This window comes from Stenotrophomonas rhizophila (assembly GCF_001704155.1).
GTDB classification, from domain to species: Bacteria; Pseudomonadota; Gammaproteobacteria; order Xanthomonadales; family Xanthomonadaceae; genus Stenotrophomonas; species Stenotrophomonas rhizophila_A.
The window spans coordinates 3,167,416-3,225,086 of the sequence record NZ_CP016294.1 but is presented as its reverse complement, the minus strand read 5'-3'; the positions used below and the strand labels follow the sequence as shown (position 1 = coordinate 3,225,086).

The window sequence follows — 57,671 nt, the reverse complement described above, 5'->3', positions numbered from 1 at the left end:
GCCCAGGCGGTCGCCCGGGGCTTCGGCACGGCGGCCGAACGGGAAGATCAGCAGCCACATCAGCCAGCCGATCGGACGGATCGGGAAGTTGCGCAGCGCCGCCGAGAGCGATTCCTCGATCTTGTGCACGCTGTCATGGAACGCCCAGGCCAGCAGCGGCTGGTCAGCCACCGGCGCGCCTTCGTCGTGGTAACGCTTGAGCATGGCGCTGGTCATGTACACGTGGCTCAGCACGTCGCCCAGGCGGCCCGACAGCGATTCCTTGAACTTCAGCTTGCCGCCGAGGGTCATCATCGAGATGTCGGCCATCAGCGCCAGGTTGGCCGAGTAGCGGTCCAGCTTGCGGAAGTAGCGGCGGGTGTAGGCATCGCCCGGGGCGGCGCCGAAACGCGCGCCGGTCAGGCCCAGCCAGAACGAACGCACCGCGTTGGAAATGCCGAAGCGGATATGACCGAACAGGCTGCGGTCGAAGGACTGCAGGCCGGCCTTGGTGTCCGGATCCTGCGCAGCCTTCATTTCCTGCAGCACCCACGGGTGGCAGAGGATCGCACCCTGGCCGAAGATCAGCAGGCTGCGGGTCATGATGTTGGCGCCTTCCACCGTGATCGCGATCGGCGCGGCCTGCCAGCTGCGGCCGGCGAAGTTGCGCGGCCCCAGGATGATGCCCTTGCCGCCGATCACGTCCATCACGTCGGAGATCACTTCACGGCTCATGGTGGTGCAGTGGTATTTGGCGATGGCCGACGGCACCGACGGCACGTCGCCGCGGTCCACCGCAGCCGCAGTGGCCTGGCACAGCGCGCTGATCGCATAGGCCTTGCCGCCGATGCGGGCCAGCGCCTCTTCCACGCCTTCGAAGCGGCCGACCGACAGGCCGAACTGCTTGCGGATGCGCGCATAGGCACCGGTGACCACCGCACCGGCCTTGGCACCGCCACTGGCGGTGGAGGGCAGGGTGATCGAGCGGCCCACGGCCAGGCACTCGTTGAGCATGTTCCAGCCCTTGCCGGCTTTCTCGGCACCGCCGATCAGCTGGGTGAGCGGAATGAAGACATCCTTGCCGCGGATCGGACCGTTCTGGAAGGTCGAGTTCAACGGGAAGTGGCGACGGCCGATCTCGACGCCGGCGGTGTCGCGCGGCAGCAGGCCCAGGGTAATGCCGATGTCACGGGTCGGGCCGATCAGGCCGTCCGGGTCGTACATGCGGAACGCCATGCCGATCAGCGTCGCGACCGGGGCCAGGGTGATGTAGCGCTTGTCGAAGGTGAGCTTGACGCCGAGCACCTGCTCGCCGTTCCACTCGCCCTTGCAGACGATGCCGTAATCGGGAATCGAGGTCGCGTCCGAGCCAGCGAACGGACCGGTCAGGCCGAAGCACGGCACTTCACGGCCGTCGGCCAGGCGCGGCAGGTACTGGTCCTTCTGTTCCTGGGTGCCGTAATGCACGAGCAGTTCGCCCGGGCCCAGCGAGTTGGGCACGCCGACGGTGGAGCTGACCACGCTCGACACCGACGCCAGCTTCTGGATCACCTTGTGGTGGGCCAGCGCGCTGAAGCCCAGGCCGCCGTATTCCTTCGGGATGATCATGCCGAAGAACTTGTTCTTCTTGATGAAAGCCCACAGCTCCGGCGGCAGGTCGGCGTAGACGTGGGTGATTTCCCAGTCGTTGACCATCGCGCACAGTTCTTCCACCGGGCCATCCAGGAAGGCCTGTTCTTCAGCGGTGAGCTGCGGCTTGGGATAGTTGAGCAGCTTGTTCCAGTCCGGGTCGCCGGTGAACAGCTCACCTTCGAAACCGACCGAACCGGTTTCCAGCGCGATGCGCTCGGTCTGCGACAGCGGTGGCAGCACCTTGCGGAACACCTTCATCATCGGGGCGGTCAGCAGCGGCTTGCGGATGAACGGCAGCAGCAGCGGCACGGCAATGACGGCGACGATCGCCGTAGCCACGATGGTGGCGGTCTGGTTGACATAGGGGACGAACCAGCAGGCCGCCAGCAGCACCAGGCTGACGAGCGTCCAGGTGATCAGCCGCATCCGGTGGTAGGCGACGATGGCGCCTGCCAGCAGGATGGCGAGGAAGGGAACGACAATGCTCATGAGCGTGCTCCGGTGACGTGCTCGGTTGTGGCGGACTGTGCCACGGCGGAGGCCGAGGGCAACACGTCCAGATAGTCCAACACAGTAGCGGTAAAGGCGTTGTTGTCGTCGCCGGCGACCATATGCGTGGCCTCCGGCAGCTGCACGTGGCGCGCGTGCGGCACCAACGCCAGGAATTCGGCCACCGTTTGCGGGGTGACCAACGTGCTGCGCCCGCCGCTGACCAGCAGCACCGGGCATTTCACCTGGCGCGCTGCGTCTGCAAGCGCGTCCTGGTGCTGTTCGCTGTCGCGCGCCAGTTCGGCGACCAGCCGCGGGTCCCAATGCCAGCGCCAGCGCCCGTGGCCATCCTCGCGCAGCAGGGCGCGCAGCGACTCCTCCGACTTGCGCGGGCGGTGCGGCAGATAGGTCGAGATCACATCGGCCGCGTGTTCCAGTGAAGCGAATCCTTCCGGATGCGCGGTCATGAACATCAGGATCTTTTCGACCCCGGCGGTGTCCCAGCGCGGAGTGATATCCACCAGCACCATCGCCGAGAACAAGCCCGGCCAGCGCGCTTCGGCGAGCAGGCCGAACAGGCCGCCCATCGAGGCGGCCACCAGGATCGGCGGCTGCGGTTGTTCGCCGGCCAACACGATCAGGTCATCGGCAAACTGTTCGCCGTGATAGGCGAGGGTGGCCGGGTTCCAGTCCGAGTCGCCATGGCCGCGTGCATCGTAGGCGAGCGTCTGGTAGCCGGCGGCGGCCAGCGACTGCGCGGTGGCAGTCCAGGCGTGCCGGGTCTGGCCGAAACCATGGGCGAACAGCACGGTGCCCCGGCGCCCGGGGGCCGAGCGGGTTGCCGCCAGCACGGCGTCGTGCGCGGCGGTGAGGCGCTCGTCGGTGGGGGCGGATGGGCGGGAGGCGGGAGTTACCATACTTGTTAGTATGGACTTGGCTTCTGGCATGTCAATACTCTCTAGTATGGTTGGTATTCCCAAGCAGCCACGCAGGGCGTGGCACTACCCGGTGCGGGCCGGCAGCGCACGGTTTTCCGGCCCCGGTTTCGGGCAATTCCACACAAACCGACCCCGGCGTATGGTTAAATCAGCGCATGAATGAACCTGAAGCTTCCGCCGGCGAGCCCCGAGCCGGCCGCAACAGCCGCCTGAGCGCGGAAGACTGGGCGCAGGCCGCCTTGGATCTCATCGCTGAACAGGGTGTCGGCGCGGTCGCGGTGGAGCCGCTGGCCAGGCGCCTGGGAGTGACCAAGGGCAGCTTCTATTGGCATTTCCCGTCGCGCGATGCGCTCCTGCAGGCCGCATTGGAGCGCTGGGAGCTGTTCGAACAGGAGCAGGTGTTCGGCAGCCTGGAAGACGTGCCGGATCCGCGTGCGCGCCTGCGCCAGCTTTTCCAGGTAGTGGCGCACGAAGTGCAGCCGCACATCATCTACAGCGAACTGCTCAAGGCGCTTGACCACCCGATGGTGCGCCCGGTGATCGACCGCGTCTCGCATCGTCGCCTGGAGTATCTGGTGGCGTCGTTCCGCCAGGCCGGGTTGAGCCGCACCGACGCGCAGCACCGCGCACGCCTGGCGTATGCCGCGTACGTGGGCTTCCTGCAGCTGTCGCTGCAGCTGCAGCAGCCCAAGCCGGCGCGCGAGGATTTCGAAGCGTATGTGGAGCATGTGATCGAGACGCTGATCCCGATCGGTTGAGCGCACTGCACAGGAAAGGAAAAGGCCGCGGAATGCGGCCTTTTTCATGGATGGCACAAAAAAACAACGGCCCCTTTCGGGGCCGTTGCTGCATCAGGTACCGATCAGTGGATCGATCAGAACTTCTGCTTGTACTGCATGTAGTAGTAGCGGCCCGGCAGGTCGTACTGCGGGTCGAACATGTTGTACGACACCTGGTACGACACCGGCGGATCCTTGTCCCACACGTTGTTCAGACCCAGCATGACGGTGCCGTTCCACGGGGTGTTGTAGCGGAACTGGATGTCATGATAGGTGGTCGCACCGATGTGGTTGGTGCCGTTGTCGCCATCCGAGCAGTAACCGAAGACATCGGTATCGGACGGATCGAACGGGCAATCTTCGGTCATGCCCGACTTGTAGCGCACACCGTAGTTGACGCCGAAGTCGCCGTACGACCAATCCAGGTACGCGTTGCCGCGGATGCGCCAGTACGGATCCTGGTCCAGGTAGTTACCCTGGCGGCCGTCGACGTCTGCGTCTGCGGTAGCCTTGGTTTCCCACTTGCTCAGGTAGGTGGCATCGACCGTGAAGGTGAACTGGCCGAAGCTGGTTTCCGGCAGACGGTACTGCACGCCCAGGTCCCAGCCTTCCACATTGTAGGAAGACAGGTTCTGCAGCGGCATGCGCACGTCGACGATGGCGCCGTTCTGCGCGGCGGTGCCGTAGTTCGGGTCACGCGTGATCAGACCGCAGTACGTTGCCTGCTGCTGCGGGGTGCCGCCGTAGCAGTACGACATGATGTCGTTGATCGCCGGGCGGGTGATCGCGTTTTCGACTTCGATCTGCCACCAGTCCAAGGTGACATTCAGGCCGGTCACGAAGCTCGGGCTGAACACCAGGCCCAGCGTCTTGCTGGTCGAGGTTTCCGGCTTCAGATCCGGGTTCGAGGTCCAGGTGAACGCTTCCGGGGTCTGCTTGTTGGCGCCGCTGCCGGCGCCCGGCTGCACGAAGCCGGCCGGAACGCCCTGGTCGGCACACTGCTGTGCCACGCCGCCGACACGCAGGCCGTTGGTGCTGGAGCACGGATCGGCGTAGGTTTCGAACGAATCGGCATCACCGGCGAACAGGTCGTTGATGCTCGGCGCGCGGAAGCCTTCCGAGTAGTTACCACGGATCATCAGTTCGTCGATCGGCTTCCAGCGGAAACCGAACTTGTTGTTGGTGGTGTTGCCGAAGTTGCTGAACTTCGAGTAGCGGGTGGCCGCACTGAAGTCGAGCAGCTTGGCGCCCGGCAGGTCAGCCAGCACCGGGATCGACAGTTCCAGGTAGAACTCGTCCAGATCGTACGAACCCTTGGTCGGCTTGGCGCCATTGCCGGTGCTCAGGCCAGCGGCGATGAAGGCGTCCGGGTCGAACTGGCCGCTTTCCTTGCGGTATTCGTAACCGGCTGCGAAGGCCAGGTCACCGGCCGGCAGCGGAACGATGGTGCCGGAGATGTTGGCGTAGTAGCCCTTCGACTCGAGGGTCGAGGAGTCATGCGCGGTGAAGGCGGTGTAGTCGATCGCAGCCTGCGAGATCGAACCTTCCGGACCCAGCGGGTTGACCGGGACGCAGCCCGGAATGATCGTGCCGGTGGCGCCGGTGTTGGTCACGCAGACCGGGTTGCCGGTGAGCGGGTCGATACGCGACGGACCATAGGCCAGGGCCAGGTTGGTCTTGTTGAACAGGCCGTAGGTCAGCACATTCTCGTCGGTCTTGTCGTAGCGGTAACCGGCATCCCAATCGAAGGTGCGGTCAGCGAACTCGAAGAAGCCTTCGAAGCCACCATAGAAGTGCCAGTTCTTGACGTTCTGGTTGAACGAACGGCCGCCGGTTTCATTGAAACGACGGTTCACGCCGGTCAGGTTGACGCCATACGGGTTGTACATGCTCTGCGCGCTGAGCGTCTGGCTGGTCACCGGCATGGCGGCCAGCAGCTGCTCGGACTTACGCTCGTTGTACAGCGCTTCGGCCTTGAACGTCACGTTGTCGGTGATGTTGTAGGAGCCGGTGGTGAACAGCGAGGTACGTTCCTGCGGGGTCAGCAGGTAGTTGTCCGGCGAGGTGTTGTACCCGTGGATGTTCGGGTCGAACACGGTTTCCACGCCATTGAGAATGACGTAGCGGGTGCCGCCGCGGATGTACGAGCCCGGGATGCCGGTGCTGCTCTGGCCGCTGAAGAACGGCGGGCCACCGGCGGAGATCGCGCGGTCGCCGGCCATGACCGAGCCTTCCTTGACGTAGGAAGCGCCCATCATCACCGACGCGCGGTCGGTGGTGGTGCCCAGGGTGAAGTCATAGGCTTCGCGCTCGCCGTCGCCGGCGCTGTACTGGCCCTTGTAGACGTTCGCTTCAGCCCCGTCGAAATCCTTCTTCAGGATGATGTTCACCACGCCGGCGATGGCGTCCGAACCGTAGATCGTCGAAGCGCCATCCTTCAGGATGTCGATGCGCTCGACCATCGCGGTCGGGATGGTGTTCAGGTCGACGCTGCCGGTGATGCCGGTGGTCCAACGGCGGCCGTTGACCAGCACCAGGGTACGCTGGCTGCCCAGGTTGCGCAGGCTGATGCCGGAGGTGCCGTCACCGCCGTTGTTGAAGGTACGGTTCAGTGCGGCGCCGCTGGCGGAGACGCGCTGCAGGATGTCGGCGACCGAGGTCACGCCCTGCTTGTCGATGTCCGCGCGGGTCAGGCTCAGCACCGGCTGCGAGGTCTCGATGTCGGTGCTCTTGATGCGCGAACCGGTGACCGAGATGCGGTCCAGGTTGGTCGTATTGGCAGCTTCCTGCGCCTGCGCGGTGGCGGTGCCGGCCGCGACGACCAGTGCAACGACCACTGCATCACGCAGCTTGTTGGACTTAAAGTTCATTGCTCTCTCTCTCCAAGGGAATCTTGGGTATTCACTGGGGTGTTTGCCTCAGGCGGTGCCAATAGAGAGCACCAAAGACCACAAGGCTGACTCGATAGTAACTGCCGCTTCGAAAGAATTAAAGTAGCGTTAATGAAGTCTGTGATCTGTGTGAAATTCGGCAAAGTCCTTGTGGATCAAGGCCCTTAAGAGGGTTGTAAGCGTCAAATGACTCATTTGTTAACAAATTGTTAGCAAAATAGTTGCAGTTGTTTTGTCACGCTCTGTATCAGGTTGGCGTGTTCAGTGACCTCAACGGGGGCGCTGGAACGACAAAGGCGCGCCAATGGCGCGCCTTTTCTGGTCTTCCCGGGTCATCGAAACGTGGACTCAGAGGTCCTGCTCGTACCGCACGTAGGGCACGGTGCCCTCATCGGTGCTCTCGTTGCGCGGGGCGAAGGGGTTCTTGCCGCGGGTGATCACGTTTTCGGCACCCACGGTGAGCTGGCCGCTCCACGGGGTGCGCCAGGTCAGGCCAACGCCCAGGCCTTCCCATTTGCCGGGTTGGCCGGGCACGTCGACCACGCGGCCGATGATGTTGCCGCTGAAGTTGCCGTAGCCGGCACCCAGGGTGAGGCTCTTGCTGTCCCAGCGGTCCACCAGGGCCGGGGACACGTCTGACAGCGGTACCAGGCGCGCCTTGGCGTAGGTGCCGCCAATGGAGACGAAGCCTTCGCGGCCAATGTTCTTCTGGCCGAACACGGTCAGGTCGTTCTGCTCGGCGCGCAGCGCCGGCGATTTGTTCGGGCCGGCCAGCCAGGCGGGCAGGGTGTCCTTGCCGGTGCCGGCGGTGATGCCGATGCGACCGCCGGGGCGGTTGAACGCGGCGGTGCCGGTGACGCGGCGGCTCAGCGCGTTGTCGTCCTCGTCACCCAGGCTGGCCAGCATGCAGTGGCTGGCCAGCCCGCTGATGCTGGTGCCGCGGCTGCTGTTGCACAGCAGGCCAAGCGAATCGCCCGAGGACAGCCCGAAGGCGGCATCCAGCGAACTGCGCCCGAAATGCCAGCGGGCGCCGGCAGCCTGTTCCCCGGTGGGTTCCAGGTACAGCAGGGCCTCGACCTTGCCGCTGCCCTTGTTCCAGACCGGAATCACCGTGCTGTCCTGGCGGGCCTTGGACTGCGCATAGGCGCCCGGGATCGCGGCGAGGGCGATCATCAGGGCCAGCGGTAGACGCAAAAGGGCGCGCATGGGAATTCTCAGACAGCGGTGATGAGCACAAGTTCCCGCCGAAGCGGGACACTGATCCTAGGGCGTTTATGAATTCTTAACAAGTCTTGGTTCTCCCCAGAACAAAACTCGCGCGGCGATTACTGAAGCCGTTCAGGTGCCGGTGAGGAAACAACGGCGTCGCTAAACAGTATGTCGAATTCCGTCAACGGAAAGTGATACTCCCGTCCGCAGAATTCGCAACGGATGTCCACGGATCCCGTGGGTTCGGCGGCCGCCCGGGCCTCAACTTCGCCCAGCGACTGCAGCATGCCCTCCACCCGTTCGCGCGAGCAGGAGCAGGCAAAGCGCAGCGGGCGCTCACCCAGCAGCTCGGGTGCCTGTTCATGGAACAACCGGTGCAGCAGCTCATTGCCGGCCACGTCCAGCAGTTCCTGCTTGCCCAGCGTCTCGAACAACGCACTGGCCCGGGACCAGCCGTCGGTATCGCCCTCGTCGCCGGGTAGCTTCTGCAGCAGCAGGCCGGCGGCCCGGTCGCCATCGGCGGCCAGCAGCAGGCGCGTGGGAAGCTGTTCGGACTGGCGGAAGTAGTCTTCGAAGGCCTCGTCCAGTCCGGATGCGCCCAGGCCGACCAGGCTCTGGTAGCGCTGTGGCTCGCGCGGGTCCAGCCCGGGGTTTTCAATGGTGATGGCCAGCAGCGCGTCCTCGCCCAGCGCGGTCAGGTCGCGCGGGGCATCGCCTTCGCCGGACAGCTGGACGATGCCGCGCAGGGTGCCGGCGGCGGTGCATTCGGCAAACAGCGTGCGCATGGCGGTGTTGCTGCGCAGCTGGATCGACAGCCGGCCGTCCACCTTGGTGTGGCCGGTGAACAGCGCCGAGGCCACGGTGGCTTCACCCAGCAGCTCGGCCGCGGCCGGCGGGTAGGTGCCGTGGGAGAGGATCTGCTGCCAGCTGGCGTCAAGGCGCACGTGCACGCCGCGCACGCCGGCATCGGGAAGCAGGAAACGGATGAGGGAATCGGTCTGGGCGGTCATCGGGTCGGTGGCTGCGCTTAAGTAATGAGGGCGTGTTGCCGGATAATGCGCCGACAACCGTGCAAGCAGAGGATGCACCACTAATGGGGGCAGAGCGCAGCAACCACAAGGCCGAACCGGGCCTGGAACCGACCCGCCGGCGCCGCTGGCGCTGGAAACACCTGCTGTGGCTTCCGGTGCTGTTCGTGGCCGGCAGCGTGCTGCAGGTGGCCGTGCTGCGCTTCATCGACCCGCCGCTGTCGACGGTGATGCTGTGGCGCTATGGCGAGGCGCTGGGCCAGGGCGACTGGAGCTACCGGCTGCATTACCAGTGGCGCGACCTCGACCAGATGGCCCCGAGCCTGCCCATCTCGCTGGTAGCGGCCGAAGACCAGCGCTTTCCCGAACACAATGGCTTCGACCTGCAGGCCATTGAAAAGGCGCGCGACCACAATGCCCGCGGCGGGCGCCTGCGCGGCGCCAGCACCATCAGCCAGCAGGTCGCCAAGAACCTGTTCCTCTGGCAGGGCCGCAGCTGGATCCGCAAGGGGCTGGAGGTCTGGTACACGCTGCTGATCGAAACGCTGTGGCCGAAGTGGCGGATCCTGGAGATGTACGCCAACATCGCCGAGTTCGGTGATGGCATCTACGGTGCGCAGGCGGCATCCAGGCAGTTCTGGAACAAGGATGCGGCGCGGCTGTCGCCGGCCGAAAGCGCAAAACTGGCGGCCGTGTTGCCGGCTCCGCGCCGGTACAACGCCGCGCGCCCCGGCCCCTACGTGCAGCGACGGGCCGCCTGGATCCAGCGACAGGCGCGGCAGCTCGGCGGCGGCGCCTACCTGAAGGATGAGTGAGCCATGACGATTGAACGCCTCACCCTGGTCATCGCGGCCCACAACGAAGCGCTGGCGCTGCCCCTGCTGCAGCCACGGCTGCGCGCGGTCCTGGATGGACTGGAGGGCGTCGAGGGCCGGATCGTGTACGTCGACGATGGCAGCACCGATGCCACCTGGCAGGTCATGCAGGAACTGGCGTCAGCCGACAGCTGCGTGGGCGTGCTGCGCCTGTCGCGCAACTTCGGCAAGGAGGCGGCACTGACGGCCGGACTGGACTTCGTGGACACCGGCGCGGTGATGATCCTCGATGCCGATGGACAGGACCCGCCCGAGCTTATTCCGGAGTTCGTGGCGCTGTGGCGGCAGGGCTATGACAACGTGTACGGCACCCGCCAGGTGCGCGACGGCGAAAGCTGGCTCAAGCGCAGTACGGCGTCGGCGTTCTACCGGGTGATCGGGCGGATGTCGAGGATCCCGATTCCGGCCGATACCGGCGATTTCCGCCTGCTGTCACCACGCGCGCTGCAGGCGCTGGGCCAGCTGCGTGAACGCCACCGGTTCATGAAAGGATTGTTCGGCTGGGTCGGCTTCCGGCGCGTTGCGTTGCCGTATCACCGGCATGCGCGGATGGTGGGCGACAGCAAGTTCGGGTTGTGGAAGCTGTGGAATTTCGCACTGGAAGGCATCACCAGCTTTTCTACGGTACCGCTGCGGGCGGCAACCTACCTGGGAATGGCCACGGCAGGCGTGGCATTCCTGTTCGGCGGATGGGTGGTGCTGAAGGCGGCGCTGTACGGCGACCGGGTAGCCGGCTACCCCACGATGATGGCGGTGATCCTGTTCCTGGGCGGGGTGCAGCTGATCGCGCTGGGCCTGATCGGGGAGTACCTGGGCCGGCTGTACGAGGAATCCAAGCAGCGGCCGTTGTATCTGGTTGACACCTGGCATGCACCGTTCGTGGCAGACTCGGGCGTGCATCCCATCGGTGGAGAGCAGCGAGATGACCACGGTACGACAGCTGTTGGAAGGCAAGTCCCCTGAGGTGTTCGCGGTAGGCCCGGAATCGGCGGTGATCGACGCGATCCGGTTGATGGCCGACAAGGGCATCGGCGCGGTACTGGTGATGGACGGCCGCAGCCTGGTCGGCATCCTGTCCGAACGCGATTACGCGCGCAAGATCGTGCTGCATGACCGCTCCTCGAGGTCGACGAAGGTCAGCGACATCATGACCGCCAAGGTAGTAACGGTGGCGCCGTCCGAGCAGGTGGAGCACTGCCTGCAACTGGTCACCGACTACCGCATCCGCCACCTGCCGGTGGTGGACAGCGGCGGCGTGGTCGGCGTGATCTCCATCGGCGACCTGGTGAAATCGGTGATCGACGAACAGGCCCAGAAGCTGGACCAGCTGCAGCAGTACATCGTCGCAGGCTGAGCTGCCTGCAGATATTTTCAAGCGAAGAGCAGCGTTTCAGTTCTTCTACTTCGCGTACCGGCCGCCACAATTCGAATCTTCACCCGGCCCGGTTTCAATCGTGGCCAGCAGCGCCGCTGGCGGGGCAATGCTCCCCAGCGTGAGGGCGATGGCACCACGCAGACCCAGCGCCTTGAAGTCCGGCCGGAACGACGGATCCTTGAACGTGCCGCCGATGCGCAGCGGCGAACGCAGTGCCAGGATGCTGATGTCCTTCGGACGGGGGCGCAGCAGCAGGTCGAGCTTTTCCTGCTTCAGGTCCACCGTGCCTTCTCCAAGGATCAGCGTATCGGTGGTATCAAACGCCAGCTGCTGCGAGGTCATCAGGCCCTGCTTCACGCCGAAATCGCCCCACGCGCAGCGCAGCGGAATCTGCTTGTCGCCGGTGAACAGGAACTTCAGCGATTCGGCTACATCCAGGCCGGCCAGTTCCATGATCAGGTTGCCGACATGGCCGCGACCGATGCCCACCGCAACGGCGCCATCGGAGCTTCCCAACATGGATGCGATCGAGTTGCCGTTGCCGGTAAGGTTGATCTCACCACTGATGCCACCGGAGGCCTGCTCGGCCAGCTTCGCGTCGGGGAACAGCCCGCCCAGCTGCACCTTGCGGATGCTGGCCTTGAGCTGGGTGGCAATGGTCGGCTTGCGTGCATCCATGCGGATGGTGCTGCGGATGTCGCCGCCGGCGACGCCGAAGTTGAGCGGCTCCAGGCGCAGCAGGCCGTCGTCCAGCTTCAGGTGTGCATCCATGTCGTCCAGCGGCAGCGCGGGGGAGTTGATGCGCTGGGCCTTCCAGTGCACATCGGCATCCATCGCGCGGAGCTTGCTGAGGTCGTAGGGCGTATCCGGAAGCACGCGTGCCTTCACCGCGAGTGCGGCGGCCTTGGCCTTCTGTTCGGCATTGGCCGATTCGCCGGCGCCGGTCTTGGGCGGGGCGCCGACGAAGCCGGCAAGGTCATCGAAGTCCAGGCGCTTGGAAACAAGTTCCGCCTTGAGGAAGGGGCGGTCGCCACTGACGTCGATCTGCGCGGTACCGCCCAGGTCGCTGTCGCCGGCGACACCGGTGAAGTTCTCGTACCGCCAGACATCGTTGTTGCGCTTGAGGCGGCCTTTCAGGCGATACGGTGGGGTGGAGGGGATGGCCAGGCCGATCAGTGGATACAGGTCTTCCATGTCCTGGCCGCTGAGCGCGAAATCAAGATCGAAGGTTCGCAGGGCGAACGGGTTGGTCAGGGTGCCGCTGGCAATGGCGTGGGTACTGCCGGCACGCCCATCCAGATGGATGCGGAACGGATGCTCGCTGTTGGTCAGTTCCAACGGCGATTCGGTGTTGCCAGCCAGCGTGAACGGATTGCCCTGCCAGCGGCCCTTGCCGCTGACCAGCAGCGGCGGTGCGCTGTCGGCGTTGCGTGGTTTGCCACTGGTGATGGCGACCAGGATGTCGGTCTTTCCAGCGGCATCAAGGAACTTCAGGCGGCCATCGTCGACCAGCAGGCGTTGCAGCACGGGCGGCTCGCCATCGCTGGGGCCAAGAAAATCCCAGTTGCCGGGCTGGTCCTTGCCGGGCGCGGTTTCCAGCAGCAGGTCGGGGCGGGTGAGGCGGATTTCCGGAATGCGGATATCGCCACGCAGCAGGGGCCAGGCGCGCAGGTCGATCTCGGCGCGGTCGGCGCTGGCCATCCGTGGGGTCTTGGACCATTCGGCATTGGCGAAGGTCAGGCCATCGGCGCGCACGGTAAGGGTGCGCCCGAGATCGACATCCAGATTGCCGCCAATATGGAATTCGCGGCCGGTCTTGGCCTGCACGGCGCGCTCGACGGGGCCTTTGAACCAGTTCCAGTCCCACAGCGCGATCACCAGCAGGATCAGCGCGAAAAGGAAAACCAGCACCGCCAGCCAGCGCTGCCCGCGCTTGCCCGGTCGGCGAAAACGCCAGCGTGAGCGGGAGGATGGCGCAACGGGCGTAGGAGCGGGAACGGTATTCACCCGCCCATCCTTGCCCGTTCATCGTGCAGGCAACGCGAAGCATTGGTAAGGATCGCGTCAGTGTGGCGCCAAAAGCAAAGCTAGATCCACAGCCAAGGCCAAAGCCAAAGCGCGTGCTGTTCACTTTTGCGAGCTGGGGCGGGCGGGGGTATGCCATTGCGGGACACGCCGTAAACCCATCCATGGGGGCTCGTTCGCGCCATCCATGGCGCTCTACGGTCCCGCAATGGCATACCCCCGCCCGCCCCCTCAGCATTGCGTCGGCGGACAAGGGAGCGGATTTCTGCTCTTGATCTTCATTGGTGGCCGACCAACTGTCGAAGGGGCGGTGTGGGTGGGTTGACGGGACCGTAGAGCGCCATGGATGGCGCGAACGAGCCTACAAGGACGTACTTGCGGCGTGTCCCGGCGACCCACCCACACCGCCCCTAAACAGTAAGCAACCGGCAACCTGCTGTTGCTGTTGCTGTTGCTGTTGCGGTTGCCGTTGCTTCAAAGAATCTGTGCAGTAACCGCAACGAAGTGACAGACACTTCCGCCGATCACGAACAGGTGCCAGATCGCGTGGGAGTAGGGGATGGATTCGCGGTGGTAGAAATAGGTGCCCAGCGTGTAGGACAGGCCACCGGCAAACAGCCAGCCCAGGGTCCAGCCGTCGATGGAGGACCACATCGGCTTGATCGCCACCAGCACCATCCAGCCCATCGCGATGTAGATGATAGTGGAGAGCAGCTTGAAGCGGCCGGTGAAGAACAGCTTGAAGACCACGCCGGCGAGCGCCAGTGCCCAGATGGCCGTGAACATGCCCCAGCCCCAGGGACCGCGAAGGCCGATCAGGGTGAATGGGGTGTAGGTGCCGGCGATCAGCAGGTAGATCGCGCAGTGGTCGAATACTTTCAGTCGGCCCTTGGCGATCGGGTGCTGGATGGCGTGGTAGAGCGTGGAGGCCGTGTAAAGCAGCAGCAGTGCCACGCCGAACACGATGGCGCTGGCCAGCTGCCAGGCGTCGCCGTAGATCGCGGCCAGGGTGATCAATACCGCGCTGCCGGCAAGCGCGGCGACCGCGCCCAGCCCGTGGGTCAGGGCGCTGGCGATTTCTTCACGTACGGAAGCAACAGAGGTCATGGCGATGATCGTCGCGCGGGGAGGGGGAGCCCGCTCCCCCCTATCATCGCCGGTTTCGCCAGGTCAGGCGACCGACATGCTGTGCGTCGCTTCGCGGGTTGCCGCGAAGCGCACGTCCGGCGCGCGTTCCTGCGCCAGCTGCAGGTTGACCCGGGTCGGCGCCAGGTAGACCAGCTGGCCCGCCGCGTCGATGCTGAGGTTGCCCGCATTCTTCTCGCGGAATTCTTCCAGCTTCTTCGCATCGTTGCAGGTCACCCAGCGCGCCGTGGTCACGCTCACCGGCTCGAAGGTCGCTTCCACCCCGTACTCGTCCTTCAGCCGGTAGGCGGCCACGTCGAACTGCAGCACGCCCACCGCGCCCAGGATCAGGTCGTTGCTCATCAGCGGGCGGAAGAACTGGGTGGCGCCTTCTTCGGACAGCTGGGCAAGGCCCTTCTGCAGCTGCTTGAGCTTGAGCGGATCGCGCAGGCGCGCGCGGCGGAACAGTTCCGGCGCGAAGTTCGGGATGCCGGTGAAGCTCACCGCTTCGCCTTCGGTGAACGTGTCGCCGATGGAAATGGTGCCGTGGTTGTGGATGCCGATGACATCGCCCGGCCATGCTTCAGCGGCGATTTCGCGGTCGCTGGCCATGAAGGTCAGCGCGTTGGCCAGCTTCATTTCCTTGCCCGTGCGCACGTGGAAGGTCTTCATGCCCGCTACGAAGCGCCCCGAACAGACCCGCATGAACGCCACGCGGTCACGGTGCTGCGGGTCCATGTTGGCCTGGATCTTGAACACGAAGCCGGTCAGCTTGTTTTCCTGTGGGGCGATCACCCGACCGGTGGTGGCGCGTGCCTGCGGCGACGGCGCGTGCTCGACGAAGAAGTCCAGCAGCGGCTGCACGCCGAAGTTGTTCACGCCCGAACCGAAGAACACCGGCGTCTGCCTGCCGGCCAGGTAGGCGTCAAGATCGAACGCGTGGCTGGCGCCCTGCACCAGTTCCAGCTCGTCGCGCAGCTCGGCCAGCATGCCCGCGCCGATCTTTTCGGCCAGGCCCGGTGAATCGATCGACGGGAAAATGGTCGAATCCTGCCGGGTGAAGTTGCGGCCCTGTTCGTACAGGTGCACTTCGCCGCTGATCAGGTGGACCACGCCCTTCAGGCGCTGGCCCATGCCGATCGGCCAGGTCACCGGCGCGCACTGGATGCCCAGCACGCTTTCCACCTCGTCCAGCAGGTCGATCGGCTCCTTGCCCTCGCGGTCGAGCTTGTTGATGAAGGTCATGATCGGGGTGTCGCGCAGGCGGCACACCTCCATCAGCTTGATCGTGCGCTCTTCCACGCCCTTGGCCACGTCGATCACCATCAGCGCCGAGTCCACCGCGGTAAGCACGCGATAGGTATCCTCGCCGAAGTCGGCGTGGCCGGGGGTGTCGAGCAGGTTGACGATCTTGCCTTCGTACGGGAACTGCATCACCGATGAGGTGACCGAGATGCCGCGCTCCTTTTCCAGCGCCATCCAGTCCGAGGTGGCATGGCGCGCGGCCTTGCGGCCCTTGACCGAGCCGGCCATCTGGATCGCACCGCCGAACAGCAGCAGCTTCTCGGTCAGCGTGGTCTTGCCGGCGTCAGGGTGGGAGATGATGGCGAAGGTGCGGCGGCGCGCAGCTTCGGTAGCGACTTCGGACATGGCGTGACGCGCCCGCCCGGGGCGCTTCTCATGGAGATAAGCCCGCCAGTATACCGGGCCGCCCAGCCCGGCGGGTCAGTGGCTGGCCGCGTCGCCGCCGTCAGCCGCTTCACGCGCGAAGTGCAGCTCGCCCTGGGGGGCCACGATGCGTACCGGAATCGAGCGCAGCTGCATGCCGGCATTGGCCTGGACCACGAAATGCAGGTGTGGGGCGGTGCTGTAGCCGGTGTTGCCGGAAACACCAATGCGCTGGCCGGCCTCGACACGCTGGCCGCTGCGCACCAGTACCCCGTTTTCGCGCAGGTGGGCGTACACGGCCATGCTGCCGTCTTCATGCAGGACCCGGATGAAGTTGGCGCGGTCGCGGTCGCGCGCGGGATCCTGCCCGTTGCCGCTGAAGTTGCCCTGCACCTGCATCACCTTGCCCGCGCGGGCAGCAAGCACCGGGGTGCCTTCGGGCAGCGCGAAGTCCACCGCGTCGCGGTTTTCAGCATCGTTGTGGCTGAAACGCCCCTGCGGCGCCTGGCTGACCTGGAACCGGCGCGCATCGAAGGGCAGCTGGTAGGCCACGTCCTGCGGCCGCGCCGCCGGGTCGCCGGGAACCGCGTCCAGCAGCAGGTTCAGGCGTTCGGTATCCGGTGGCAGCTGCAGCCGCGCTACCACCACGCTCGCCGAGCCGGGCAGCACGGTTTGCAGGGGCAGCCCGGGCAGCAGCGCGGCACCCGCGTCCTGGCGCAGGGCGATCTGCACCGGACCGGTGAGGTGGTTGTCGACCCGCGCCTGCCAGTACGCGGCACCCCCTTCGAGCTTCACCGAGGCCAGCGTGCCGCTCCGCGCCCCCTGCGGCGCCTGGTCGGCCGGGCGCACCAATCCCCAGCCGCCGCGCCAGTCCGCTCCACCGTTGGATTCAGCGGCCGGTGCCATCAATGGGCACGCCAGCAGGGTGAGCAGCAGGATCCGGCGCATCAGCGAGCTTCCAGTAAGGGTGCGCGGACTCTACGCAACCGCGTTCGTTCAGGAAAGAGGGGCGGCTGCTGGCTGATGAGAAAAAACTATATCGCTTCATCCAGATGGAAGGATTGACATGCCCGGAATGTGCTGGCATCGTGGCTCCACCATCGAGACCGGCAGAGGGACAGGCCCTTTGAAGCCGGGGCAGCCCGCAGGCGCGAAAGCGACCTGCGTAGGTGCCAAATCCTGCGGGGACCGTGGTGTCTTCCGAAAGATGGTTCGAACCGTGCACCGTGCGTGCGCTTCGAACGCGAGCTCCGCGAAAGCTCGATGGCCGTTTTCCTCTTCGGGATATCGCCATGAGTTTCGCCACCGCCGCCATTGCTTCGGACTCCTTCGCCCCCTTGAGCGTTCCGGTTGATGCCGGGCGCAGCGCCGTTCGCGGCGAGATCGCCGCGATCCTGTCGATGCGCCACGGGGGGGCACGTCCGGTGCGGCTGCGCTACGAACTGGTGGGCCGTGAACAGGCGCCCGTGGTGGTGCTGGCCGGTGGCATTTCCGCACACCGGCATGTGGCCGCCAACGCCGAGTTCCCCGAGAAGGGCTGGGCAGAGGGCCTGGTAGCACCCGGTCGTGCGCTGGATCCGGCCTCGCGCCGCATCCTGGCCTTCGATTTCATCGGTGCCGACGGCGCACTGGACCTGCCGATCGACACCGCCGACCAGGCCGATGCGCTCGCCCTGCTGCTCGATCACCTCGGCATTACCCAGCTGCAGTGCTTCGTGGGCTACTCCTACGGTGCGCTGGTGGGCCAGCAGTTCGCCGTGCGCCACCCGCAGCGGTTGGCCAAGCTGGTCGCGGTCAGCGGCGCGCATCGCCCGCATCCCTACGCCGCCGCCTGGCGCGCGCTGCAGCGTCGCGCGGTTGCGCTGGGCCAGCTGCAGTGCGGCGAAAGCCACGGCCTGGCGCTGGCCCGGCAGTTCGCCATGCTCAGCTACCGCACCCCGGAAGAATTCGGCGAGCGCTTCGATGCACCGCCGGAAGTGGTCAATGGGCGTGTCCGCGTGGCGGCCGAAGATTACCTGGATGCCGCCGGCGCGCAGTACGTCGCGCGCACCCCGGTGGAGGCCTACCTGCGCCTGTCCGAATCGATCGACCTGCACCGCATCGACCCCGCCGCGATCAGCGTACCCACCGTCGTGGTGGCCGTAGAAGGCGACCGCCTGGTGCCGCTGGCCGACCTGGTCGGCCTGGTTGAAGGGCTGGGCCCGCGCGGCAGCCTGCGCGTGCTGCGCTCGCCCTATGGCCATGACGCCTTCCTCAAAGAAACCGATCGCATCGACGCGATCCTCGCCACCGCATTCCGTACCCCGGGAGAACACGCATGAGCCAGTCCGCCGGTTCCGAGCCGACCTGTAGCCGAGTCACCGCCGCCGTGCGCGCCGGTATCGATCGCGATACCGCGCACGGGGCGGTGACCCCACCGATCGTGCTGTCGTCGAACTTCAGCTTCGATGGCTTCGGCAACAAGCGCCAGTACGACTACACCCGCAGCGGCAACCCCACCCGTGACCTGCTCGGCGAGGCGCTGGCCGAACTCGAAGGCGGTGCTGGCGGGGTGATCACCTCTACCGGCATGGGCGCGATCAACCTCGTGCTCAATGCGCTGCTGGAACCGGGCGATACCCTGGTGGTGCCGCACGACGCCTACGGTGGCAGCTGGCGGCTGTTCAACGCGCTGGCCAAGAAGGGCCACTTCCAGCTGGTCACCGCCGACCTGACCGACCCGCGTTCGCTGGCCGACGCGCTGGCGCAGTCGCCCACGCTGGTGTTGATCGAGACCCCGTCCAACCCGCTGCTGCGCATCACCGACCTGCGCTTCGTCATCGATGCCGCGCACCGCGCCGGTGCGAAGGTGGTGGTCGACAACACCTTCCTGTCGCCGGCGCTGCAGCAGCCGATCGCCTTCGGTGCCGATGTGGTGCTGCATTCGACCACCAAGTACATCAACGGCCACAGCGATGTGGTTGGTGGCGCCGTGGTCGCGCGCGATCCGGCGCTGCACGAACAGCTGGTGTGGTGGGCCAACGCACTCGGCCTGACCGGTTCGCCGTTCGATGCCTTCCTGACCCTGCGCGGCCTGCGGACGCTCGGCGCGCGGCTGCGCGTGCACCAGGAAAACACCGCCGAGATCGTGCAGCTGCTGGCCGCCAGCGACGCGGTGGCCAACGTCTACTACCCCGGCCTGGAATCGCACCCCGGTCACGCGATTGCCGCGCGCCAGCAGAGCGGGTTCGGCGCGATGCTGTCCTTCGAACTGGCCTCGTGCCCGGGCGATGACCCGCACGCGGCGGTGCGTGCGTTCGTGGATGGCCTGCGCTGCTTCACCCTGGCCGAATCGCTGGGCGGGGTGGAAAGCCTGGTCGCGCACCCGGCCACCATGACCCACGCGGCGATGACCGCCGAGGCCCGCGCCCATGCGGGAATCAGTGAGGGCCTGCTGCGCCTGTCGGTGGGTATCGAAGCGGCTGAAGACCTGGTCGCGGACCTGCAGGCCGGCCTGGAGCGGGCCCAGGCGGTGATCGACCGCCAGGCGCAGCTGGCCCGGCGCAGGCTGGTGGACGCATGAGCGCGGTACTGCCTTTCGCGCGGCCGGCGCCACGTCGCTTGGCGTTGCTGGGTACGGGCACCGTTGGAACCGCGTTCGTGCAGCGCTACCAGGCGCTCGAGGCACGAGGCGTCGAGTTGCCGCAGTTCTCGTGGCTGGCCAACTCACGGACGGCACGCGCCTGCGAACAGCAGCCGGCGCAGGCCCTGGAGCGCGCCAACGATGCCGCGCGCACGGCGCCCGCGTTGCAACCCTGGGCCGAAGCCGAAGGTCTGCAACGCGGTGACGTGGTGGTGGACGCCACCGCCAGCGACGATGTGGCCAACTGGCATGAGCAGTGGCTGGCGCGCGGCGTGCACGTGGTAACCGCCAACAAGCTGGGGCAGGGCGCACAGCTGGCGCGTGCACAGGCCATCGCCGGCAGCGGACTGGACGGCGGCGCACGCTACGGCGACAGCGCCACCGTCGGCGCAGGGCTGCCGCTGCTGAGCAGCCTGCGCGGGCTGGTGGCCGGCGGCGACCGCATCCACCGGGTGGAAGGCGTGCTGTCGGGGTCGTTGGCGTGGCTGTTCCATCACTACGACGGTCAGCGCCCCTTCTCGGCGTGGGTGCGCGAGGCGGCGGGCGCCGGGTACACCGAGCCGGACCCGCGCGTGGACCTGTCCGGTGAGGACGTGCGCCGCAAACTCCTGATCCTTGCCCGCGCCAGCGGCATCGCGCTGCGCGCCGAACAGGTGGCCGTGAACTCGCTGGTCCCCGATGCACTGGCGGCGCTGCCGGCCACCGAGGCGATCGAACAGCTGGCCTTGCTGGACGCGCCGCTGCAGCGGCACTGGGAGCAGGCACGCGCGCAGGGCGGCTGCCTGCGCTTCATCGGCGGCTTCGACCACGACGGCGCCACGGTCGGGCTGCGGATCGTGCCGCTGGACCACCCGCTGGCCGGCGGTGCGGAGACCGACAACCGCGTGGCGATCCACAGCGACCGCTACAACGTGCAGCCGTTGTTGATCCAGGGGCCGGGTGCGGGGGCCGGGATCACCGCCGCCGCCTTGTTGGACGACGTGTTGTCGATCACCCGCCCTTCAACGCCTTCAACAACGCCGCGTTGAACCGCGACGGGTCCTGCACCTGCGGCGAATGCCCCAGGTCGTCGAAGCTCACCAGCGTCGCGCCGGGGATCGCGGCGGCGGCAGCCTTGCCCAGGGCAGGGTAGTCGCCCAGCGCAGCTTTCAATGCAGGCGGGGCCAGGTCACGCCCGATGGCGGTGCGGTCCTTCTGGCCGATGAACAGCGTGGTCGGCACGCGGATGTTGGCCAGCTCATGCACGACCGGCTGGTTGAACACCATGTCCGAGGTCAGCGCCTGGCTCCAGGCCACGGCCTGCTTGCCGGGGCCGGCATACATCCCGGCCTGCATGCGTGCCCAGTGCTCGAACTCCGGCGTCCACTGGCCGCTGTAGTAGACGTCAAGCTGGTACTTCTTGATGCTGTCGAAGCTGGTGTTCAGTTCGTTGGCATACCACGCATCCACGCTGCGCCAGGGTACGCCCTTGGCCTTCCAGTCTTCCAGGCCGATCGGATTGACCAGGGCCAGCTGGCGCAGCTGCTGCGGATACATCAGCGCGAACCGCGCGGCCAGCATGCCGCCCATCGAATGGCCGACCAGGTCGACTTTGGTGGAGTCCAGTTTGAGATGCGCCAACAGCGCCTGCGTGTTGGCGGCCAGCTGGCCGAAGGAATACTGGTAGCGCAGTGGCTTGCTCGATTTGCAGAAGCCGATCTGGTCCGGGGCAATCACCCGGTAGCCGGCGCTGCTCAACGCGGTGATGGCATCACGCCAGGTGCCCGCGCAGAAATTCTTGCCGTGCAACAGCACCACCGTGCCGACCTGGCGGCCGGCAGGCGCCACGTCCAGGTAGGCCATTTCCAGCGGCTGGCGCTGCGAATCGAAGCTGAAGGTCTTGACCGGCCAACCGTAGTCGAAGGCCTGCAGGCGCGCGTCGTAGGTGTCGGCGGCGAACGAGGTCAGGGGCAGGCAGGCAAGCAGGGCGGCGGCCAGGATGCGCATGGCGTTCTCCAGTGGGGGAACCCCGAGGATAACCGCCCGCGCGTCTCCGATCAGCACTCGATGACGTTGACCGCGAGCCCGCCGCGGCTGGTTTCCTTGTACTTGTCTTGCATGTCGCGGCCGGTATCGCGCATGGTCTTGATCACCTTGTCCAGCGACACCTTGTGCTTGCCGTCGCCGCGCATGGCCATGCGCGAGGCGTTGATCGCCTTCACCGCGCCCATCGCATTGCGCTCGATGCAGGGAATCTGCACCAGCCCGCCGATCGGGTCGCAGGTCAGGCCCAGGTTGTGTTCCATGCCGATTTCGGCGGCGTTCTCGATCTGGCTGGGATTGCCACCCAGCGCTGCGACCAGGCCGCCGGCGGCCATCGAGCAGGCCACGCCCACTTCGCCCTGGCAGCCGACTTCGGCACCGGAAATCGAGGCGTTTTCCTTGTACAGGATGCCGATCGCGGCCGAGGTGAGCAGGAAATCGAACACGCGCTGTTCGTTGGCGCCGGGGCAGAAGCGGTCGAAGTAATGCAGCACCGCCGGCAACACGCCGGCCGCACCATTGGTCGGCGCGGTGACGACGCGGCCACCGGCCGCGTTCTCTTCGTTGACCGCCAGCGCGTACAGGTTGACCCAGTCCAGCGTGGTGAGCGGGTCGCGCATGGCCGCTTCCGGCTTGGATGAAAGCTCGCGGTACAGCGCCGGGGCGCGACGCGACACATGCAGGCCACCGGGCAGGGTGCCTTCCTGGCGGATGCCCCGGGCGCAGCATTGCTGCATCGCGTCCCAGATCTCGCGCAGCTGGTCGCGGATCTCGTCTTCGCTGCGCCAGCACTTCTCGTTCTCGAACATCAGCTGGGCAATGCTCAGCCCACTACGTGCGGTCTGCGCCAGCAGCTCGTCGCCGCTCTTGAACGGATAGGGCAGCGGGGTTTCATCGGGCACGATGCGGTCATCGGCCGCGTCGTCCTGGTTCACCACGAAGCCACCGCCCACCGAGTAGTAGTCGCGCGTGGCGATCACCTGGTCCTGCGCGTCGTACGCGGTGAAGCGCATGCCATTGGTGTGGTAGGGCAGCTTCTGGCGCTTGTTCAGGCCCAGGTCGCGCTTCTCGTCGAAGGCGATCTCATGGGTGCCCATCAACCGGATGCGCTTGCTGCTGCGGATCCGCTCGAGCGTGCCGGGAATGATGTCCGGATCGATCAGGTTCGGTCGCTGGCCTTCCAGGCCCAGCAGCACGGCCTTGTCAGTGCCATGGCCGCGGCCGGTCAACGCCAGCGAGCCATACACGTCGGCGCGGATGCGCACCACGTCCTGCAGGCAGCCCGGGTCCAGCAGCCAGCGGTGCACGAAGCGTTCGGCGGCCTTCATCGGTCCTACGGTGTGCGAGGAGCTCGGGCCAATGCCGATCTTGAAAACGTCGAACGTGCTGACAGCCATGATTGCCAAACTGCGGGTATCGGATGGAGCACTATTCTATGCTGTCCGGGCCCGCCACCCTGGCTGCAACGCAACATATCGACCTTATGTTCATCCTGTACCAGCGCGACGACTGCCACCTCTGCGACCTGGCCCTCTCGGTCCTGGCCCAGGCCCGGGTCCCCGGGCTGGACAGTGTGTTCATTGATGATGACGCGGCCCTGGAGGCCCGCTATGGCAGCCGGGTGCCGGTGCTGCGGGATGCGCAGGGGCGTGAGCTGGACTGGCCCTTCGATGCGTCCACCCTGTCGGCGTGGATGAGCGGGCACCGGTAGCGCCGGCCGTTGGCCGGCGCCACGGGAGGGGGGTTACTTCGCCTGCAGCTTGACCACGGTGCTGATCGCGGTGTCGTCCGGGATGTTCCTGGTGTCCTTCCAGTCGTCACCGCCGCCCACGCCGAAGTCCAGGCGCTTGACCGTGGCCTTGCCGGTCAGCACCGGGTTGGGACCGGGCTTCCATTCGAAGGTGAAGGTGACCGGCTTGCTCACCCCGCGCAGTTCCAGCGTGCCATTGGCCACGTACTTGTCACCGCTCCTGGTGAAGCCTTTGGCGGTGTATCGGGCGGTGGCGAACTTGGCCACATTGAAGAATTCCGCACCCTGCAGCGTCGAATCGCGGTCGCTGTTGCCCGACGTTGCGCCGGCCAGTGGAATGGTCACGTCCAGCGTGCCGGCGGCGGGGTCGACCGGATCGAAGCTGACCTTGGTTGAGAAGCCGGGGAAGCTTCCCGTGAACACTTCACCGTCATATTTGGTGGCAAAAACCAACGTGGAGCCATTGTTGGCAACCTGCACGTAGTCGGCGGCCAGCACCGGGGCGGTGGCCATCAGGCCGGCCAGCGCGGCAGCCACGGCGGCGGGGGAGGTGAGCTTGATGTTCATCGTCAGTCCTTCTGGGGGGAGGCGAGCCAGCCCTGCGGCAGCATGCGCGCAAGCGTGGCATCGCGTTGGAAAAGGTGGTGGTACAAGGCAGCGCCGGCATGGGCGACCACCACGGCGATCAGCACCCAGAAGCCCCACTCATGGATGGCATGGGAAATGTCGCGCGCGCCCGGGTTGGGCGCGACCAGCTTGGGCACGTCGACCAGCCCGAACCAGCGGAACGGCCGCAGGCCACTGGCCGAATCGTAGACCCAGCCCGACAACGGCAGCGCGAACATCAGCACGTACAGCAACCAGTGGGTGGCCGAGGCGATGCGTTCCTGCCAGGTCGGGGTGCCGGGTACCGGTTCGGGCGCGCCGGCATACAGGCGCCAGCCCAGGCGCAGCGCCACCAGGGCCAGCACGGTGATGCCCAGCGATTTGTGCGCGGTGTAGACCCAGAAATACTTCGGGGTGCGTGGCAGTTCGCCCATGGTCAGGCCGACGATGCCGAGCAGGAGGATGAGCAGGGCGATCAGCCAGTGCAGTCCCTGGCTGACACTGCCCCAGCGGTCACGGGTGTTTCGGGTCGTCATGGCGAGCGCTTCCGGGCTGGCGAAGTAGAGGGAGTGTCGGAGTCGTCGATCGGTTCCGGAGTTCCCGGCGGGTCGACGGACGGTGTGTCCTGCGGATCGGTGGCACTGCGGTCGCGAAGGGCTTCGGCTTCGATGCGCAGCTGGACCTGGTCGCCGATCATCGACGGCCACGCATCCACCCCGAACGCGCTTCGGCTCAGGGTGGCGGTGGCTGAAAACCCGGCAGTACGGCGGAATGGCGGCATCGGGTGGCGCTTGACGGCGTTGAGCGTGACATCAAGCGCGACCTCGTGGCTGACCCCGCGCAGGGTCAGCTCACCGATCACCCGCGCATGGGTGGCATCGACTGGTTCGATGCGGGTGGAAAGGAACCGGGCCTCGGGATGGCGCTCGGCATCGAGCAGGTTGCGCGCCAGCGCGGCCTTGTTCCATTTGTCATCGCCAAGATCCAGGCGTTGCAGCGGCACGCTGACCGTGAGCGTGGCGCTGCTCCAGTCGTCGGGATCGAAGGCAAGCACGCCTTCGCTGCCCGAGACGGTGCCCAGTGCCTGCGAGAAACCGGCGTGCTCCACCGCGAACAGCACCCGTGTATGCACCGGGTCGAGGCGGTAGGTATCGGGCGCGGCGCTCGCCGCCCAGGGGGCGGTACACAACAGCAGGGCAAGGGTCAGGCGCTTGGTCACGGCCGGCTCCGTTCAGGGCTGGGCCGATCATACGCGCTGCTCCGTGATGCCTGGCAGCACCATGGCTGCAACAGATCGTGGTGCGCCCCGCAGCGCGCGACCGGGGCGTTGTGCAGCGCACTGTGTGACAATCCGGGGCAACAGGGAGAACTCGATGGCGTTGAGCGCGCGCGGTTGGCGGGCAGGCATCGTGCTGCTGGCACTGGCGTTGTATGCGGTGCCGTCGGCGTTGTGGGCCGCAGGGACATCGGCAGAGACACCGCGCATGCGCCGCCTCGGTGCCGCCGAAGGCATGCCCTCGCGCATGGTGCTTGCCCTGGCGCAGGACCGGCAGGGCTATATCTGGGCCGCCACCGATGATGGCCTGGCCCGCATCGACGGCGTTGGCCTGCGGGTCTGGCGCAATGAACCCGACGATCCCGGCTCGCTGCCGGGCAACGAGATTGAGACGCTGCTGGTCGACCCGCTGGATCGGGTCTGGGTGGGCAGCAACGGCGTTGGCCTGAGCATGCTCGGGCCTGGCCGCGAACGCTTCGAGCGGTTCCCAGACATCGACCAGCATTGCGAGGGGCAGTTCTGGTCGCTGGCGTATGCGGGCAAGGCCTTGTGGATCGGCACCAACCGCCATGGCATCTGCCGGCGGGAAGAGGACGGGACGCTGGTCCGCTACCAGGCCAACGCGGCCGATCCGGCAGCGCTTCCCGACGACACCATCTACAGCCTGCTGTCCGATCCTGAAGGCCATGTCTGGGTGGGTACCGGCAGCGGCGTGGCGCGCTGGGACGGCCGCGGCTTCACCCGGATCGCCCCGGCGGTGCTGGGCGGCAAAAGCGTGTTCCGGTTGACCCGCGACCCCGATGGCACGGTGTGGGCCGGTACCGAGGGCGGGCTGTTCCGGATCAGTCCGGACGGCGACGCGCGCCCGGCACCGTGGAAGGTGGGCGCCGATGTGCGTGCCGCCTCGGTGCTGCATGATCGCAATGGCGGCTACTGGCTGGGCACGGCCGACGGCCTGTATCGCGGCGATGATGCCCAGCTGCGCCTGCTGGCCGGCGATGGCGGCAGCGGATTCCTGACCGAACGCAGCGGCGTGCTGGACATGCTGCAGGACCACGAGGGGGGACTGTGGGTGGCCATGCTGACCCAGGGTCTGGCCTACCTCCCTCCGGACTGGAAGCGTTTCTCCACCTGGTACCAGCTCGATGGAAAACCCCTGGACAGTGCGTACCTGCTCGGGGCCGCTGCGGCAGGCAACGACTATTACGTCGCCGGGGCGCATGGGGTGTACCGGTTGGATGCGGGCGGAAGCCTGCACCAGATAGCCACTGAGAAGCAGATCGGCGTGGGAGCGGTCAGGTCGGTGTTGCCGCGCGCCGATGGTGCGCTCTGGCTCGGTCGGGCCGGAAGGCTGGGGCTGTTCCAGCCAAAGACCGGACAGCTGCGGGAGTGGAAGATCGGAGGCGGCGCTGATGTGCGCCAACGCATCGAGCTGATCCGCGAAGCGCCCAACGGTGATCTGTGGATGTCGATCACCAACTACGGCGTGCAGCGCCGCGACGCGCAGGGCAAGCTGCTCGACGACATCCGCATCGGTGACGGCCGCGGCCTGGTCGATGTGCCGGTGGAGCAGATGCTGTTCGATCCGCGCGGCGGGCTGTGGATCATGGGCGACATGGGCGAAACGGGCGAGATGGGGCTGCTGCGGTGGCAGAAGGACCGCTTTGAACGCGTGCCCGGCATTGCGGCCGGCAACCTCTTCGACATGGCCTGGGTCAGTGCCGATGAGGTCTGGATGGCGCGCAGTGGCGCACTGGAGCGCTACCGGTGGGACGGGCTCAGCATGACGCTGCGGGAACGGGTCGGTGCCGCGCAGGGAATGCCGCCGGTGTCGATGGGGGGTATCGCGCTTGGCCGTAACGGCCAGGTGTGGGCCACCACCACGCGTGGCCTGGTGTGCTGGCATTCCCGCGAACGTCGGCTGCGGCTGTACGGCGAGAAGGACGGGCTGCCCGATCGGGAATTCAGCGGACGCCCACCCGTGGTCGGTGCCGACGGCCGGGTGCTGGCCGTCACCGCGACCGGGTTGGTGGGTTTCGACCCGGATGCAGCAGACACGCCGCTGCCGCCTTCGCAACTGGTCATCGACAACATCCAGGTACGCCGCGACGATGCCGAAGGCCAGCAGTCGCTGCCGGTCAACGCGCCGCTGCTGCTGGGCCCGGGCGATCGCGATCTGATCATCTCGGCGCGCCTGCTGTCCTATGCCAGCCCGATGGGCAACCGCTACCGCTACCGCGTGTCCGGCTATGACCAGAACTGGGTGATGCAGAACGCCGATGGCGAACGCCTGCTGTCGCGGTTGCCGCCAGGCCAGTACGCCATCGACGTGCAGGCCGCTCCGCCGCATGGGGAATGGACACCCTCACGCACGATCACCGTGCAGGTACAGCCACCGTGGTGGCGCAGCAGCTGGGCCGTGCTGGGCTACGTGGTGCTGTGGCTGCTGCTGGTGGCCGCCGTGGCGGCGTTTGCCCGCGCCCGTCTGCGCCGCCGCCAGCAATGGCATCTGACCGTGCACAAGCAGCAGATCGCCGAACAGGCGTCGCAGGCCAAGAGCCGGTTCCTTGCCACGCTCGGCCATGAGGTGCGTACCCCCATGACCGGCGTGCTGGGCATGAGCGAACTGCTGCTGGCCACGCCACTGGACGAGCTGCAGCGCGGCTACGCCGCGTCCATCCAGCACGCCGGTACCCATCTGCTGCGGCTGGTCAATGACGCGTTGGACCTGGCCCGGATCGAAGCGGGGCGGCTGGAACTGGACATCCGGCCGTTTGACCTGATGTCGATGCTGGCCCAGGTCGAAACGCTCATGGAACCGATGGCGCATCACCGCGGGCTGGCCTTCGAGCGCAGCTTCAACCTGCCCGGCCCGGTGCAGGTCAGTGGCGACGAGATGCGCGTGCGCCAGATCCTGATGAACCTGCTGGGCAATGCGATCAAGTTCACCGAACACGGCCATGTCGGTCTGGGCATCGAGCTGGTGCCGGGCGGGAGCGGTATCGAGCTGGAGGTCACCGATACCGGGCCAGGCATCAACCAGGACCAGCAGCAGCGCCTGTTCCACCGTTTCGAACAGGCGGACGGCCCGCGGACGGCGTCCCGCTATGGCGGCAGTGGCCTGGGCCTGGCGATCTGCCAGGAACTGGCCGTGGCGATGGGCGGACGCATCGCCATCGACTCCGCGCCTGGACAGGGTGCCCGCTTCACCGTGCACCTGCCGTTGCCGTGGACCGTGCGCCAGCGGCCCGCTGCGGATGCGCCGCTGCATGGCGCGCCGATTGCCCTGCCACCGTTGCGGATCCTGCTGGTGGAAGACGATGCCACCGTAGCTGACGTCATTGCCGGCCTGCTGCAGGCCCGCGGACACACGGTGGTGCATGCCCTGCACGGGTTGGCGGCGTTGTCGGAAGTGGCTGCCGGACGTTTCGACATCGGCCTGCTTGACCTGGACCTGCCCGCGCTGGATGGCATCGCCATCGCCGGGCAGCTGCGCGCCATGGGCTACGCGCTGCCGCTGATCGCGGTGACGGCGCGCTCGGATGCCTATGCCGAACAGCAGGTGCTGGCGGCCGGGTTCGATGGCTTCCTGCGCAAGCCGGTGACCGGCGACCTGCTGGTGGCCGCGATCGCGCAGGCGTGTGCCACCCGCCGCAGCCCGCCCGGGATGGTGACCTCTCCATAGGCTGCGTATCAGAAATCGGCAAAATCAATTCAAAAATTGATTCACTGCTTTGTGACGTCGTTACGGGAACGCGGATGCGCGCTGGCCGCGATGGCCCTACCGTGGCCGCAATGAGAACGATGATGGTGCGGTAGACGGTGACGCCTCCGCGAGAGGCCCTGCGCGGGCAGCCCGTAGCCTTGCTCCTGGCCCTGCTGCTGATGTGGCCGGCAGCAGGCCACGCGGGTGTCGTACATGTGCCATCGCCGCGCCTGCTCGGCATGGCCGACGGCCTGCACGACCCCAACGTTCGCGAAATCGCTGAAGACGCTTCCGGCTACCTGTGGCTGGCGGGCAGCGACGGCCTGATGCGTTTCGACGGTCAGCGGTACCGGCTGTGGCGCCTCGAGGATGGCGTGCCGGATGTCGACCTGCGCACGTTGCACGTGGATGCCCTCGACCGGCTCTGGGTGGGAACGGCCAGTGCGGGGCTGGTCATGATGGGCGCTGATCGTGGTGGGTTCCAGCGGCTGCCCGCATCGGCCCCGTCAGCGCTGCGCCAGGGGCTGCTGCGCCAGGTGCACAGCAGCGGCGACGGACGGATCTGGGCCATTGGAAGCGACCATCGGCTCTATCGGCGGGCACCACGCGACCCGCAGTGGGCGTTGCAGCCACTGCCGCAGGAGGGTGGCCCGGTCATGGCACTCGCGCGCGACAGCGCAGGTGCGTTGTGGGTGGCCCAGGCCGCATCGCTTTGGCGATGGGATGGCACACGGCTGGCCCGGATGGCGTTGCCGGCCGGATCCGCAGCGCCGATCCGTTCGCTCTGGGCCGATCCACGCGGGGGAATTGAAGTCACCTCGGCGCATGGCACCTGGGCAACGGGTAGCGCAGCAGGTGCCTACATTCGGCCGCTCCGGGCACGCAGCGTGCTGCGCACTACGGACGGCGTGCTCTGGCAGCAACAGGGCGCGGCGCTGCTGCGGCAGGAAGCCGGCGCCGCGCTGCCGTGGACGCTGCAACCCGCGCCGGGCACCGCGCCGGGGCCGGTGGTGATCCGCCAGGCGCTGGAAGACCGCAACGGTGACCTGTGGTGGGTGAGTGAGCAGCACGGCGTATGGTGGTTGTCGGCCCGCTGGCGGCAGTTCACGGCCTTGCCGGCCACCGCCGACAGTGGGTCGGGAACCGGCAGTCACTACGTACTGGGCCTGGCCGCATCGGGAATGCACCATGCGTGGGTTGCGGGCAGTCGAGGGGACCTGCAGCGCCTTGACCTGCGTACCGGACGCGGCCGTGACGTGCTCCGGTTTCCACACGCCGGCGTCAGCGCGCTCCCGGTGGGCGTGGCCGAAGATGCCCAGGGACGGGTCTGGGTCGCCAGTGCCGACCGGCTGCTGCGCCATGACCCGCAGCGGCGCAGCCGGCGCGATTGGGGGCTGGGATTGGGCACGGACCAAGGGCCCATCCACCTGCAGATATGCGCGAACGGCGATGTCTGGCTCGCGCACCCCGGGGCGATCCAACGGTGGTCGACAGACGGCAAGCGGCTGCACAGTGCGGCACCGCAGCAGGTGGGGCTGAGGCAGGACGTCCTGCTACGGCAGCTGTTGTGCACCCGGGATGGCGAGGTATGGGCCACCGATCCCCAAGGCGTGATGCGCTGGTCTGTTGCACGCGAGCGCTTCGAGCCGGTCCCGGGCGATGGCGACGGGCCCGTGTCGGCCATCGCCGAAGCCGACGATGGCACGCTGTGGGTCAGCCGCCTGGGCTCCCTGGAGCAGTACCGTCTGGCGCAGGGACGGTTGCATCGAGAACGTCGCGTTGGCGCCGCCGAGGGCTACCCGCAACTGCGTGCCAACGCGCTGGTGGTGGGCGCCGATGGCGTGGCGTGGGCCGGGGCCGCGCGCGGCGTGCTGCGGGTGGATCCGCACGCGGGTGAGGTGGGGGTGCTGGACACCGCACAGGGCCTTCCCGTGCAGGAGGTGCTTCCGCAGCGGCTGCTTCGGTTGGGCTCGGGCGCGTTGGTGGCAGGCGTGCGCGAAGGCGGACTGCTGGCGTTCGACCCGCGCGCGCTTCGCGCCCCGGCGACGGTGCCGGTCCTGGTGCTCGATGCAATGAGCCGTCGTCGGCATGGACGGGTGATCCAGGTGCCGATCGCCGCACCGCCGGTGATCCTGGGCACCGGGGACCGCCATGTGCGGGTCGCGGTGAACCTGCTCGGTCGTGGCGATCCTGATCGCATCCAGTACCACTTCCGCCTGCTGGGACACGACCCGGGATGGGTCGACACCGGCCCCGTGGCGCAGCGCCTTTTCACCCGCCTGCCGGCCGGTGAGCACTCCCTGCTGGTGAAGGCGCGGCACGCCGGGGGGCCGTGGTCGGCGGTGCGTCAGCTGCCGTTGCGCGTGGTGCCCCGGTGGTGGGAAACAACAACCGGTCGTATCGCCCTGGCTGCCGCGATCTGCGCAGCGCTGATGGGGGGAGCGCGGCTGCACTACCGCCGGCAGCGGCGACGCGCGCAGCGGCGCCAAGCGCGTGCGCGCCGCCTGCGGGCGGAGCAGGATTCGATGCAGCGCACCCGCTTCCTGGCCGAACTGGGCCGCCAGGTGCGTGCGCCGTTGACGCCGGTACTCGGCTGGAGCGAGCTGCTGCTGCAGTCGCCGTTGTCGCGCGTGCAGCGCGAGCAGGTCGGCAGCCTGCAGCAGGCGGGGCACCACCTCCTGCAGTTGATGGACGATGCGCTGGACCTGGCCGGTATCGAATCAGGCCGCCTGCGGCTGCACCCAGCGCCCTTCGTGCTGGTGGAGGTCATGCGTGAGCTGCATGCGCTGCTGCTGCCGGTGGCGCGGCGCAAGGCATTGCTGCTGCATTGGACCAGCACGTTGCCGGCGGGCGCCTGCTTCCACGGCGACGTGCAGCGCCTGCGCCAGATTCTGCTGAACCTGCTGGGCAACGCCCTCAAGTTCACCGCGCATGGGCAGGTCAGCCTGAGCGCACGCACCGGGCCGGAGGATCGCGGGCTGGTGCTGTGTGTGTCCGACACCGGTCCGGGGATGAGCCCGGCGCAGGTGCGGGGGCTGTTCCAGCGCTTCAGCCAGGTCGAAACGGCAGACACCGCCGCCCACCCTGGCGGCAGCGGGCTGGGACTGGCCATCAGCCGGGACCTGGCACATGCCATGGGCGGGCGCCTGGACGTCGACAGCCAGCGCGGGCGTGGCACCCAGTTCGAGTTGACACTGCCGTGGCCGGCGCTTGCACCCGCCGCGGCGCCCGCCGCGCCGCGCCGCGCCGCATCCGCTTCCGTGCCATCGCGCCCCTTGCGTGTGATGGTGCTGCTGCCGGCGACCGAACCGGACGCTGTCGAGGTGGTGTGTGCGCTGCTGCGTTCCCAGGGCCACCGGGTGGTGGCGGTCGAGAATGCAGACGCGTGGGTACGCGACGTCGATCCCGGGCCCTGGGATCTCATCGCGGCTGATCCGGACATGCTGGTGGCGGGCGGGCGGCTGAGTGCACGCCTGCCCTGGTTGTGGCCGGGGGTGCGGCGCGTGGCGCTCACGCCACGCGCCGATGCCTGCGCCGAGCGCGATGCACGCGCGGGCGGGTTCGATGGTTTCCTGCGCCTGCCGGTGACCGGGGCGCGGTTGGCTGCCGCCGTGGCGGGCGCATGATCGGCCCCTTGCAGGGCCTGCTGCTGGCGCTGCTGCTGCTTGCGTCATCGGTACGCGCGGCGCCCCCCATGGCGCTGCGCTTCACCACCGCCGACGGGTTGCCGTCCAACGCGGTGCACCAGGTGGTGGAAGACCGCGACGGCTACCTGTGGTTCGCCACCGATGATGGCCTGGCCCGCTTCGATGGCCAGCGCTTCCGGATCTGGCGGATGGAGCAGGGGCTGGCCGACAACCAGTTGCTGTCGATGGCGGCGGATGCGCAGGACCGGTTGTGGATCGGGACGGGGCAGGGCCACCTCATGCGCCTGTCGGCCGACCGCAGCCACATCGAGCGCTTCGACAGCGCGCGTTTTCCGGCCCTGGCGGGCGTGGCAATCGGTGTCGTGCTGCCAACGCCGGAGGGCGTGGTGTGGTTCGGTACGCGCGACGCGGGTCTATTCCGGCTGGACACGGGCCACCGGCTGCGTCAATTCCTGCCCACCCTGAACGCGGACGGCCTGCCGGACCGTCGCGTCGACCACCTGGCGTTGGCGGCGGACGGCACGCTCTGGGTGGGAACACCGCGCGGCCTGGCCCGCTGGAGGAACGGTCGCTTCCTGCCGCCGCCCACGATGCTGGCCACTGCGCCGGTCAGCGCGCTGCTGGTGGATGCCGGGCAGCGGCTGTGGGTAGCCGGCGCGGCAGGCCCGTGGCGGGCCTCGGACGAGGGTCGGCTGGAACCGGTGGATGCACCGGCGGGAACGCGCGCGCTGGGCGCGTCGCGCAGCGGCGGACCGTGGCTGGGCGAGGACGCCCGGGTGTGGAAGAGCGGAGGCACTCAGCGGCCCGGGGTGGGCATCGCACCGTTGGGCAGCGCCGATGTGCCCCGGTTCCGCACGGCCCTGGAAGATCGACACGGCAGCCTCTGGTTGCTGGGGCGGCATATGGGGGTGTGGCGGCTGCCCCCGCACTGGCAGCATTTCATGTCGCTCGATGCGGCGCCGCAGGAAATGCCGGCGATCAGCGGGGTGCGCCTCGATCCTGACGCGCCGCCGCTGGCGCTGGCCTGCGCAGATGGCAGCCGCTGGCGTCTGGACGGCAAGGGGATCCAACTGCAGCCGCCTGGCGGCACCGAAACCCGGCAGTGGCGCTGGGGTGCGACCGACCAGGCGCCTCCGCCCGGTCCGCTGGCCCTGCATTGCGATACAGGCAACGGCATCTGGTGGGGAGGCCGGCATGGCCTGACGCGGTGGGCGGACGGCCGCTTCCATCCCGTTGCCGGTGTCGAGGGCGAGGTCAGCGCGCTGCACCTGGCCGAGGACGGCGCATTGTGGGTGGCCAGTGCGGGTACGGTGCGGCGCTATCTCATCCAGGACGGCGTGGCCCGGCCCGGCGTGCAGATCGATGCACGCCAGGGACTGCCGTCGCTGCGGTTGGCGTCGCTGGCCAGCGACGCACAGGGCGCGTTGTGGGCCAGCAGCGCGCGTGGCCTGCTGCGTCTTCGCCCCCGCGAGGGCCAGGTGCGGCTGTACACGCGAAGCGAAGGGGTACCCGATGCCGCGTTCAATGCACAGCTGCAGGCCGATGGATCGACCATGCTGGCCGTGGATGCACACGGCCGCCGGGTGCGGTTCGATCCGGTGGGCCTGGCCGCGTGCAGGGGGGAGCCGGCGCTGGTGGTGGAGCGTGTGCAATTGCATCGCGGTGGCCTGCTGCAGGTGCTGCCTTCCAAGGCGATGCTCCACCTGCAGCCGGACGATCGGGATATCCAGGTCAGCGTCCGCTTGCTCGGCGCTGGGATGCACGCGCGCCAGCAGTACCGGTTCCGGCTGTGCGGCCTGGACCGGGAATGGATCCGGGTGGGCCGCAGCGGGACCCGCGGCTTCCCGCGACTGCCACCCGGCGAGCACCGCCTGGAGTTCCAGGCACGATTGCCCGACGGCAGCTGGTCATCAACCCGCTCATTGCTGCTGCAGGTGGAGCGCAGCGGCTGGCACCACCCGGCGCTGGTGGGCGCCCGGATATCGGCGGGCGCGCTGCTGCTGGGCGGCGGGGCATGGGCGGCGGTACGCCGTGTCGCGCGCGGGCGGCGGGCGCAGGTCTCCGCACAGGGCCTGTCGCTGGCGCTGCGCTCGGCGCAGGCCAAATCGCACTACCTGGCCAACCTCGGCCATGAGGTGCGCACACCGCTCACGGGGATCCTGGGCATGGCCGAACTGCTGCTGTCATCGCCCCTGCATGCGGCCCAGCGGCAGCCGTTGGAACGGATCCTGCGGAGCGGACACGCGCTGCTGGCGCGGGTCAACCACGCATTGGACGAGGCTCGCCTGGAGGCCGGAAGTACCCCCCTGCAGGCGGCCGACTTCGAGGTGGGCGCCGTCCACCGGCAGTGGTTGGCGCGCCAGCTGCTGCCATCCTGCCGGCGTGGCACCGCGCTGGCCTTGTGCCCGCAGGTGGCGGGCGACGCACGCGCGCACGGCGATGCGCTGCGACTGGGGCAACTGCTCGATGCGGTCACGCGCGTGCTGGGCCGGCACACCGGCGCGGGGCACGTGGTGCTGGAGGTCGCCTGGCGACCCGGGCGCGAGGGGCTGCTGTGGCGGTTCACCGCCGGCGGGCGCGCTGCGTACCCGCCGGGCCGCGGCGCCGGGAGCGCCGCGCCGACGCCGTCCGTCGCGTCCCTGCGCCTGGCGTTGGCCACTGCCGAACGCCTGGCCGGCGCTCTCGGCGGCACCCTGCGCGTGCATGCGACGGCCGGCAGGCAATGGCACGTGCAGGTGGGGATACCCATGCCGGCGGTGGCGCCGCTGCACCGTGGCCGGGTGCTGCTGGTGGACGAGGACGCCGCCGCTGCCCTTGCAGGCAGTGCACTGCTGACCGCGCAGGGCTGGGAGCCGGTGCATGCGGCGCACGCGCTGGCAGGGTTGACCGAACTGGCGGCGGGCCGGTTCGACCTGGTGCTGGTGGACCTGGACCTGTCCGGCATCGATGGGTTGACCCTGATCGGCCTGCTGCCCGGGCGGAACGTCTCCGCTCCGGTGCTGGCGATGAGCCGGCAACCCTCCGCCGGCTTGGCCGGGCGGGTGCGGGCTGCCGGGGGCGCGGGGCTCCTGCCCAAGCCGGTCACGGCCGCGTCGCTGCGCCGCGCACTGCAGCAGGCGGGCGTGCCCTGATGGTTCGTTCCCATCCGGCGAACCGTTTACCATCCATCCCATGACTTGGGCTTTCTGCGACAAGTCCGACCCTATCTGCACGTCATCGGTTGATCCCGACCCGCTCCAGGAGATTGCTTGGTGTTGCCTACGCGTTGGCTGCTCCTGTTCGGGATGCTGTGCATGTGGCCGTGGCTGGTGGCAGCGCAGCCGGTTCCGCCAACGCCGCGCCAGCTGACCGTGTTCGATGGTCTGCCGTCCAATACCGTCAACCGCATGGCCGAAGACGGGTACGGCTACCTGTGGTTGGCCACCAACGATGGCCTGGCCCGGTTCGACGGCCGCAATTACCGGGTCTGGCGCGCCGAGGATGGTCTTCGCGACAACATGGTGTGGAGCGTGCACGTGGATGCGCGCAACCAGTTGTGGGTCGGTACCGAGAATGCCGGGCTGGCGATGATGTCGGCCGACCGCCGCGAACTTCGCTTCTTCGACCGTGCCAGCAACCCGGTGATCGGCAGCAATACGATCTGGAGCCTGGCCTCCACCGGTGACGGGGCGCTGTGGTTCGGCACCTACGAGGGCGGCCTGCACCGGCTCGACCGCAATGGCGTGATCACCCGCTTCATGCCGGAGCCAGGCAACCGGCGCAGCCTGCCGGCCGCGTCGGTCACGCATATGGCTACCACCCGTGACGGCAGCCTGTGGGTCGGTACCAAGGCGGGACTGGCGCGCTGGACCGGGCGCGACTTCGAGCGGGTGCCCGCGTCGAAGCTGCCCACGCCCCTGGTCAACGGGCTGACCGCCGAGCTGGATGGCAGCCTGTGGATCAGTACCAATGCCGGTACGGTGGTTCGCCGGGCAGACGGCAGCTTCGCCCCGGCGCCCTGGAAGGTGGATGCCGGCGACCAGGTACTGGGCATGATGCTGCGCGACGAGCAGGGCGGCTATTGGCTCGACACCCGGTCGGGTCTCGGGCGTGCCTACCAGGGCCGCTTCCAGCAGGTGCCCCTGTACAGCGCGGTGGCCCGTGGCCAGGTGCGGCCCAACTGGACCGGCGCGTACGAAGACCGCGAAGGCGGAATCTGGCTGGCCAGTACCAACAGTGGCCTGTGGCATCTGCTGCCGCGCTGGTGGCAGTTCTCGGTGCTGTCGCGGCTGGAGGATGACCCGGCCTCGCTTCGCAACGGCTACGTGCTGGGCATGGCCGCATCGGCCAATGGCGGTGTGTGGGCCGTGGGCACCCATGGCGCACTGGACCGCTTCGATCCGGTCACTGGCAAGGTGGACCAGCACCGGACCTGGGTGGATGGTCCCCAGTGGCTGTTGTCGGTGCTGGAAGACCCGCGTGGCCATGTCTGGATCGGATCGCACGAAGCGCTCCTGCGCTACGACCCGGGTACCGGCTCCCTGCAACGGTGGGGCAGCGATGCCGGTGCCGATGCCGCCATGGAAGGCGACGTGGACGCGCTGGCGCTCTGCGACGGTGGCGGGGTCTGGAGCGCTGCGTCCGGCGGGCTGCAGCAGCGCGGCCTGGACGGCGGCGTGCGGCAGCGGATCGCGGCCGGCACGGGCGGGTTCGCGCCCGGACAGCTGGTCCTGGATCTCATGTGCGGTCCGCAGGACCATCTCTGGGTGGCCACCAACCAGGGCCTGCTGCAGTGGGTGCCGGCGCGTGCGCGGTTCGAGGCGGTGCCCGGCGCGGCAGCTGTCGCCAGTCATGCCCTGGCGTCGGCCGACGACGGCTCCATGTGGGTATCGGAAGAAGGCCGCCTGATCCGCTACCGCTGGAACGGGAAGCGGCTCGAGCGCGAGGCCCAGGTCGGGCCGGAAGAAGGCTTCCCGCAGCTGTCGGCGACGGGATTGGTGGTGGACGCGCAGGACATCGTGTGGGCCGCCAGCTCGCGTGGCCTGATCCGCGTCGATCCCAACCAGGGCAGCGTGCGCCAGTACGGCGTGCGCGATGGGCTGCCCAGCCAGGAGTTCCGCCGCGGCACGCTGGTGCGCACGGCCAGCAACCACATCGTCGGCGGCACGCCGGCCGGGGTGGTGCTGTTCGATCCGGACCAGGTGCGCCCGGCGACCCGGCGCGCACCGCTGGTGATTGAACGTGTCGAGGTGCGCCGTGGCGAGCGGGTGCTGGACCTGACCCACCTGGCGCCGCTGGAAATCGCCGATGCCGACCGCGACCTTCGCATCGTGGCGCGGCTGCTGTCCTTCGCCGACTCATCGTCCAACAGCTATCGCTACCGCCTGGCCGGCTACGATCCGGATTGGGTGGAAGTGGGGCCGGGCGGCGAGCGTGTGTTCTCGCGACTGCCGCCCGGGCGCTATCGACTGGAGGTGCAGGCGCGCTCGGCCGACCTGGTCTGGTCGCGGGTGCAGGTACTTGAGTTCCGCGTGATGCCGCCCTGGTGGCGCAGCGTATCGGGGCTGCTGGTGATGGCCTCGATCGCCCTGCTGCTCATGAGCCTGTTCGCCTGGTTGTACCGGCGCCGCGTGCAACGCCGCCACGCTTACCAGTTGGCCCTGCACAAGCAGGAACTGGCCGAACAGGCATCGGCCGCCAAAACGCGCTTCCTGGCCAACCTGGGTCATGAAGTGCGCACGCCGATGACCGGTGTGCTGGGCATGAGCGAGCTGCTGCTGGGCTCGCCGTTGAACCCGCAGCAGCGCAGCTACACCGAATCGATCCGGCATGCCGGCGAGCACCTGCTGCACCTGGTGAACGACGCGCTGGACCTGGCGCGGATCGAATCGGGGCGGCTGCAGTTGCAGGCGCAGCCGTTCGCGCTGCAGGGTGTCATTGATGATGCATGCACCCTGATGGCCGCGCTGGCCGAGCAGAAGGGGCTGCGCTTCGTGGTGGACAACGAACTGGCCGCTGGCCTGTGCAGCGTGGGTGATGCGGTGCGGGTCCGGCAGATCCTGCTCAACCTGCTGGGCAACGCGGTGAAGTTCACCAGCAACGGCGAAGTGCGGTTGAAGGTGCGCGCGCTGGCGCCGTCGCGGGGCCTTTACTTCGAAGTCTCCGACACCGGGCCCGGCATCAGCAGCGACCAGCAGCAGCGTCTGTTCCGGCGCTTCGAGCAGGCCGACGGTGCGCGCACCGCTGCGCAGTACGGTGGCAGCGGCCTGGGCCTGGCGATCTGCCGCGAGCTGGCGCTGGCCATGCAGGGCCAGATCGGGGTGGAAAGCCAGTTGGGCGTGGGCACGCGCTTCAGCGTGACCCTGCCGCTGCCGCTGCAGATGGCCGACGCCACGGTCGGCAGTGCCGGCGTTGCCGAGGGTCACCCCCTGCCGCCACTGCGCCTGCTGCTGGTCGAGGACGACGATACCGTGGCCAGCGTGATCATCGGCCTGCTGAGCGCGCGCGGGCACGAGGTGGTGCACGCCGCGCACGCGCTGGCAGCGCTGCGCGAAGTGAGCGACGCGTCCTTCGACGTGGTGCTGCTGGATCTTGACCTGCCCGGACTGGGCGGCATGGAACTGGCCGGGCACCTGCGCAACCAGGGTTATGCGATGCCGTTGCTGGCGGTGACGGCGCGGACCGACCCGGGCATCGAACAGCGGGTGCGCGAGGCGGGCTTTCAGGGCTTCCTGCGCAAGCCGGTGACCGGTGACCTGTTGGAGCAGGCAATCGCGCGGGTGGTGGTGGAGGGGCGTGGGTAACAGCAATGGCCGGTGTTGCCGGCCACAAAATGTCATCGGACCAACGGTCCGCTGCTACCGGGGTCGCCTATTCGGCGACCTCTTCCACATCCCGGGGAGAGGGGCGGGCGTCGGGCAGCTGCCAGAAGATGACGGCGGAGGTGAGCGTGATCGCGCCCACGCACACGAACGTGGCGTGCAGTGCAGCGGTGGCGCCATGCAGGGTGTCCAGATGCTCGAACGCGGCCAGCAGGCTGCCCGCGGCCGCAGCGCCGAAGCCGGTGGCCAGCATCATCACCATCGACAGCAGGCTGTTGCCCGAGCTGGCGAAATCACGGTCCAGGTCACGCAGGGTCACGGTGTTCATCACGGTGAACTGCAGCGAATTGACCGCGCCGAACACCGCCAGCTGCACCACGCGCAGCCACATCGGCTGGCCGGGCACCATGAAGATGAAACTGGCCATGGCCAACCCGACCAGCACGGTATTGACCATCAGCACCCGGCGATAGCCGAAACGTTCCACCAGCTTGACCGCGTAGCGCTTGGACAGCATGCCGGCGGCTGCTACGGGAATCATCAACAGCCCGGCGTTCATCGGGCTCATGCCCATGCCCACCTGCAGCAGCAGGGGGATCAGCAACGGCATGGCGCTGCTGCCGATCCGCGAAAACAGGTTGCCGAGGATGCCGATGCGGTAGCTGGGCACGTGGAACAGCGCCAGCGAAAACAGCGGCGCGGTGGAGTTGGCCGCGTGCAGCCAGTAGCCGACCAGCGCAGCCAGCCCGGCCACGGTCATCAACATCACCAGCGCGTGCGGGGTGGCCATGCCGGAGATGCCATCCAGCGCCAGCGACAGCACCACCATGCCGAACGCCAGCATCAGGTAGCCAGCGATATCGAAGCGGGTGCGGTGCTCGGCGTAGTGGTCGGGCATGATCTTCAGCGCGGCCGCGTAGCCGATCACGCCGATGGGCAGGTTGATCAGGAACACCCAGTGCCAGGACGCCACTTCCACCAGCCAGCCGCCCAGGGTGGGGCCGATCAGGGGCCCCACCAGCGCAGGGATGGCGATGAAACTCATGGCGCGCAGGAACTGTTCGCGGGATACCGAGCGCATCACCGCCAGGCGCCCGACCGGCAGCAGCATCGCGCCGCCCACGCCCTGCAGCACGCGGGCGGCAACCAGCTGGTGCAGGGTCTGTGCCAGCGCGCAGGCGAGCGAACCGAGGGTGAACAGGATGATCGCCGCCAGGAACGTGCGGCGGGTACCGAAGCGGTCGGCGATCCAGCCGGAGGCGGGAATGAAGGTCGCCACCGCCAGCGCGTAGCTGAACACCACCGACTGCATCTGCAGCGGGCTTTCACCCAGGCTGCGGGCCATGGTAGGCAGGGCGGTGTTGACGATGGTCGAATCCAGCATCTGCATGAAGATCGCCAGCGACACCAGCCACAACAGGGGCCGGAACGAGGCGTAGCTGGGGGTCGTCATCGTGTGCACCTTCATCAACGAGGTGCACATGATCGCACGGGGGGTGTGTATGCCGGGCCGTCAGCGCGCGCTCAACCGGTGCACCGCCTCGACAAGTACCTGCACGTGTTCGGGATTCATGTCCGGCGACATGCCGTGGCCAAGATTGAACACGTGGCCCTCGCGGGAACCGCCATTGCCGCGCGCATAGCTGTCCAGCACCTGCCCGGCGGCACGTTCGATCGCCTCCGGGTTGCCGTACAACGTGGCCGGATCCAGATTGCCCTGCAGCGCCACGCGGCCGCCGGTGCGCGCTGCCGCGTCGGCCAGGTCCAGCGTCCAGTCCACGCCCAGCGCATCGGCGCCGGTGTCGGCCAGGTCGGCCAGGTGCAGGCCGGTACCCTTGCCGAACAGGATCAACGGGGTGCGCTGGTCGCCGTCGCCGCGCTCCAGTTCACGCGCGATGCGGGTCAGGTAGCGCAGTGAGAACTCGCGGTACATGGACGGGCTGAGCACGCCGCCCCAGGTATCGAACACCTGCAGCACCTGCGCGCCGGCCGCGCGCTGGGCAGCCAGGTAGGCAACCACCGCATCGGTCACCACCGACAGCAGCTGGTGCAGTGCGGCCGGCTCGTTCAGTGCCATCGCCTTGATGCGTGCGAAATCCTTGCTGCCGCCGCCTTCGACCATGTAGCAGGCCAGCGTCCACGGGCTGCCGGAGAAACCGATCAGCGGCACGCGGCCGTCCAGCTCACGGCGGATCACGCGCACCGCATCCATCACGTAGCGCAGATCGGTTTCCATGTCCGGCACCGCCAGCCTGGCGATGGCGGCAGTATCGCGGACCGGGTGGCGGAACTTCGGGCCCTCGCCTTCGACGAAGTACAGCTCCAGGCCCATCGCATCGGGAATGGTCAGGATGTCCGAGAACAGGATCGCCGCGTCCAGGTCGAACCGGCGCAGCGGCTGCAGGGTGACTTCGCAGGCGATTTCCGGGTTCTTGGCCATGGCCAGGAAGCTGCCGGCCTTGGCGCGGGTGGCGCGGTATTCGGGCAGGTAGCGGCCAGCCTGGCGCATCAGCCAGACGGGGGTGCAGTCCACCGGTTCGCGGCGCAGGGCGCGCAGCAGGCGATCGTGGCGGGAGGGGCTGGTCACGGGTTGCTTCCTTGGAATCGGGTGGCGCAGGGCCAGGGGGAGGCGGGCCGCTCAGCGCGGCGGCACACCGCTGGTATAGGTGATCTGGTAACCGCGCTTGAGCTCGGTGTCGCGCGCCTTTTCAAACGCGGCTTCTGCCTGGGCCTGTTCCGCGAAGAACTGGCGGTGCAGCTTGGCGTGCCTGCCGACCTGGCCCGACTCGCGCAGCAGCTCCCAGCCGCCGAACAGGTCCGGTTGCAGGATGAGCTGGAGGTAGCCGGTCGGATCGGTGCCGTTGACAGGTTGCTGCAGGAAGATGCGCATGGCCGCGATTGTAGCCGCGAACCGGCAACGCGGCCGTCACCGGCCCGCGGGGCGGGCGCGACAGACGGTCGCGGCTCAGCCGGTGGCCAGCACGCGCAGCACGTCGGCCTCGTCCACGTCGGCCACTACCTCGGCGCGGCCGATGCCCCGCCACAGCACCAGGCGCAGGCGCCCGGCCACGTTCTTCTTGTCCAGCCGCATGCGCGCCAGCAGTGCCTCCGGCGCCAGGCCGGCCGGAATGGCAACCGGCAGCTCGTAGCGCAGCAGCAGCTCGCGCAGGCGGGTGGTGTCGTCCTCGTGGCTCATGCCCAGCTGGGCCGACAGCCGCGCAGCCAGCACCATGCCCACCGCCACCGCTTCGCCATGGTTGAGGTTGTCGTTGCCTGGCGCGCCGTACCCCTGTTCGGTCTCGATCGCATGGCCAAAGGTGTGGCCCAGGTTCAGCAGCGCGCGCTCGCCGCGCTCGAGCGGATCGCGCGCGACGATCTCTGCCTTGTGTTCGCAGCTGCGCGCGATGGCCTGGGCCAGCGCCGCATCGTCGCCGGCCAGCAGCGCGGCATGTTCGGCCTGCAGCCACTGGAAGAACAGCGGGTCGCGGATCGCGCCGTACTTGATCACCTCGGCCAGGCCGGCGCGCAGTTCACGCGCCGGCAGGGTGCGCAGCGCGGCGGTATCGGCGATCACCGCGCGCGGCGGGTGGAAGGCGCCCACCAGGTTCTTGCCTTCGGGAATGTCCACCGCGGTCTTGCCGCCGACCGACGAGTCGACCATCGCCAGCAGCGAGGTCGGCAGCTGCACGCAGTCCACCCCGCGCATCCAGCAGGCTGCGGCAAACCCGGCCAGGTCGCCGGCCACGCCGCCGCCCAGGGCCATCACGCACGCATCGCGGGTGGCGCCCAGCGATGCCAGCGCGGTGATCGCCGCGCCGAAGTTGGCCAGCGTCTTGGAGGCTTCGCCAGCCGGCAGCACCAGTTCGCCGGTCAGCAGTCCGGGGCGTGCATCCAGCAGCGCCTGCTTGACCCCGGCCAGGTACAGCGGGGCGACGGACGAATCGCTGAGCAGCAGCACGTGGCGGCCGCGCACGTGGCGCGCCAGCAGTTCGCCCTGGCCAAGCAGGCCGGGGCCGATATGGATGGTGTAGGGGGTGTCGCCGCCAACGGCGACGGTGCGGGGGGACGCGGTCATGCGGAAGGTTCCAGTCGCTGCCATTGCGAGGCCAGGCGCAGCACCAGCTGCGCGGTTGCCTCGCTGGGCGTGTACAGATCGGTATCGAGGGTGAGGTCGGCCAGGCCCTGGTACAGCGGGTCGCGCAGGCTCGCCATCTCGTGCAGCACCTGCTCGCGGTCGGGCCGCTGCAGCAGGGGCCGGCCGCGGTCGCGCGCCAGCCGCTCCAGCTGGGCCGGCACGCTCACCCGCAGGTAGACCACGAAGCCGCGCCGTGCGATCGCCTCGCGGTTGCCGGCATCGAGCACGGCGCCACCGCCGGTGGAGATCAGCTGCCCCTTCCCGGCCAGCAGCTGCTGCAGCACCTGGCGTTCGTGCTGGCGGAAGCCGGCTTCGCCCGAGTGCTCGAAGATGGTCGGAATACTGGCCCCGGCCGCGTCGACGATGGCCTGGTCGGCATCGACGAAGTCCAGCGTGAAGCGCTCGGCCAAGCGGCGGCCGATGCAGGTCTTGCCGGCGCCCATCGGGCCAATCAGGATCAGGTTCGGAGCGGGATTCATTACCCGGAATGCTAACACCTCCGTGCCGCCGCCTTTACGTCCGGGACCCCATGGTGGGCGGTGCGGAATGTCCCGCGCGCAGCCGGAGTACGCCCATGTCAGTGGCCAAAATCATCGAGATCAACGCCTCCTCGCCCACCAGCGTCGAAGACGCAGTCCGCAGCGGCCTCAAGAAAGTGTCCGAAACGGTCAAGGGCATCCAGGGGGCGTGGATCAACGAGACCAAGGTGGTCACTGACGGCCAGGGCAACATCACCGAGTGGCGGGTCAACCTGCGCGTGACCTTCCTGGTCAGCTGACGATCCGGCGCTGTTCATCCAGCACCACCACGCGGTCGGCCAGCGCCGGCAGCGTGCGGAGTGCCTGCCGGCTGACCCGCTCGTAGTACTGCACGAACCGTTCCAGCTGGGCGCGGCTCATGCTGCTGCGCTCGGGCTGGGCGGCCTGCAGGTTCTGCTCCTGCTGCCAGCGCCAGCGCGGCACCACCGCGAAATCCGGCGGCTGCAGGAACCACAGCCGGTCACAGCGCTGCCACAGCGCCGGATACTGTCCGGCCAGGGCCTGGTTGCACCAGCGGCGCCAGCGGCCATCGGCGTCGGCCTCACGTTCGAGCGCATTGAGCGGGGTGTCCAGTTCGCTGTCGGCCTGCGCTGGCGTGCCCAGGAACCAGCCTTCGAACACCAGCAGGTCCAGTGGTTCGTGACACTGCGCCCATTGCGCTTCCGGCACGCGTTCGTCGGCAAGCTTGTCAAAGCGCGGCAGCGCCACCGGCTGTCGCGCGGTGATCGCCTGCAGCGTGGCATGGGCAAGCGGCAGGTCATGCGTGCCGGGTGGCCCACGGGTCAGCAGCAGCGGGTGCACCTGCCGCGCCAGGCGTTGGCGTTGGGCACGGGTGAGGTAGAAGTCATCGATGGACACTGCCGCCGCGCGCAGCCCGCGTTCCTGGGCCAGGCCCACCACCTGGGCGGCCAGCGTCGATTTGCCACTGCCCTGCAGGCCGCTGATCGCCAATACTGGCACCGTGGCCGTCACGGCCAACGCATCATCCAGCGCCTGCGCGACCAGTGCATCGGGGAAACCCTTGTTCCGGGGAATGTACGCAGCAACGGACATGCGGTGACAATAAACCCAAACCGAGCCGCAAAGAAGCCGACCATGACCGATCTCTACGCTGAAGCCCTGTCCACCTTCGCCGCGTTGTACGACGAAGCCAAAGGCAGCGCTGAAATCGAACCCAACGCAATGACCGTGGCCACCGCCACCGCCACCGGCGTCCCTTCGGCGCGAACGGTACTGCTGAAAGCCTTCGATGACCGCGGTTTCGTGTTCTACACGCATCTGGACAGCCACAAGGGCCGCGAGCTGCAGGCCAACCCGCACGCCGCGCTGCTGTTCCTGTGGCGCAGCCTGCGCGAGGCCGGCATCCAGGTGCGCATCGAAGGCACCGTGGAACAGGTCAGCAACGAAGAAGCCGACGCGTACTTTGCCTCGCGTCCGCGCCTGAGCCAGATCGGCGCGTGGGCGTCGCTGCAGTCACGCACGCTGGCCTCGCGCGAGGAATTCGATACGCGCGTGGCCACTGCCGAAGCCAGCTTCGCCGGCCGCGATGTTCCGCGGCCGGACGGCTGGAGCGGGCTGCGGGTGGTGCCGCGCCGGATCGAGTTCTGGTACGGCGCGCAGTTCCGCCTGCACGAGCGCTGGTGCTACGAGATCGATGCCGACGGGCAGTGGTGCAAGCGCCTGCTGTACCCGTAAGCGCTGCTCAACCGACCACTGGCAGGGTCAATGCGCCGATCAGTGACGACATCGCCTTCTGCCGGGTGGTGATGGCCCCGACCGCTTCGAACAGCGCATACAGCTGGGCGCGCCGGGTTTCGGCATCGGCTGCCTGCGTGAACGCGTCCAGCGTGCTGGTGTCGGCATTTTCGCGGCGCGTGGTGGCACCACCGATAGTGGTGGTGGGCTCGCGCTGCAGCCAGTAGCGCGCTTCCAGCGAAGGTACGGAGCCGGGGTCGGTGAGCGCTTCGGCCAGCCGGTCCAGGTCGGCGCCATGCGAGTCCAGCAACGCCGCCCACGTTTCGGGACGTGGCTGGGTGGCCGAGCTCAGCGACAGGTACCGCATCAGCGCGCTGGTCAGCGTGCCTTCGCCCAGGCGGTCGTAGCGGGTAAACCGGCTGGCGCGGCTGTGCTGCACCGACAGGGTGGGCGACAGCCCCGGCAGCACGGGGACCGGCACGGTCAGATCCACCGTCTGCGCGGTGCCCGTGGCCATGCGCACCGCGTGCAGGTGATTGCCGCGCGCGGAGGCGGGGAAATCCGGGTCGGTCTGGTACGACGGCCGGAAGAATCGCACCATGCACTGGGCGGTGGCGTTGACCCCGAGTTCGGCCGACAGCGGGGTAGTGAGCGCTTCAGCCTCGCGCAATGGCAGCGCGCCCCAGTCCGGCAGCTGTCGTTCGACTTCGCGCAGGATCGTGCCAAGCGCGGGTGCGAGATGCGCTTCGAAGGTCAGTTCCAGGTAATCGCCCGCACGCAACGGATCCGGATCCTGTCGGACGTGGCGCGCAAATTTCACCCCTCCGGTGGCCGTGAGCAGGGGCAGCGTCGCCGAGAGCGACAGGCTGCCACTGAGTGTGTCGATTTTCTGGATCTGCTCACGGAACGCATGGGTTGCTCGATAGACCCATGCGCGGTCGTGCGGCATGGGGGTATCGTGGATGCGCCGCGCTTGGGCCTGCACGCTGCGCTGCAGGCGGGTCCAATCCGCATGCGCTGCCGCTGCGCGGGTGTCGGGTGCCGGCACCGCCTGCAGCCAGGCGAGCGTGTCGAGCAGGGCGATCATCACCGGTTCGGGCGCTGCGGTGCTGCTGCCCCAGTCGCGTGCCAGCGACGCCAGCGGCGCGCGTGCCTGGGCCGGCGCACGCAACGACAGGTCGGTCAGCGCCTGCAGGTGATTGAACGCGGCGCCGACATGTGCCACGGCCTTCTGTCGTCTTTCAATGGTGACCGGGTCCCGCGGCGACGCCATGACCTCCTGGACGATCTGCAGCGCGTGCGAACGGGGCTGGTTGCCCACCAGATGCGCCACGCGTGCTTCCAGAACGGTGCGGATGCCGGGATCTCTGCTGGCAGGCAGGCCGTCTTCGCCGAGTTCGGTCAGCCGGGTCGGCAGCGCCGCCCGCAGTACCGTGCGGTTGGCCGCAGCGGTGGCACCGAGCTGGCCCAGCCCATAGCCGGCACTGGCGGCCAGCGCGCCGCCATGGGTGGTCATGCCGGCGGTGATCAACAGGCCGCGCTTGCCGAATGCCAGTGGCTGCGCCACGGCCTGCTTGCCGAGCAGGACCGGCAGCGTCGACTGCAACGCCATCGCGCGGCTGGTGCGCTCGTCGTAGCGGTCGCGACGTGGCTCGGTCACGCGCTTGAACGCGCGCTGCAGGACGTTGCCGCCCAACCGGCGGGCGACCGATGCATGCGCCAGGCGCAGCACGCGGGTGCGCATCGACATGGAGATGTCCGCATCGCCTTCGGTCGAGTAGCCGCTCAGTCTGCCTTCCACGCCTACCCCGGGACCGACGCGGGCCTGGACGCTGGCTTCAGCACTTACCGTCGCGCTGCGGATGGTGGCGACCGTCAGGTCGTCGAAGGTGGCCACGCTGGATTCCTGGCGTGCACCGGCCGCCGCGCCGGCATGCACGCCGCTGGGCAACCCGAAGCGCACGCCCAGCATGCCGCCGGTGCCGGCGCTGCGCTGCGAACCGGGCAGCGCGTTGATGCGTTCGCGCTCGGTGTGGCGTGCGATCTGCTCGTGCAGCATCGCCTCGGCGCGTGCCGCGCGGGTCAGGTCGTACAGCGCCGCTCGCAGTGCCTTCTGCCGTTCGGGGACATGGCGGCCGTTGGGCAGGCGCTTGATCGCACGCAGCAGCGCGCTGCTCTGCTTGCGGGCCAACGGCTCGCGTGGGTCCAGGTCCAGCACCTCCAGTGCGTTGGCAACATCCGCAGGCGCTTCGGCGCGGAACTGCGCCAGCAGGGCATGGATCTGGCCGCTGAGCACCGCCAGTGCATGCTCGGTGGGGCCGGGTGCGCTGGGTGCATCCTCCCGCTCCTGGTCGGTGTTGGACGCTGAAGCGGGCATCCGCGATACGCGGGCGGGTGCGGGCTGCGGCCGGGTCGCGTGGTTGCTGATGCCGGTCAGCGGAATGGCCCGGATCGGGCCAGTCGCGGCATCGCGCGGCCTGCGCAGGGTCAGCGCGGTGGCGCGGGTGACGAGGGTGGAAAGGGGCCTGGCGTGGGTGGCTGGGAACATGCAGTGTCCTCGGTGGTGGGCGGATCCTCGCTCTGGAACCTAGCCGTGCGGCGGGCCGTTGGACATTGCAGTATTCGCAGACAGTTCACCCGGGGTTTCCGTTGATGAACCTCCTGCGCGGGCCATCGAAACTTTCTTCCTCTTGACGTCATCGATGGCGTGTATCGGTCCTCGTGCATCGGAATCGGGCGGCAAGGCCTGGTATGGCGGGAAATCCGGGCATCAAACCGCCCGATGCGCCCGGCGCGCTGATGTCGCGGCAGGACGCATGCGATCCACCGCCATGTCCCGCGCTGTCAGTTCCTGCCCATGCAGCAGACGAAATGATGAACATGTCGCACAACCGGATATCCGCATTTGGCTTTAGGAGTTTCCCTAATGCGTTGTCGGTTGAAGCCTGCTCTGCGTATCAGGGATGTCGTTGCAGGCGCGGGATGCGCAAAGCGCGGTCACCGGCGCTCGTCAAACGGGGTGCCGCAGCCAACGCCACAGCGTCGTGCGCGATACGCCCAGCTGTGCGGCCAGCTGCTCCCGGTTGCCCTGATGTTCGATCAGCCACTGGTGCAGGGTTGCTGGCGAGGGGCGTGCGGGCGCAGGTCCGGCATGCAACGTGGCGCTGTCGGGCACGACAGCGCCGCCCGTGGCCGGCAGCAGTTCGGGCAGCCACGACTGCAGCTGTGCCAGGCCCAATGCCCCCTGGTCGATCCGCCAATGGATGCGCAGGCGGTCAACCTGGTTGCGCAGTTCGCGCACGTTGCCCGGCCAGGCATACCCGCACAGGCGCTCGGTGGCGGCTGCATCCAGCGGCGACGGGCGCTGGCCCAACTGCTGGAAGAAGTGCTCCAGCAGCATCGGCACGTCCTGCGGGCGCTCGCGCAGGGTAGGGAGTGCGATCCGCAGTGCGGCGAGGCGGTAATAGAGGTCGCGCCGGAAGCGCTGCGCCTCCACCAGCGATTCCAGCGTCTGCAGGGTGGCCGCCACCACGCGCACATCCACCGGGGTGGGTTCGGTCGCACCGACCCTCAGCACTTCGCGCTCTTCCAGGACCCGCAACAGACGCGTCTGCAGCGGCAACGGCAGCTCGCCGATTTCGTCCAGGAACAACGTGCCGCCATCGGCAGCTTCTACCAGGCCGACCCGTCCACCACGCCGCGCGCCAGTGAAGGCGCCTTCGGTGTAGCCGAACAATTCCGCTTCCAGCAGCGACTCACTGATTGCCCCGCAGTTGAGCGCCACGAAGCGGCCGCTGCGGCCACTGGCGGCGTGCAGCTGCCGGGCGACCAGTTCCTTGCCGGTGCCGGTGGCGCCGGTAACCAGCACGGTGCTGTCGTGCGGGGCATACAAGGCAATGCGCTCGCGCACCTGCTGCATCGAAGGGCTTTCGCCGAGCAGGCGCTGATCGGTGGGGCGCGAGCGGGCAGGGGCACGCCGGCGCGGTGCGGCCACGCCGGAGCGGGCCAGGGTCTGGGTCAGTTCCAGCGCGTGTTCGAAGGCCTGGCGCACCGAATCGGCCGAGTACAGCAGCACGCCGGGCAGGCCCACGCGTTCGGCGTGGTCGATGGCCATGCCGGTGCCGACGATCACCTCGATGCCGTTGGCACGCATGTCGGCGATGCAGTCGCGCGCATCTTCGCGGGTGACGAAGCGGCGGTGTTCGATATCCAGCCCGAAGCTGTGCTGGAAGCTGCCGAAACTGGGCACGTCGGTGGCGTGGGTAACCAGCCCGATCCTGGATGCGATCCGCCGCGCCCGGGCGAGTGCTTCCATCAGGTCGAAGCCGTTGGCCTGGATCGGTACCAGTGGTACCTCCAGGCGGCTGCGCAGGTAGGCGGCGTTGGAGCCGCCTGCAATGACCACATCGCAATGCTCGCGACGCAGGCGCTGGCCGATCACGTCCACCGCCTCTTCAAAGCCGAGGTTGATGGGGACGATCCGCGCGCGGCGGTCGAACTCCGGGATGACGTCGCCGAGCAGGCCGGTCAGGCGCGACACGCTCACCGTCCAGATCACCGGCAGGGCGCCGGGATCCAGATCGGGCAGGCGGGGGCGGGGCAGGCGGATGGACATCGTCGGGTACCGTGTTTCAGTTCCATCCATGTTACATCCGTTTCAATGTTTCAAAGTGAAACAAGCCCGGGCGGCAGCCAAGCTAGTGGAATCAATCACTTGCAAGTTGGCACGCGCCTTGCGGCTGTTACTCGTCAACCACGATGGAATGTTGCCCATGAGCACCCCAGTTTCCTCCGCCGGCGCCCGTTTCCGCGCCGCGCTGGCCGCCGAATCGCCGCTGCAGGTGATCGGGGCGATCAACGCCAACCACGCCCTGCTGGCGCAGCGCGCCGGTTACCGTGCCATCTACCTGTCCGGCGGCGGCGTCGCGGCCGGCTCGCTGGGCCTGCCCGACCTTGGCATCAACACCTTGGAAGATGTGCTGATCGACGTGCGCCGCATCACCGATGTGTGCGACCTGCCGCTGATGGTCGACATCGACACCGGCTTTGGCCCGAGCGCGTTCAACATCGCGCGCACGGTCAAATCGCTGATCAAGGCCGGCGCAGCCGCCTGCCATATCGAAGACCAGGTCGGCGCCAAGCGCTGCGGGCATCGGCCGGGCAAGGAAATCGTCACCCAGGGCGAGATGGTGGACCGGGTCAAGGCGGCCGCCGATGCGAAGACCGATCCGGACTTCTTCCTGATCGCGCGCACCGATGCCATCCAGGTGGACGGCGTGGATGCCGCGATCGAGCGCGCCATCGCCTGCGTGGAGGCCGGTGCCGACGGCATCTTCGCCGAGGCCGCCTACGACCTGGCCACCTACCGCCGCTTTGTGGACGCAGTGAAGGTGCCGGTACTGGCCAACATCACCGAATTCGGCAAGACCCCGCTGTTCAGCCGCGATGAACTGGCCTCGGCCGGCGTGGCCATCCAGCTGTTCCCGCTGTCGGCGTTCCGTGCGGCCAACAAGGCTGCCGAGAACGTGTATGAGACCATTCGCCGCGACGGCCACCAGAAGAACGTGGTGGACAGCATGCAGACGCGCGAGGAACTGTACGACCGTATCGGCTACCACGCCTTCGAGCAGCAGCTCGATGCGCTGTTCGCCGCCAAGAAGTAACGTCGCACCATTGTTTTCTGGAGGGATCATGAGCGAAGCAACCACCGCCCCCGGCTTCAAGCCGAAGAAGTCCGTCGCCCTGTCGGGCACCGCCGCCGGCAACACCGCCCTGTGCACCGTCGGCCGCAGCGGCAACGACCTGCATTACCGCGGCTATGACATCCTGGACCTGGCCAACACCAGCGAGTTCGAGGAAATCGCCCATCTGCTGGTGCACGGCAAGCTGCCCACCCGCGCCGAGCTGGTCGCCTACAAGGCCAAGCTGAAGTCGCTGCGCGGCATCCCGGCCGCGGTCAAGGCCGCGCTGGAAGAACTGCCGCCGTCGGCGCACCCGATGGACGTGATGCGCACCGGCGTTTCCGTGCTGGGCTGCGTGTCGCCGGAAAAAGACGACCACAACCACCCCGGTGCCCGCGACATCGCCGACAAGCTGATGGCCTGCCTGGGCTCGATGCTGCTGTACTGGTACCACTGGAGCCACAACGGCCGCGCGATCGACGTGGAGACCGACGACGATTCCATCGGTGGCCACTTCCTGCACCTGCTGCACGGCGAGAAGCCGCAGGATTCGTGGGTGAAGGCGATGCACACGTCGCTGATCCTGTACGCCGAGCACGAGTTCAACGCCTCGACCTTCACCTGCCGCGTCATCGCCGGCACCGGCAGCGACATGTACAGCTGCATCACCGGCGGCATCGGCGCGCTGCGCGGACCGAAGCACGGCGGCGCCAATGAAGTGGCGTTCGAAGTGCAGAAGCGCTACGACTCCCCGGACGAAGCCGAGGCCGACATCAAGGCCCGCGTCGAGCGCAAGGAAGTGGTGATCGGCTTCGGCCATCCGGTCTACACCGTCAGTGATCCGCGCAACAACGTGATCAAGGACGTGGCCCGCGAACTGTCCAGCGAGCAGCAGAACCTGAAGATGTACGACATCGCCGAGCGCCTGGAATCGGTGATGTGGGACATCAAGAAGATGTTCCCGAACCTGGACTGGTTCAGCGCTGTCAGCTATCACATGATGGGCGTGCCGACCGCGATGTTCACCCCGTTGTTCGTGATCGCCCGCACCTCGGGCTGGAGCGCGCACGTGATCGAACAGCGCATCGACGGCAAGATCATCCGCCCCAGCGCCAACTACACCGGCCCGGAAGACCAGGCTTTCGTGCCGATCGACCAGCGCCGCTGAACGAAGGGCCGGCCCACGGGCCGGCCTTTCCGCATTTCCCGCACGGCCCGCCAAACAGAAGCAGCTACCGCCAGCCATGAACACTGATTACCGCAAGACCCTGCCCGGCACCGCGCTGGACTATTTCGATACCCGCGCCGCAGTCGATGCGATTGCCCCGGGTGCCTATGCCACGCTGCCGTACACCTCGCGCGTGCTGGCCGAAAACCTGGTGCGCCGCTGTGACCCGGCCACCCTGGAGGCCTCGCTGCGGCAGCTGATCGAGCGCCGCCAGGACCTGGATTTCCCGTGGTATCCGGCGCGCGTGGTTTGCCATGACATCCTCGGCCAGACCGCGTTGGTCGACCTGGCCGGCCTGCGCGATGCCATCGCCGACGCCGGTGGGGACCCGGCCCAGATCAACCCGGTGGTACCCACCCAGCTGATCGTGGATCACTCGCTGGCGGTGGAATACCCGGGCTTCGACAAGGCCGCGTTCGAGAAGAACCGCGCCGTTGAAGACCGCCGCAACGAAGACCGCTTCCACTTCATCAACTGGACCAAGAAGGCGTTCAAGAACGTCGATGTGATCCCGCCGGGCAACGGGATCATGCACCAGATCAACCTGGAGAAGATGTCGCCGGTGATCCAGGTGCGCGATGGCGTGGCCTTCCCCGATACCTGCGTGGGTACCGACAGCCACACCCCGCACGTGGACGCGCTGGGCGTGATCGCCATCGGCGTGGGCGGCCTGGAAGCGGAGAACGTCATGCTCGGCCGCGCCTCGTGGATGCGTCTGCCGGACATCATTGGTGTCGAGCTGACCGGTCGCCCGCAGCCGGGCATCACCTGTACCGACCTGGTGCTGGCGCTGACCGAGTTCCTGCGCAAGGAGCGCGTGGTGGGGGCGTGGATCGAGTTCTACGGTGAAGGCGCCACCGCGCTGACCATCGGCGACCGCGCCACCATTTCCAACATGACCCCCGAGTTCGGCGCCACGGCGGCGATGTTCTCGATTGACCAGCAGACCTTGGACTACCTGCGCCTGACCGGCCGCGAAGAGACCCAGGTGAAGCTGGTGGAAACCTACGCCAAGGTGACGGGCCTGTGGTCGGACGACCTGGGCCAGGTGCGCTACGAGCGCGTGCTGAAGTTCGACCTGTCCAGCGTGGTGCGCAACATGGCTGGCCCATCCAACCCGCACAAGCGCGTGGCCACCAGCGAACTGGCCGCGCGCGGCATTGCCGACGAAGCCAAGCTGGCCTCCGGCAAGCTCGAGCAGGAGCAGGGGCTGATGCCTGACGGCGCTGTGATCATCGCGGCCATTACCAGCTGCACCAACACCAGCAACCCGCGCAACGTGATTGCCGCCGCGTTGCTGGCGCGCAACGCCAACCGTGCCGGGCTGAGCCGCAAGCCGTGGGTGAAGAGCTCGCTGGCGCCCGGTTCCAAGGCCGTCCAGTTGTACCTGGAAGAGGCCGGCCTGATCGGCGACCTCGAACAGATGGGCTTCGGCATCGTCGGGTTTGCCTGCACCACCTGCAACGGCATGAGCGGTGCGCTGGATCCGAAGATCCAGCAGGAAGTGATCGACCGCGACCTGTACGCCACCGCCGTGCTGTCGGGCAACCGCAACTTCGACGGGCGCATCCATCCGTATGCCAAGCAGGCCTTCCTGGCCTCGCCGCCGCTGGTGGTGGCCTACGCCATTGCCGGCACGGTGCGCTTCGACATCGAGAAGGACGCGCTGGGCTTCCGCGCCGATGGCAGCGCGATCACCCTGAAGGACCTGTGGCCGAGCGATGCCGAGATCGACGCCGTGGTGGCTGCCAGCGTCAAGCCGGAACAGTTCCGCCAGGTCTATGAGCCGATGTTCACCTTCAAGGTCGAACACGGTGCGCCGATCAGCCCGCTGTACGACTGGCGCCCGCAGAGCACCTACATCCGCCGCCCGCCGTACTGGGAAGGCGCGTTGGCCGGCGAGCGCGGGCTGACCGGGATGCGTGCACTGGCGGTGCTGGGCGACAACATCACCACCGACCACCTGTCGCCGTCCAACGCGATCCTGGCCAGCAGCGCCGCCGGTGAGTACCTGGCGAAGATGGGCCTGCCCGAGGAGGACTTCAATTCCTACGCCACCCATCGCGGGGACCACCTCACCGCGCAGCGTGCCACCTTCGCCAACCCCAAGCTGATCAATGAAATGGCCGTGGTCGATGGCCAGGTCAAGCAGGGTTCGCTGGCGCGCATCGAGCCGGAAGGCAAGGTCACCCGCATGTGGGAGGCGATCGAAACCTACATGGAGCGCAAGCAGCCGTTGATCATCATTGCCGGTGCCGATTACGGCCAGGGCAGCTCGCGCGACTGGGCGGCCAAGGGCGTGCGCCTGGCCGGCGTGGAAGCCATCGCCGCCGAGGGCTTCGAACGCATCCACCGCACCAACCTGATCGGCATGGGCGTACTCCCGCTGGAGTTCAAGCCGGGCGTGAACCGCCTGTCGCTGGGCATCGACGGTACCGAAACCTTCGACGTGGTCGGTGAGCGCGTGCCGCGCGCCGAGCTGACCCTGGTGATCAACCGCCGTGACGGGGAACAGCTGCGGGTGCCGGTCACCTGCCGCCTGGACACCGCAGAAGAAGTCTCGATCTACGAAGCGGGCGGGGTATTGCAGCGTTTTGCGCAGGACTTCCTCGAATCCTCGCAGGTGGCATGACATGACCCCTCTCCCCCAACTCCGCATTCCCGCCACCTACATGCGCGGTGGCACCAGCAAGGGTGTGTTCTTTCGCCAGCAGGACCTGCCGTTTGCCGCGCAGGTCCCAGGTCCGGCGCGTGATGCGCTGCTGATGCGCGTGATCGGTTCGCCCGATCCCTATGGCAAGCACACCGATGGCATGGGCGGGGCGACGTCCAGCACCAGCAAGTGCGTGATCATCTCGGCGCCATCGGTGCCCGACCATGATGTGGATTACCTCTACGGGCAGGTCTCGATCGACACCGCGTTCGTGGACTGGAGCGGCAACTGCGGCAACCTCAGTACCGCCGTGGGACCGTTCGCGATCAGCAACGGTTTCATCGATCCGACCCGCGTTCCGCGCAATGGCATCTGCACGGTGCGGATCTGGCAGGCCAACATCGGCAAGACCATCCTGGCCCACGTGCCGGTGGTGGACGGGCAGGTGCAGGAGATCGGCGACTTCGAACTGGACGGGGTGACCTTCCCGGCCGCTGAGATCGCGCTGGAGTTCCTCGATCCGTCCGACGACGGCGAAGGCGAGGGCGGTTCGATGTTTCCCACCGGCAACCTGGTCGACACGTTGGATGTGCCCGGCGTGGGCAGCTTCCAGGTGACGATGATCACCGCTGGCATTCCCACCATCTTCCTCAACGCGGCGGACCTGGGCTACACCGGTACCGAGCTGCAGCCGGCGATCAACGAGGACAAGGCCGCGCTGGCCCGGTTCGAGGCGATCCGCGCACACGGCGCGGTGCGCATGGGCCTGATCGACAGCATCGACCAGGCTGCGACCCGCCAGCACACGCCCAAGGTTGCGTTCGTCGCACCGGCGCAGGATTACGTGTCCTCCAGTGGCAGGCAGATCGCGGCGGGCGACATCGACCTGCACGCCCGCGCGCTGTCGATGGGCAAGCTGCACCACGCCATGATGGGTACCGCGGCGGTAGCCATCGGCACGGCTGCCGCCATTCCGGGCACGCTGGTGAACCTGGCGGCTGGCGGGGGCGAGCGCGGCGCGGTGACGTTCGGGCATCCATCGGGAACCCTGCGTGTGGGCGCGGAGGCGGCGCAGGTCGATGGCCAGTGGACCGTGACCAAGGCGATCATGAGTCGCAGCGCACGGGTGCTGATGGAAGGCGCGGTAAGGGTCCCGGCCCGGACCGTCTGACCGCCCCGTACGCACCACCTGGGACACGCCATGCGTGTCCAGGCAGCCCGTAACGCCCGGGTGCATAATGAAGCCCTTGTTCAAGGAGCGACATATGGCAACGGTCGGGCGGTGGGGCTGGAAGGGAATCCTGGGAATGGCGCTGGTCGCCGGCCTGGCACTGGGGATCGGCGGCTGCAAGCGCAACGACAGCGGCCAGCTGCCCACGCCGTCGGGCGCGCCGATTGCCGCCAAGGCAGAAGCCGTCAGCGAGTTCACCCTGGTACGCGCCTTCCCCGACCAGAAGAGTGATGGTCTGTCGCTGGCCCTCGAGTTCTCGCGGCCGCTGGTCGGCACCCAGGACTTCGACACACTGGTCCGCTTCGGCGAAAAGGTCGGCACCGAGGACAGCAGCTGGACCCTGTCCGACGACGGCAAGACCCTGCGCTACCCGTTCGTCGAGGCGGCCAGGGAGTACACCCTGATCGTCTCGCCGGACCTGCTGGCCGCCGACGGCAGCCGGATCGGCAAGGAACTGCGCCAGAAGGTCTTCAGCGGTGAACTCAAGCCGGTGGCTGGCTTCGCCTCGCAGGGCAGCGTGCTGCCGGCACGCGAAAGCCGCGGCCTGCCGGTGGTGTCGGTCAACGTGAAGGAAGTGGACGTGGAGTTCCTGCGCGTGCGCGACAAGGAACTGTCCAGCTTCTTCAGCCAGTACCAGCGCGGCGGCCGCCGTGGCAGCTGGGAGCTGGACAGCGAATACGGCGACAAGACCCCGATGTCGCAGCTGGCCGAGCCGGTCTACGTCAACCGCTTCGTGCTGGGCGGCAAGCAGAACGAGCGCGTGCTGACCTACCTCCCCACCCAGGACATCAAGGAACTGCAGGAGCCGGGCCTGTACTTCGCGGTGATGAAGCGCAGCGGTTCGTTCGACAGCGAGTTCGACACCGCCTTCTTCACCGTGAGCGACATCGGCCTGCACACCCGCGCCTACAAGGACACCCTGTTCGTGCACACCGCCTCGCTGCAGAGCGGCGCGGCGCTGAAGAAGATCGACCTGCGCATCATCGACGCCAAGGGCGAGGTGGTGCTCAAGGGCAGCACCGACGGCAACGGCAACGCGCTGCTCAACTACACCCTGGATGCGGGCC

41 protein-coding genes and 1 riboswitch (2 of these 42 only partly in view) are annotated in these 57,671 nt (G+C 67.8%); of the genes, 19 read left to right on the top strand and 22 right to left on the bottom strand.

The features are described 5' to 3' along the window. Together BAY15_RS14395 and BAY15_RS14390 are read right to left on the bottom strand one after the other, a co-directional pair. A protein-coding gene (locus BAY15_RS14395) for an acyl-CoA dehydrogenase (RefSeq protein WP_068853702.1) crosses the window boundary here: on the bottom strand, positions 1-2,100 show its 5' portion. The gene continues 381 nt to the left of window position 1, outside the view; 2,100 of the gene's 2,481 nt are visible here — the first part of the coding sequence; its start codon is at positions 2,098-2,100; its stop codon lies beyond the left edge, outside the window. Continuing rightward, the gene (locus BAY15_RS14390) at positions 2,097-3,017 is read right to left on the bottom strand and encodes an alpha/beta fold hydrolase (RefSeq protein WP_068853701.1); all 921 of its coding nucleotides are present in this window, start codon (positions 3,015-3,017) and stop codon (positions 2,097-2,099) included. Before BAY15_RS14390 ends, BAY15_RS14395 begins: the two co-directional genes overlap by 4 nt. 176 nt (positions 3,018-3,193) lie before the next feature. Between BAY15_RS14390 and BAY15_RS14385 the strand changes: the two genes are divergently transcribed. Next, positions 3,194-3,796, top strand: a complete 603-nt coding sequence (locus BAY15_RS14385; RefSeq protein WP_068853700.1) for a TetR/AcrR family transcriptional regulator — start codon at positions 3,194-3,196, stop codon at positions 3,794-3,796. A gap of 116 nt (positions 3,797-3,912) precedes the next feature. Here the strand turns inward: BAY15_RS14385 and BAY15_RS14380 are convergent, their stop codons facing one another. The 3 genes from BAY15_RS14380 to BAY15_RS14370 form a co-directional block, all read right to left on the bottom strand. Continuing rightward, positions 3,913-6,687 carry a TonB-dependent receptor gene (locus tag BAY15_RS14380; protein WP_068853699.1) on the bottom strand — a complete coding sequence of 925 codons (2,775 nt, stop codon included), beginning with the start codon at positions 6,685-6,687 and terminating at the stop codon, positions 3,913-3,915. Between the two features lie 369 nt (positions 6,688-7,056). After that, entirely contained in the window at positions 7,057-7,881 is an 825-nt protein-coding gene (locus BAY15_RS14375) for a hypothetical protein (protein ID WP_176472695.1), read from the bottom strand. Between the two features lie 152 nt (positions 7,882-8,033). Next, the gene (locus BAY15_RS14370) at positions 8,034-8,927 is read right to left on the bottom strand and encodes an Hsp33 family molecular chaperone HslO (RefSeq protein WP_068853697.1); all 894 of its coding nucleotides are present in this window, start codon (positions 8,925-8,927) and stop codon (positions 8,034-8,036) included. Between the two features lie 83 nt (positions 8,928-9,010). On the opposite strand from BAY15_RS14370, the gene mtgA reads away from it, so the two are divergent. From mtgA to BAY15_RS14355, 3 genes are read left to right on the top strand one after another with little or no spacing between them, the layout of a single operon-like run. Next, a complete protein-coding gene (gene mtgA / locus BAY15_RS14365; RefSeq protein ID WP_068853696.1) occupies positions 9,011-9,760 on the top strand; it encodes a monofunctional biosynthetic peptidoglycan transglycosylase in 750 nt (249 codons plus the stop codon). 3 nt (positions 9,761-9,763) lie between these two features. After that, entirely contained in the window at positions 9,764-10,783 is a 1,020-nt protein-coding gene (locus BAY15_RS14360) for a glycosyltransferase family 2 protein (RefSeq protein ID WP_068853695.1), read from the top strand. Continuing rightward, entirely contained in the window at positions 10,743-11,174 is a 432-nt protein-coding gene (locus BAY15_RS14355; RefSeq protein ID WP_068853694.1) for a CBS domain-containing protein, read from the top strand. Before BAY15_RS14360 ends, BAY15_RS14355 begins: the two co-directional genes overlap by 41 nt. Positions 11,175-11,219: 45 nt before the next feature. On the opposite strand, the gene BAY15_RS14350 is transcribed toward BAY15_RS14355, so the two are convergent. The 4 genes from BAY15_RS14350 to BAY15_RS14335 all read right to left on the bottom strand — a co-directional run bounded on the left by BAY15_RS14350 (position 11,220) and on the right by BAY15_RS14335 (position 16,961). Then, positions 11,220-13,202 (bottom strand): AsmA family protein, encoded by a 1,983-nt coding sequence (locus tag BAY15_RS14350; protein ID WP_068853693.1) that lies wholly within the window; start codon positions 13,200-13,202, stop codon positions 11,220-11,222. 492 nt (positions 13,203-13,694) lie between these two features. After that, positions 13,695-14,327, bottom strand: coding sequence for a PAQR family membrane homeostasis protein TrhA (gene trhA / locus BAY15_RS14345; RefSeq protein ID WP_068853692.1), 633 nt, complete (start codon positions 14,325-14,327; stop codon positions 13,695-13,697). A 63-nt stretch (positions 14,328-14,390) separates the two neighbouring features. Continuing rightward, a complete protein-coding gene (locus BAY15_RS14340; protein WP_068853691.1) occupies positions 14,391-15,995 on the bottom strand; it encodes a peptide chain release factor 3 in 1,605 nt (534 codons plus the stop codon). A gap of 75 nt (positions 15,996-16,070) precedes the next feature. Beyond that, a complete protein-coding gene (locus BAY15_RS14335; protein ID WP_068853690.1) occupies positions 16,071-16,961 on the bottom strand; it encodes a M23 family metallopeptidase in 891 nt (296 codons plus the stop codon). Positions 16,962-17,107: 146 nt separating this feature from the next. Next, positions 17,108-17,227: riboswitch (SAM riboswitch) on the top strand. Between the two features lie 78 nt (positions 17,228-17,305). Between BAY15_RS14335 and metX the strand changes: the two genes are divergently transcribed. From metX to BAY15_RS14320, 3 genes are read left to right on the top strand one after another with little or no spacing between them, the layout of a single operon-like run. Next, positions 17,306-18,334, top strand: coding sequence for a homoserine O-succinyltransferase MetX (gene metX, locus BAY15_RS14330; RefSeq protein WP_068853689.1), 1,029 nt, complete (start codon positions 17,306-17,308; stop codon positions 18,332-18,334). Then, positions 18,331-19,575 carry an O-succinylhomoserine (thiol)-lyase gene (locus tag BAY15_RS14325; RefSeq protein WP_068853688.1) on the top strand — a complete coding sequence of 415 codons (1,245 nt, stop codon included), beginning with the start codon at positions 18,331-18,333 and terminating at the stop codon, positions 19,573-19,575. The genes metX and BAY15_RS14325 overlap by 4 nt, the downstream gene beginning before the upstream one ends. Further along, positions 19,572-20,663: a homoserine dehydrogenase gene (locus BAY15_RS14320; protein WP_068853687.1), complete on the top strand. Its 1,092-nt coding sequence runs from the start codon at positions 19,572-19,574 to the stop codon at positions 20,661-20,663. Before BAY15_RS14325 ends, BAY15_RS14320 begins: the two co-directional genes overlap by 4 nt. On the opposite strand, the gene BAY15_RS14315 is transcribed toward BAY15_RS14320, so the two are convergent. Continuing rightward, positions 20,626-21,621 (bottom strand): alpha/beta fold hydrolase, encoded by a 996-nt coding sequence (locus BAY15_RS14315; protein WP_068853686.1) that lies wholly within the window; start codon positions 21,619-21,621, stop codon positions 20,626-20,628. The two genes, BAY15_RS14320 and BAY15_RS14315, sit on opposite strands and share 38 nt — an antisense overlap. Positions 21,622-21,671: 50 nt before the next feature. Further along, the gene (locus BAY15_RS14310) at positions 21,672-23,054 is read right to left on the bottom strand and encodes an L-serine ammonia-lyase (RefSeq protein WP_068853685.1); all 1,383 of its coding nucleotides are present in this window, start codon (positions 23,052-23,054) and stop codon (positions 21,672-21,674) included. 86 nt (positions 23,055-23,140) lie between these two features. On the opposite strand from BAY15_RS14310, the gene BAY15_RS14305 reads away from it, so the two are divergent. After that, positions 23,141-23,368, top strand: coding sequence for a glutaredoxin family protein (locus BAY15_RS14305; protein WP_068854739.1), 228 nt, complete (start codon positions 23,141-23,143; stop codon positions 23,366-23,368). A gap of 33 nt (positions 23,369-23,401) precedes the next feature. Here the strand turns inward: BAY15_RS14305 and BAY15_RS14300 are convergent, their stop codons facing one another. From BAY15_RS14300 to BAY15_RS14290, 3 genes are read right to left on the bottom strand one after another with little or no spacing between them, the layout of a single operon-like run. Next, positions 23,402-23,974, bottom strand: coding sequence for a YceI family protein (locus tag BAY15_RS14300; protein ID WP_068853684.1), 573 nt, complete (start codon positions 23,972-23,974; stop codon positions 23,402-23,404). 2 nt (positions 23,975-23,976) lie between these two features. Further along, on the bottom strand, positions 23,977-24,549 hold the full coding sequence (locus tag BAY15_RS14295) for a cytochrome b (RefSeq protein ID WP_068853683.1): 573 nt from the start codon (positions 24,547-24,549) through the stop codon (positions 23,977-23,979). Continuing rightward, positions 24,546-25,232 carry a YceI family protein gene (locus tag BAY15_RS14290; RefSeq protein ID WP_068853682.1) on the bottom strand — a complete coding sequence of 229 codons (687 nt, stop codon included), beginning with the start codon at positions 25,230-25,232 and terminating at the stop codon, positions 24,546-24,548. Before BAY15_RS14290 ends, BAY15_RS14295 begins: the two co-directional genes overlap by 4 nt. A gap of 154 nt (positions 25,233-25,386) precedes the next feature. Here BAY15_RS14290 and BAY15_RS14285 point away from each other — a divergent pair, with 154 nt between their 5' ends. The 4 genes from BAY15_RS14285 (at position 25,387) to BAY15_RS14270 (ending at position 39,424) form a co-directional block, all read left to right on the top strand. Then, positions 25,387-28,974 (top strand): hybrid sensor histidine kinase/response regulator, encoded by a 3,588-nt coding sequence (locus BAY15_RS14285; protein ID WP_068853681.1) that lies wholly within the window; start codon positions 25,387-25,389, stop codon positions 28,972-28,974. Between the two features lie 179 nt (positions 28,975-29,153). Next, positions 29,154-32,621 carry a hybrid sensor histidine kinase/response regulator gene (locus BAY15_RS14280; RefSeq protein ID WP_068853680.1) on the top strand — a complete coding sequence of 1,156 codons (3,468 nt, stop codon included), beginning with the start codon at positions 29,154-29,156 and terminating at the stop codon, positions 32,619-32,621. Continuing rightward, on the top strand, positions 32,618-35,773 hold the full coding sequence (locus tag BAY15_RS14275) for a two-component regulator propeller domain-containing protein (RefSeq protein ID WP_068853679.1): 3,156 nt from the start codon (positions 32,618-32,620) through the stop codon (positions 35,771-35,773). Before BAY15_RS14280 ends, BAY15_RS14275 begins: the two co-directional genes overlap by 4 nt. A 153-nt stretch (positions 35,774-35,926) precedes the next feature. Then, on the top strand, positions 35,927-39,424 hold the full coding sequence (locus BAY15_RS14270) for a hybrid sensor histidine kinase/response regulator (protein WP_068853678.1): 3,498 nt from the start codon (positions 35,927-35,929) through the stop codon (positions 39,422-39,424). 67 nt (positions 39,425-39,491) lie between these two features. On the opposite strand, the gene mdtD is transcribed toward BAY15_RS14270, so the two are convergent. The 5 genes from mdtD to BAY15_RS14245 all read right to left on the bottom strand — a co-directional run bounded on the left by mdtD (position 39,492) and on the right by BAY15_RS14245 (position 44,056). Beyond that, a complete protein-coding gene (gene mdtD / locus BAY15_RS14265; RefSeq protein WP_068854737.1) occupies positions 39,492-40,895 on the bottom strand; it encodes a multidrug transporter subunit MdtD in 1,404 nt (467 codons plus the stop codon). A 60-nt stretch (positions 40,896-40,955) separates the two neighbouring features. Continuing rightward, positions 40,956-42,029, bottom strand: a complete 1,074-nt coding sequence (gene hemE, locus BAY15_RS14260) for a uroporphyrinogen decarboxylase (protein WP_068853677.1) — start codon at positions 42,027-42,029, stop codon at positions 40,956-40,958. A gap of 51 nt (positions 42,030-42,080) precedes the next feature. Continuing rightward, positions 42,081-42,332, bottom strand: a complete 252-nt coding sequence (locus BAY15_RS14255; protein WP_068853676.1) for a WGR domain-containing protein — start codon at positions 42,330-42,332, stop codon at positions 42,081-42,083. 75 nt (positions 42,333-42,407) lie between these two features. Next, positions 42,408-43,517 carry a 3-dehydroquinate synthase gene (aroB, locus tag BAY15_RS14250; protein WP_068853675.1) on the bottom strand — a complete coding sequence of 370 codons (1,110 nt, stop codon included), beginning with the start codon at positions 43,515-43,517 and terminating at the stop codon, positions 42,408-42,410. Beyond that, positions 43,514-44,056 (bottom strand): shikimate kinase, encoded by a 543-nt coding sequence (locus tag BAY15_RS14245; protein ID WP_068853674.1) that lies wholly within the window; start codon positions 44,054-44,056, stop codon positions 43,514-43,516. The genes aroB and BAY15_RS14245 overlap by 4 nt, the downstream gene beginning before the upstream one ends. A 95-nt stretch (positions 44,057-44,151) precedes the next feature. Between BAY15_RS14245 and BAY15_RS14240 the strand changes: the two genes are divergently transcribed. Then, positions 44,152-44,355: a dodecin family protein gene (locus BAY15_RS14240; protein ID WP_068853673.1), complete on the top strand. Its 204-nt coding sequence runs from the start codon at positions 44,152-44,154 to the stop codon at positions 44,353-44,355. On the opposite strand, the gene BAY15_RS14235 is transcribed toward BAY15_RS14240, so the two are convergent. Then, entirely contained in the window at positions 44,348-45,169 is an 822-nt protein-coding gene (locus BAY15_RS14235) for a kinase (protein WP_068853672.1), read from the bottom strand. The genes BAY15_RS14240 and BAY15_RS14235 overlap by 8 nt on opposite strands. Before the next feature lie 42 nt (positions 45,170-45,211). On the opposite strand from BAY15_RS14235, the gene pdxH reads away from it, so the two are divergent. Beyond that, positions 45,212-45,811: a pyridoxamine 5'-phosphate oxidase gene (pdxH, locus tag BAY15_RS14230; protein WP_068853671.1), complete on the top strand. Its 600-nt coding sequence runs from the start codon at positions 45,212-45,214 to the stop codon at positions 45,809-45,811. Positions 45,812-45,818: 7 nt separating this feature from the next. Here the strand turns inward: pdxH and BAY15_RS14225 are convergent, their stop codons facing one another. Both BAY15_RS14225 and prpR read right to left on the bottom strand, forming a co-directional pair. Further along, complete coding sequence (locus BAY15_RS14225) at positions 45,819-48,359, bottom strand: hypothetical protein (protein ID WP_068853670.1); 2,541 nt, start codon at positions 48,357-48,359, stop codon at positions 45,819-45,821. A 462-nt stretch (positions 48,360-48,821) separates the two neighbouring features. Continuing rightward, positions 48,822-50,426 (bottom strand): propionate catabolism operon regulatory protein PrpR, encoded by a 1,605-nt coding sequence (gene prpR, locus BAY15_RS14220; protein ID WP_099047409.1) that lies wholly within the window; start codon positions 50,424-50,426, stop codon positions 48,822-48,824. 148 nt (positions 50,427-50,574) lie between these two features. Between prpR and prpB the strand changes: the two genes are divergently transcribed. The 5 genes from prpB to BAY15_RS14195 all read left to right on the top strand — a co-directional run. Then, the gene (prpB, locus tag BAY15_RS14215) at positions 50,575-51,474 is read left to right on the top strand and encodes a methylisocitrate lyase (RefSeq protein WP_068853669.1); all 900 of its coding nucleotides are present in this window, start codon (positions 50,575-50,577) and stop codon (positions 51,472-51,474) included. 28 nt (positions 51,475-51,502) lie between these two features. Next, positions 51,503-52,660 carry a bifunctional 2-methylcitrate synthase/citrate synthase gene (gene prpC / locus BAY15_RS14210; protein ID WP_068853668.1) on the top strand — a complete coding sequence of 386 codons (1,158 nt, stop codon included), beginning with the start codon at positions 51,503-51,505 and terminating at the stop codon, positions 52,658-52,660. A gap of 76 nt (positions 52,661-52,736) precedes the next feature. Next, entirely contained in the window at positions 52,737-55,352 is a 2,616-nt protein-coding gene (gene acnD, locus BAY15_RS14205) for a Fe/S-dependent 2-methylisocitrate dehydratase AcnD (RefSeq protein ID WP_068853667.1), read from the top strand. A gap of 1 nt (position 55,353) precedes the next feature. Next, a complete protein-coding gene (gene prpF / locus BAY15_RS14200) occupies positions 55,354-56,544 on the top strand; it encodes a 2-methylaconitate cis-trans isomerase PrpF (RefSeq protein WP_068853666.1) in 1,191 nt (396 codons plus the stop codon). Between the two features lie 136 nt (positions 56,545-56,680). Further along, on the top strand, positions 56,681-57,671 hold the 5' portion of the coding sequence (locus tag BAY15_RS14195) for an alpha-2-macroglobulin family protein (protein ID WP_428999272.1). The gene runs 3,893 nt beyond the window's last position; 991 of the gene's 4,884 nt are visible here — the first part of the coding sequence; it begins with the start codon at positions 56,681-56,683; the stop codon falls past the right edge of the window.

Excerpts from the sequence above, each read along its gene's own strand:
- BAY15_RS14390 (WP_068853701.1), bottom strand. The coding sequence starts at position 3,017 with ATGGTAACTCCCGCCTCCCGCCCATCCGCCCCCACCGACGAGCGCCTC.
- BAY15_RS14385 (WP_068853700.1), top strand. The coding sequence starts at position 3,194 with ATGAATGAACCTGAAGCTTCCGCCGGCGAGCCCCGAGCCGGCCGCAAC.
- BAY15_RS14380 (WP_068853699.1), bottom strand. The coding sequence starts at position 6,687 with ATGAACTTTAAGTCCAACAAGCTGCGTGATGCAGTGGTCGTTGCACTG.
- BAY15_RS14375 (WP_176472695.1), bottom strand. The coding sequence starts at position 7,881 with ATGATCGCCCTCGCCGCGATCCCGGGCGCCTATGCGCAGTCCAAGGCC.
- BAY15_RS14370 (WP_068853697.1), bottom strand. The coding sequence starts at position 8,927 with ATGACCGCCCAGACCGATTCCCTCATCCGTTTCCTGCTTCCCGATGCC.
- mtgA (WP_068853696.1), top strand. The coding sequence starts at position 9,011 with ATGGGGGCAGAGCGCAGCAACCACAAGGCCGAACCGGGCCTGGAACCG.
- BAY15_RS14360 (WP_068853695.1), top strand. The coding sequence starts at position 9,764 with ATGACGATTGAACGCCTCACCCTGGTCATCGCGGCCCACAACGAAGCG.
- BAY15_RS14355 (WP_068853694.1), top strand. The coding sequence starts at position 10,743 with ATGACCACGGTACGACAGCTGTTGGAAGGCAAGTCCCCTGAGGTGTTC.
- trhA (WP_068853692.1), bottom strand. The coding sequence starts at position 14,327 with ATGACCTCTGTTGCTTCCGTACGTGAAGAAATCGCCAGCGCCCTGACC.
- BAY15_RS14340 (WP_068853691.1), bottom strand. The coding sequence starts at position 15,995 with ATGTCCGAAGTCGCTACCGAAGCTGCGCGCCGCCGCACCTTCGCCATC.
- BAY15_RS14335 (WP_068853690.1), bottom strand. The coding sequence starts at position 16,961 with ATGCGCCGGATCCTGCTGCTCACCCTGCTGGCGTGCCCATTGATGGCA.
- metX (WP_068853689.1), top strand. The coding sequence starts at position 17,306 with ATGAGTTTCGCCACCGCCGCCATTGCTTCGGACTCCTTCGCCCCCTTG.
- BAY15_RS14325 (WP_068853688.1), top strand. The coding sequence starts at position 18,331 with ATGAGCCAGTCCGCCGGTTCCGAGCCGACCTGTAGCCGAGTCACCGCC.
- BAY15_RS14320 (WP_068853687.1), top strand. The coding sequence starts at position 19,572 with ATGAGCGCGGTACTGCCTTTCGCGCGGCCGGCGCCACGTCGCTTGGCG.
- BAY15_RS14315 (WP_068853686.1), bottom strand. The coding sequence starts at position 21,621 with ATGCGCATCCTGGCCGCCGCCCTGCTTGCCTGCCTGCCCCTGACCTCG.
- BAY15_RS14310 (WP_068853685.1), bottom strand. The coding sequence starts at position 23,054 with ATGGCTGTCAGCACGTTCGACGTTTTCAAGATCGGCATTGGCCCGAGC.
- BAY15_RS14305 (WP_068854739.1), top strand. The coding sequence starts at position 23,141 with ATGTTCATCCTGTACCAGCGCGACGACTGCCACCTCTGCGACCTGGCC.
- BAY15_RS14300 (WP_068853684.1), bottom strand. The coding sequence starts at position 23,974 with ATGAACATCAAGCTCACCTCCCCCGCCGCCGTGGCTGCCGCGCTGGCC.
- BAY15_RS14295 (WP_068853683.1), bottom strand. The coding sequence starts at position 24,549 with ATGACGACCCGAAACACCCGTGACCGCTGGGGCAGTGTCAGCCAGGGA.
- BAY15_RS14285 (WP_068853681.1), top strand. The coding sequence starts at position 25,387 with ATGGCGTTGAGCGCGCGCGGTTGGCGGGCAGGCATCGTGCTGCTGGCA.
- BAY15_RS14275 (WP_068853679.1), top strand. The coding sequence starts at position 32,618 with ATGATCGGCCCCTTGCAGGGCCTGCTGCTGGCGCTGCTGCTGCTTGCG.
- BAY15_RS14270 (WP_068853678.1), top strand. The coding sequence starts at position 35,927 with ATGCTGTGCATGTGGCCGTGGCTGGTGGCAGCGCAGCCGGTTCCGCCA.
- mdtD (WP_068854737.1), bottom strand. The coding sequence starts at position 40,895 with ATGACGACCCCCAGCTACGCCTCGTTCCGGCCCCTGTTGTGGCTGGTG.
- BAY15_RS14255 (WP_068853676.1), bottom strand. The coding sequence starts at position 42,332 with ATGCGCATCTTCCTGCAGCAACCTGTCAACGGCACCGATCCGACCGGC.
- aroB (WP_068853675.1), bottom strand. The coding sequence starts at position 43,517 with ATGACCGCGTCCCCCCGCACCGTCGCCGTTGGCGGCGACACCCCCTAC.
- BAY15_RS14245 (WP_068853674.1), bottom strand. The coding sequence starts at position 44,056 with ATGAATCCCGCTCCGAACCTGATCCTGATTGGCCCGATGGGCGCCGGC.
- BAY15_RS14240 (WP_068853673.1), top strand. The coding sequence starts at position 44,152 with ATGTCAGTGGCCAAAATCATCGAGATCAACGCCTCCTCGCCCACCAGC.
- BAY15_RS14235 (WP_068853672.1), bottom strand. The coding sequence starts at position 45,169 with ATGTCCGTTGCTGCGTACATTCCCCGGAACAAGGGTTTCCCCGATGCA.
- pdxH (WP_068853671.1), top strand. The coding sequence starts at position 45,212 with ATGACCGATCTCTACGCTGAAGCCCTGTCCACCTTCGCCGCGTTGTAC.
- BAY15_RS14225 (WP_068853670.1), bottom strand. The coding sequence starts at position 48,359 with ATGTTCCCAGCCACCCACGCCAGGCCCCTTTCCACCCTCGTCACCCGC.
- prpR (WP_099047409.1), bottom strand. The coding sequence starts at position 50,426 with ATGTCCATCCGCCTGCCCCGCCCCCGCCTGCCCGATCTGGATCCCGGC.
- prpB (WP_068853669.1), top strand. The coding sequence starts at position 50,575 with ATGTTGCCCATGAGCACCCCAGTTTCCTCCGCCGGCGCCCGTTTCCGC.
- prpC (WP_068853668.1), top strand. The coding sequence starts at position 51,503 with ATGAGCGAAGCAACCACCGCCCCCGGCTTCAAGCCGAAGAAGTCCGTC.
- acnD (WP_068853667.1), top strand. The coding sequence starts at position 52,737 with ATGAACACTGATTACCGCAAGACCCTGCCCGGCACCGCGCTGGACTAT.
- prpF (WP_068853666.1), top strand. The coding sequence starts at position 55,354 with ATGACCCCTCTCCCCCAACTCCGCATTCCCGCCACCTACATGCGCGGT.